At 39.7% G+C, this 57,671-nt stretch carries 49 protein-coding genes (1 of these 49 running past the window's edge); 32 read left to right on the top strand and 17 right to left on the bottom strand.

Annotation, left to right across the window (positions count from 1 at the left end; translation table 11 throughout):
• Window positions 1-938, bottom strand: the 5' portion of a protein-coding gene (locus tag R2S10_RS22480; RefSeq protein WP_316842669.1) for a tetratricopeptide repeat protein. 871 nt of this gene lie to the left of the window's left edge; only the first 938 of its 1,809 coding nucleotides appear in the window; its start codon is at window positions 936-938; its stop codon lies beyond the left edge, outside the window.
• 226 nt (window positions 939-1,164) lie between these two features.
• Between R2S10_RS22480 and R2S10_RS22475 the strand changes: the two genes are divergently transcribed.
• The 3 genes from R2S10_RS22475 to R2S10_RS22465 are packed head-to-tail and all read left to right on the top strand — an operon-like array spanning window position 1,165 to window position 5,434.
• Window positions 1,165-3,060, top strand: a complete 1,896-nt coding sequence (locus R2S10_RS22475; protein ID WP_316842668.1) for a prolyl oligopeptidase family serine peptidase — start codon at window positions 1,165-1,167, stop codon at window positions 3,058-3,060.
• An 11-nt stretch (window positions 3,061-3,071) separates the two neighbouring features.
• Window positions 3,072-4,739 (top strand): HAMP domain-containing sensor histidine kinase, encoded by a 1,668-nt coding sequence (locus R2S10_RS22470; RefSeq protein ID WP_316842667.1) that lies wholly within the window; start codon window positions 3,072-3,074, stop codon window positions 4,737-4,739.
• 5 nt (window positions 4,740-4,744) lie between these two features.
• Window positions 4,745-5,434 (top strand): response regulator transcription factor, encoded by a 690-nt coding sequence (locus R2S10_RS22465; RefSeq protein WP_316842666.1) that lies wholly within the window; start codon window positions 4,745-4,747, stop codon window positions 5,432-5,434.
• Here R2S10_RS22465 and R2S10_RS22460 read toward each other — a convergent pair.
• The 6 genes from R2S10_RS22460 to R2S10_RS22435 all read right to left on the bottom strand — a co-directional run bounded on the left by R2S10_RS22460 (window position 5,431) and on the right by R2S10_RS22435 (window position 12,373).
• Window positions 5,431-6,312 carry a hypothetical protein gene (locus R2S10_RS22460; protein WP_316842665.1) on the bottom strand — a complete coding sequence of 294 codons (882 nt, stop codon included), beginning with the start codon at window positions 6,310-6,312 and terminating at the stop codon, window positions 5,431-5,433. The two genes, R2S10_RS22465 and R2S10_RS22460, sit on opposite strands and share 4 nt — an antisense overlap.
• 17 nt (window positions 6,313-6,329) lie before the next feature.
• Window positions 6,330-7,607 (bottom strand): metallophosphoesterase, encoded by a 1,278-nt coding sequence (locus R2S10_RS22455; protein ID WP_316842664.1) that lies wholly within the window; start codon window positions 7,605-7,607, stop codon window positions 6,330-6,332.
• A gap of 39 nt (window positions 7,608-7,646) precedes the next feature.
• Complete coding sequence (locus tag R2S10_RS22450; protein ID WP_316842663.1) at window positions 7,647-9,146, bottom strand: sigma 54-interacting transcriptional regulator; 1,500 nt, start codon at window positions 9,144-9,146, stop codon at window positions 7,647-7,649.
• Window positions 9,147-9,171: 25 nt separating this feature from the next.
• Window positions 9,172-10,269 carry a vWA domain-containing protein gene (locus tag R2S10_RS22445; protein ID WP_316842662.1) on the bottom strand — a complete coding sequence of 366 codons (1,098 nt, stop codon included), beginning with the start codon at window positions 10,267-10,269 and terminating at the stop codon, window positions 9,172-9,174.
• A 228-nt stretch (window positions 10,270-10,497) separates the two neighbouring features.
• Window positions 10,498-11,379, bottom strand: a complete 882-nt coding sequence (locus R2S10_RS22440) for a cupin-like domain-containing protein (RefSeq protein WP_316842661.1) — start codon at window positions 11,377-11,379, stop codon at window positions 10,498-10,500.
• 448 nt (window positions 11,380-11,827) lie between these two features.
• Window positions 11,828-12,373, bottom strand: a complete 546-nt coding sequence (locus tag R2S10_RS22435; RefSeq protein ID WP_316842660.1) for a fasciclin domain-containing protein — start codon at window positions 12,371-12,373, stop codon at window positions 11,828-11,830.
• A 124-nt stretch (window positions 12,374-12,497) separates the two neighbouring features.
• On the opposite strand from R2S10_RS22435, the gene R2S10_RS22430 reads away from it, so the two are divergent.
• The 3 genes from R2S10_RS22430 (at window position 12,498) to R2S10_RS22420 (ending at window position 16,992) form a co-directional block, all read left to right on the top strand.
• Entirely contained in the window at window positions 12,498-14,435 is a 1,938-nt protein-coding gene (locus tag R2S10_RS22430; RefSeq protein ID WP_316842659.1) for a DUF1800 domain-containing protein, read from the top strand.
• A 12-nt stretch (window positions 14,436-14,447) separates the two neighbouring features.
• Window positions 14,448-15,713 carry a DUF1501 domain-containing protein gene (locus tag R2S10_RS22425; protein ID WP_316842658.1) on the top strand — a complete coding sequence of 422 codons (1,266 nt, stop codon included), beginning with the start codon at window positions 14,448-14,450 and terminating at the stop codon, window positions 15,711-15,713.
• 121 nt (window positions 15,714-15,834) lie between these two features.
• Complete coding sequence (locus R2S10_RS22420) at window positions 15,835-16,992, top strand: formylglycine-generating enzyme family protein (RefSeq protein ID WP_316842657.1); 1,158 nt, start codon at window positions 15,835-15,837, stop codon at window positions 16,990-16,992.
• Between the two features lie 35 nt (window positions 16,993-17,027).
• Here the strand turns inward: R2S10_RS22420 and R2S10_RS22415 are convergent, their stop codons facing one another.
• A complete protein-coding gene (locus R2S10_RS22415) occupies window positions 17,028-18,338 on the bottom strand; it encodes a DUF3472 domain-containing protein (RefSeq protein ID WP_316842656.1) in 1,311 nt (436 codons plus the stop codon).
• A 167-nt stretch (window positions 18,339-18,505) separates the two neighbouring features.
• Here R2S10_RS22415 and R2S10_RS22410 point away from each other — a divergent pair, with 167 nt between their 5' ends.
• Complete coding sequence (locus tag R2S10_RS22410; RefSeq protein WP_316842655.1) at window positions 18,506-21,664, top strand: glycoside hydrolase family 2 TIM barrel-domain containing protein; 3,159 nt, start codon at window positions 18,506-18,508, stop codon at window positions 21,662-21,664.
• Between the two features lie 156 nt (window positions 21,665-21,820).
• On the opposite strand, the gene R2S10_RS22405 is transcribed toward R2S10_RS22410, so the two are convergent.
• The 3 genes from R2S10_RS22405 to hemW all read right to left on the bottom strand — a co-directional run bounded on the left by R2S10_RS22405 (window position 21,821) and on the right by hemW (window position 24,174).
• Window positions 21,821-22,144, bottom strand: coding sequence for a phage holin family protein (locus R2S10_RS22405; protein WP_316842654.1), 324 nt, complete (start codon window positions 22,142-22,144; stop codon window positions 21,821-21,823).
• Window positions 22,145-22,209: 65 nt separating this feature from the next.
• A complete protein-coding gene (locus R2S10_RS22400; RefSeq protein WP_316842653.1) occupies window positions 22,210-22,995 on the bottom strand; it encodes an SDR family oxidoreductase in 786 nt (261 codons plus the stop codon).
• A gap of 36 nt (window positions 22,996-23,031) precedes the next feature.
• A complete protein-coding gene (hemW, locus tag R2S10_RS22395; protein ID WP_316842652.1) occupies window positions 23,032-24,174 on the bottom strand; it encodes a radical SAM family heme chaperone HemW in 1,143 nt (380 codons plus the stop codon).
• A gap of 490 nt (window positions 24,175-24,664) precedes the next feature.
• On the opposite strand from hemW, the gene R2S10_RS22390 reads away from it, so the two are divergent.
• The 6 genes from R2S10_RS22390 to gldN all read left to right on the top strand — a co-directional run bounded on the left by R2S10_RS22390 (window position 24,665) and on the right by gldN (window position 31,333).
• Window positions 24,665-25,648 carry a DUF4271 domain-containing protein gene (locus tag R2S10_RS22390; RefSeq protein ID WP_316842651.1) on the top strand — a complete coding sequence of 328 codons (984 nt, stop codon included), beginning with the start codon at window positions 24,665-24,667 and terminating at the stop codon, window positions 25,646-25,648.
• A gap of 17 nt (window positions 25,649-25,665) precedes the next feature.
• Window positions 25,666-26,436: a uroporphyrinogen-III synthase gene (locus R2S10_RS22385; protein WP_316842650.1), complete on the top strand. Its 771-nt coding sequence runs from the start codon at window positions 25,666-25,668 to the stop codon at window positions 26,434-26,436.
• Window positions 26,437-26,656: 220 nt separating this feature from the next.
• Window positions 26,657-28,018: an SUMF1/EgtB/PvdO family nonheme iron enzyme gene (locus R2S10_RS22380; RefSeq protein WP_316842648.1), complete on the top strand. Its 1,362-nt coding sequence runs from the start codon at window positions 26,657-26,659 to the stop codon at window positions 28,016-28,018.
• 31 nt (window positions 28,019-28,049) lie between these two features.
• Window positions 28,050-28,859 carry a gliding motility protein GldL gene (gldL, locus tag R2S10_RS22375; RefSeq protein ID WP_316842647.1) on the top strand — a complete coding sequence of 270 codons (810 nt, stop codon included), beginning with the start codon at window positions 28,050-28,052 and terminating at the stop codon, window positions 28,857-28,859.
• A 45-nt stretch (window positions 28,860-28,904) separates the two neighbouring features.
• On the top strand, window positions 28,905-30,443 hold the full coding sequence (gene gldM / locus R2S10_RS22370; RefSeq protein WP_316842646.1) for a gliding motility protein GldM: 1,539 nt from the start codon (window positions 28,905-28,907) through the stop codon (window positions 30,441-30,443).
• A gap of 8 nt (window positions 30,444-30,451) precedes the next feature.
• Complete coding sequence (gene gldN / locus R2S10_RS22365) at window positions 30,452-31,333, top strand: gliding motility protein GldN (protein ID WP_316842645.1); 882 nt, start codon at window positions 30,452-30,454, stop codon at window positions 31,331-31,333.
• A 103-nt stretch (window positions 31,334-31,436) separates the two neighbouring features.
• On the opposite strand, the gene uvrC is transcribed toward gldN, so the two are convergent.
• From uvrC to R2S10_RS22350, 3 genes are read right to left on the bottom strand one after another with little or no spacing between them, the layout of a single operon-like run.
• Window positions 31,437-33,245 (bottom strand): excinuclease ABC subunit UvrC, encoded by a 1,809-nt coding sequence (uvrC, locus tag R2S10_RS22360; protein ID WP_316842644.1) that lies wholly within the window; start codon window positions 33,243-33,245, stop codon window positions 31,437-31,439.
• A gap of 22 nt (window positions 33,246-33,267) precedes the next feature.
• Window positions 33,268-35,490, bottom strand: a complete 2,223-nt coding sequence (locus R2S10_RS22355) for a transglycosylase domain-containing protein (protein WP_316842643.1) — start codon at window positions 35,488-35,490, stop codon at window positions 33,268-33,270.
• A 2-nt stretch (window positions 35,491-35,492) separates the two neighbouring features.
• Window positions 35,493-38,282 (bottom strand): tetratricopeptide repeat protein, encoded by a 2,790-nt coding sequence (locus R2S10_RS22350; RefSeq protein WP_316842642.1) that lies wholly within the window; start codon window positions 38,280-38,282, stop codon window positions 35,493-35,495.
• A 110-nt stretch (window positions 38,283-38,392) separates the two neighbouring features.
• On the opposite strand from R2S10_RS22350, the gene R2S10_RS22345 reads away from it, so the two are divergent.
• The 10 genes from R2S10_RS22345 to R2S10_RS22300 all read left to right on the top strand — a co-directional run bounded on the left by R2S10_RS22345 (window position 38,393) and on the right by R2S10_RS22300 (window position 45,524).
• Window positions 38,393-38,614 carry an AtpZ/AtpI family protein gene (locus tag R2S10_RS22345; protein ID WP_316842641.1) on the top strand — a complete coding sequence of 74 codons (222 nt, stop codon included), beginning with the start codon at window positions 38,393-38,395 and terminating at the stop codon, window positions 38,612-38,614.
• 51 nt (window positions 38,615-38,665) lie between these two features.
• Window positions 38,666-39,055 (top strand): hypothetical protein, encoded by a 390-nt coding sequence (locus R2S10_RS22340; protein WP_316842640.1) that lies wholly within the window; start codon window positions 38,666-38,668, stop codon window positions 39,053-39,055.
• Between the two features lie 14 nt (window positions 39,056-39,069).
• On the top strand, window positions 39,070-40,224 hold the full coding sequence (gene atpB / locus R2S10_RS22335; RefSeq protein ID WP_316842639.1) for a F0F1 ATP synthase subunit A: 1,155 nt from the start codon (window positions 39,070-39,072) through the stop codon (window positions 40,222-40,224).
• Between the two features lie 41 nt (window positions 40,225-40,265).
• On the top strand, window positions 40,266-40,475 hold the full coding sequence (gene atpE, locus R2S10_RS22330; protein WP_062551197.1) for an ATP synthase F0 subunit C: 210 nt from the start codon (window positions 40,266-40,268) through the stop codon (window positions 40,473-40,475).
• Between the two features lie 77 nt (window positions 40,476-40,552).
• The gene (atpF, locus tag R2S10_RS22325; protein WP_316842638.1) at window positions 40,553-41,047 is read left to right on the top strand and encodes a F0F1 ATP synthase subunit B; all 495 of its coding nucleotides are present in this window, start codon (window positions 40,553-40,555) and stop codon (window positions 41,045-41,047) included.
• 31 nt (window positions 41,048-41,078) lie between these two features.
• Entirely contained in the window at window positions 41,079-41,627 is a 549-nt protein-coding gene (atpH, locus tag R2S10_RS22320; protein ID WP_316842637.1) for an ATP synthase F1 subunit delta, read from the top strand.
• A 51-nt stretch (window positions 41,628-41,678) separates the two neighbouring features.
• Window positions 41,679-43,253 (top strand): F0F1 ATP synthase subunit alpha, encoded by a 1,575-nt coding sequence (atpA, locus tag R2S10_RS22315; RefSeq protein WP_316842636.1) that lies wholly within the window; start codon window positions 41,679-41,681, stop codon window positions 43,251-43,253.
• 28 nt (window positions 43,254-43,281) lie between these two features.
• On the top strand, window positions 43,282-44,166 hold the full coding sequence (atpG, locus tag R2S10_RS22310; RefSeq protein ID WP_316842635.1) for an ATP synthase F1 subunit gamma: 885 nt from the start codon (window positions 43,282-43,284) through the stop codon (window positions 44,164-44,166).
• Between the two features lie 153 nt (window positions 44,167-44,319).
• The gene (locus R2S10_RS22305) at window positions 44,320-44,535 is read left to right on the top strand and encodes a hypothetical protein (RefSeq protein WP_316842634.1); all 216 of its coding nucleotides are present in this window, start codon (window positions 44,320-44,322) and stop codon (window positions 44,533-44,535) included.
• A gap of 140 nt (window positions 44,536-44,675) precedes the next feature.
• Window positions 44,676-45,524 carry a DUF4349 domain-containing protein gene (locus tag R2S10_RS22300; protein ID WP_316842633.1) on the top strand — a complete coding sequence of 283 codons (849 nt, stop codon included), beginning with the start codon at window positions 44,676-44,678 and terminating at the stop codon, window positions 45,522-45,524.
• Window positions 45,525-45,608: 84 nt separating this feature from the next.
• Here R2S10_RS22300 and ruvC read toward each other — a convergent pair whose 3' ends face one another.
• Window positions 45,609-46,172 (bottom strand): crossover junction endodeoxyribonuclease RuvC, encoded by a 564-nt coding sequence (gene ruvC, locus R2S10_RS22295; RefSeq protein ID WP_316842632.1) that lies wholly within the window; start codon window positions 46,170-46,172, stop codon window positions 45,609-45,611.
• Window positions 46,173-46,215: 43 nt separating this feature from the next.
• Here ruvC and R2S10_RS22290 point away from each other — a divergent pair, with 43 nt between their 5' ends.
• The 7 genes from R2S10_RS22290 (at window position 46,216) to R2S10_RS22260 (ending at window position 53,324) form a co-directional block, all read left to right on the top strand.
• Complete coding sequence (locus R2S10_RS22290; RefSeq protein ID WP_316842631.1) at window positions 46,216-47,193, top strand: lysylphosphatidylglycerol synthase domain-containing protein; 978 nt, start codon at window positions 46,216-46,218, stop codon at window positions 47,191-47,193.
• Window positions 47,171-48,307, top strand: coding sequence for a glycosyltransferase family 2 protein (locus tag R2S10_RS22285; RefSeq protein WP_316842630.1), 1,137 nt, complete (start codon window positions 47,171-47,173; stop codon window positions 48,305-48,307). The genes R2S10_RS22290 and R2S10_RS22285 overlap by 23 nt, the downstream gene beginning before the upstream one ends.
• Complete coding sequence (locus tag R2S10_RS22280) at window positions 48,307-49,395, top strand: ABC transporter permease (protein ID WP_316842629.1); 1,089 nt, start codon at window positions 48,307-48,309, stop codon at window positions 49,393-49,395. Before R2S10_RS22285 ends, R2S10_RS22280 begins: the two co-directional genes overlap by 1 nt.
• 72 nt (window positions 49,396-49,467) lie before the next feature.
• Complete coding sequence (locus R2S10_RS22275; RefSeq protein WP_316842628.1) at window positions 49,468-50,079, top strand: ribonuclease HII; 612 nt, start codon at window positions 49,468-49,470, stop codon at window positions 50,077-50,079.
• 18 nt (window positions 50,080-50,097) lie between these two features.
• Complete coding sequence (locus R2S10_RS22270) at window positions 50,098-51,300, top strand: glycosyltransferase (protein ID WP_316842627.1); 1,203 nt, start codon at window positions 50,098-50,100, stop codon at window positions 51,298-51,300.
• A 168-nt stretch (window positions 51,301-51,468) separates the two neighbouring features.
• On the top strand, window positions 51,469-52,548 hold the full coding sequence (gene gcvT / locus R2S10_RS22265; RefSeq protein WP_316842626.1) for a glycine cleavage system aminomethyltransferase GcvT: 1,080 nt from the start codon (window positions 51,469-51,471) through the stop codon (window positions 52,546-52,548).
• 59 nt (window positions 52,549-52,607) lie between these two features.
• The gene (locus R2S10_RS22260) at window positions 52,608-53,324 is read left to right on the top strand and encodes a 2-phosphosulfolactate phosphatase (RefSeq protein WP_316842625.1); all 717 of its coding nucleotides are present in this window, start codon (window positions 52,608-52,610) and stop codon (window positions 53,322-53,324) included.
• Window positions 53,325-53,346: 22 nt separating this feature from the next.
• Here the strand turns inward: R2S10_RS22260 and R2S10_RS22255 are convergent, their stop codons facing one another.
• Window positions 53,347-54,141: a patatin-like phospholipase family protein gene (locus tag R2S10_RS22255; protein WP_316842624.1), complete on the bottom strand. Its 795-nt coding sequence runs from the start codon at window positions 54,139-54,141 to the stop codon at window positions 53,347-53,349.
• Between the two features lie 59 nt (window positions 54,142-54,200).
• Complete coding sequence (gldB, locus tag R2S10_RS22250; RefSeq protein WP_316842623.1) at window positions 54,201-55,181, bottom strand: gliding motility lipoprotein GldB; 981 nt, start codon at window positions 55,179-55,181, stop codon at window positions 54,201-54,203.
• 101 nt (window positions 55,182-55,282) lie between these two features.
• On the opposite strand from gldB, the gene R2S10_RS22245 reads away from it, so the two are divergent.
• On the top strand, window positions 55,283-55,954 hold the full coding sequence (locus R2S10_RS22245) for a porin family protein (RefSeq protein WP_316842622.1): 672 nt from the start codon (window positions 55,283-55,285) through the stop codon (window positions 55,952-55,954).
• A 27-nt stretch (window positions 55,955-55,981) separates the two neighbouring features.
• A complete protein-coding gene (locus tag R2S10_RS22240) occupies window positions 55,982-57,622 on the top strand; it encodes an NAD+ synthase (protein WP_316842621.1) in 1,641 nt (546 codons plus the stop codon).
• Window positions 57,623-57,671 lie beyond the last annotated feature (49 nt).

The raw sequence follows: 57,671 nt of genomic DNA, 5'->3' as shown, positions 1-57,671 counted from the left end.
CCAACAATTAAAAGCTCATAGCGTGTATTAACCAGCTCCACTTTTGCCGGTAGGTAATAATCATTTTCTTTTCCTTTTAACAATAAGTATTCAAATGCTTTAATTGCTACTGTATAAGCCTGATTACTGAGGAAAGTAGTAGCAGCCTGGTATAGAATCCCCCCATCGTCTTTTATGCGCTTATCTTGGGCAATTAGCTGTCTTAAGGCCATGTCATACTCCTGTTGTTGCAGGTATTGCCAAATTAGTAATTTAGTGTAAATTTCAGTTTGTGGCTCTTTCTGGATCTTCTTTAACAAGGCGGCTTGCAACAGTTGATAATCACTATTCTCCTCGAATACTGTAGCAAAAACACTTTCGGCCTGTGGAAGGAGTTGTGGCATCTCCGGTAAAGCATCCAGGTATTCCTGAATGAGCATTTGTTTGTCTTTCTTGTAGCGATAGATACTAAGTAGTTCAAAAGTAAAGGGTTTATTGCTTTTTAGGAGTTTCCTTCCTTGTTGGAAAGCAGTAATGGCAAGGTCATATGCCTGAAAGTTATAAAATTGAGTAGCTATTTCACGGATTTTGAATTCATCGGGCGGGAGATTATTAAGTGTCTCCATATATTGCTTATTTGCTTCCTGACTTTGTCCTTTCTCCTGAAATAGGCGGCCCAGTGCAATGCCATAGCTGAGATTTTTGGAGTTTTGCTTCAATACTTTTCTAACTAGCTTTTCAGCTTCATCAAATTTCTTGATCTTTAGTAGACTACTGAAATATAGTTCAAAATAAGTTTCATTATTGTTTTTATTGTAAAGCTTTGAGAATAGAATAGAAGCCTCTTGAAACTGGCCTTGCTGGTAATATTGATAAGCCAACGCATCGTCGGTGTGATCTTGGGCAGCACAAAAGAAATGGAGTAGGCAAAAGGTAAGGATTAAAACTAGTTTCTTCATTGGGGGCTTAGGAAAGTAGGAATCTAAAAATAACGATTTAAAGACGAATGTAATATGTCTTCTGGCAAGATTAATACCTGGGGTATTTTAAATGTTACTAATTTATAGTTTCAGACCCCAGAAAAGTATTTATATTCATCAGTTGTAGAAATGTAAAAGTAACAATATTGGTGTATATCTGCTATAGACAGGTTGGGTTCCGTAGCTTTGTTATCGATAAATTAATATGATGAGATATAAAAGATACTTTTTCCTGTTTTTAATATCTCTTGCCTTTGCTTGTCAGCCAAAGGAGGAAGGGGCACGAATTATTCCCTTAGATGACTTTTTTAAGTCGCAAGATAGGATGACCTATCGCGTGTCTCCAGATGGATTAAACCTTTCCTATTTGAAGTTGGAGGGGAAGAGCTTAAACCTTTATATCGAAGATATTGCTTCGGGGAAAGCGAAGAAAATCACTCATTTGGAGGATAAAAATATTGTCTTCTACTTTTGGCTGAGTAACAATGAACTGATTTATTATAAAGAAGTGGATGCTGCTAAAAGACGTTCGGATATCTTTATTATTAATAAAGAGGGTGCAGACGAACGTCAGCTGAGTAGTAATGAAAAAAGTAGAATGAGGGTGATCGAAGATCAGCTGATTGATGATAAATACCTATTGATTTCTTCCAATAAAAGAGATTCTACTGTTTTTGATGTTTATCGGTTAAATGTACGTAATGGGGGCATGGAGATGGTGGCGAAAAACCCTGGAAACATTACGGAGTGGAGAACTGATTCTGAAGGAAAGCTACGACTTGCAGTAAGTACTGATGGCGCAAATACAACGATGCTATACCGGGAAAAGGAAGGCCTACCTTTTAAACCTATTATGACCAATAATTTCACTACAATGTTTAATCCAATTGCTTTTAAGCATGATCGGCCGAATATCATCTATGCAATATCAAGCGTAAACAGAGATAAAAGTGCATTGGTAGAAGTGGATTGTAATACCGGAAAAGAGCTTAAAGTTCTTTTTGGAAATGATTCGTTAAACATTACTGACGCACAGTATTCCAGGAAGAAACAACAATTATCTTTTGTTATTTATGAAACCTGGAAAAAGGAAAAGCATTACATGGACGATTCCATAAAGATACTTTATGAAGATTTAGATCGGCTTTTACCTAAAACAGAGACGAGGATTTTAGACCGTGATCAAGCAGAAAACGTATTTGTATTGCGAACTTTTACCGACCGGAATCCTGGGTCTTATTATCTTTATTTTGCCAATAAGCGTAAACTTAAAAAACTGAGTGATTTTAATCCTTCTATTAAGCAGGAGGAGATGAGTGAGATGAAACCAGTTAGTTTTCAATCGAGAGATGGTCTTAAAATTAATGGATACCTGACTTTACCGCTGTATCTGAAACCAGAACAATTACCAGTAGTAGTTCTACCTCATGATGGTCCTGTAGATAGGAATTTATGGGGATACAATGCTGAGGTGCAGTTTTTGGTAAATAGGGGTTATGCTGTGTTTCAGATTAATTATCGCGGTTCTTCGGGTTACGGGAAAGCATTTATGACCGCAGGGTTTAAACAATGGGGTGGAAAAATCCAGAATGACATCAATGATGGTGTAAAATGGTTAATTGGAAAAAAGATCGCAGATCCAAAAAGAATCGGGATTTACGGAGCTGGATTTGGTGGTAACATTGCATTAAACAGCGCTTATTTGAATCCAGGAATGTACACTTGTGTAGCTTCTAATTCAGGAGTGATTAACCTATTTGCCTATTTAAAATCTATTCCGCCATTCTTAAAGAATAGTTTGCAAATGTATTATGAAATCGTAGGAGATCCATTAACCGATGTTGATCAGATGCGAAAGGCTTCTCCATTATTTCAAACGGATAAGATTAATACTCCTGTATTTATCTCTCAGAATATAAAAGATCCAAATGCGAATGCTGCTGAAACCTTACAATTTGTAAAAAATCTTAAGAAGAGAAATGTGAATGTGACTTACATGGAAAATGAAGGTATTGTATTTCCGACTAAAAATTTGGAAAGCAGACATCAGTTTTATACTGCTCTCGAACAATTTTTAGAAATAAACCTTAAAAACAGGTAAATTCGGATCTCATGATCTCAGAGAAAAAAACAGGCTATCGGAAGAATTTTTCTTTAATCCTTACTTTCATCATATTGATGTCTGTACTGTTTTCTCTGTCTTTGTATATTGCTTACAATTTTAGTAAGAAATATATAGAGAGCGAGTTTGTGTCTGAAAAAGTTAATGTTCTCGAACAAACGATTAAACCTTACAATGATTTCTTTCAGAAAAAACTACCTGAAGTCTCCTTCTATAATGGCTATTTGGATTCGGCTACTGCAGCCAGCTTTGTAGATACCGTGTTACTGGAATACCCTTTTGTATCGAGGGTTGTTTTTTATGATTCTGAAGTAAAGAACACACCTGTGAACGATGGATTGAATACCGGGAAATTCTCTTTTGGTCCTAAAGATATTTATCAGTTTGGGAGTTTAATTCCAGCTGATTCAGTACGACTTTTTTCCAGGTCGAATACTCGTAATTTTATTGTAGGCGATGATTTTAATGCATTGGCCTTAAAACTTGCCTCGTATATTGAAAGCCTGGATACCAATAAAGTACCCAGTCAGGATGCATTGTTTAGTAATTTCAGTAATGTCAGATCTAATAAAATCACCTACCTTAATATTCCTAGAATTGAAGACCTGAAAGCTTATAAGCGAATGTTGAGGAATACATTGGATCCTCAGGCCGTATATCAACAAGATATGCTGTCCTTTCATCTTGATCCTTATAAGCTTAAGATCATCAATTCAAGACCTCTTTTGTATCAGCATATTAAGATCCAGCCCTCAACCTATGATCCTTTAGATACCTCAGAAACTTATTTAAGTACTGAGATTACTTTGCCCGGCGCTTTTTCTGATTATAAGCTTTATTTCCTTTCCTCGAAATCATTTGTGGACAAAGAAATTCTTAGTTATTTTTTACCTATCTCTGCAGGTATTTTGGTCTTTTATGGGATTGTTGTATTGGTAGCGTTTCTGATTTACAGAAATCTGAATATTAATCAGCGAATGTTCAAATTGCAATATGATTTTGTGAACAATCTGACGCATGAGTTTAAAACACCGGTCAGCGTTATTAAAATTGCGGGGAATAACATTAAAAGTGCTACATCGCTTAGCGATAGGGAGCTGAAACTTTACGGAAAAATACTGGATGAGGAAGCGGATAAGTTGAATGGATTAATGAATAAGTTGTTAGCCTTCACTCAAATAGAAAATAAAGCAATTCAACTCAACCAGGACGAGATATATATTGAGGATTTTATAGAAAGTACGGTCGAGTCCCATAAATTGAAACATCCTGATTTCGATTTTACTTACGAAGTGAGTGGATTTACCACCTTTGTGACCGATCCGGTACTTTTGGGTAGCCTTTTTGATAACCTTGCAGAAAATGCCTATAAATATTCTCCACCAGAGCGGAAAAAGTTGCATATCAGTGCCCGACTCATCAAAGGCAGAGTAGTGTTTAGGTTTACGGATCATGGGATTGGAATTCCTTCCTCCGAAATTAATAATATCTTTAAGAAGTTTTTCCGCATTCAGAACCAATATAACCAGAATGGTAGTGTTGGTCTTGGATTGGCTTTCTGTAAGGAACTTGTTAACTTTATGAAGGGCGAGATCACTGTGAAAAGTAGGGTGAATAAAGGAACAGAATTTAAAATTGTACTACCATATAACGATTAGAAAGTATGTCGAAGGGAATTAAAATATTAATAGTTGAAGATGATGAGAACCTAAGGTTTTTAGTGGTCCACCGTTTAAAAGCAGAAGGATATGATGTTCTGGAGGCTGGTGATGGAGAGATTGCTGAGAAGATGATCCTGACTGAAAAACCAGATATTGTTTTACTGGATTGGATGTTGCCGGGTAAACAAGGTTCAGAGGTCTGTGAGTCAGTTCGTAAGCAGGGATTTGAAAACCTGATCATTATGATGACCGCTAAGGCACAGGATGTTGATAAGATTGATGCGTATAATTTTGGGGTTTCCGACTATGTAACCAAGCCTTTTAATATGGATGTATTAGTGGCAATGTTAGATAATAAAGTGAAATTCTTATTAAACAATGACCGATCAGAAATCCACCGGTTTGGAAATATGGAACACCATCCAAATATTCACACCTTGTTCAGGAATGAGAAGAAAATAGAACTAACTATTTTAGAGAATAGGATCCTACTTTATTTCTTGAGAAATCCGAATAAAGTAATCAATCGTGATGAGCTAATGTTGGTGGTTTGGGGTTATAACTCAGATGTCAACACTCGAACGCTGGATATGCATATTGTCCGTTTACGTAAAAAGATAGAGCTTAATCCTGATAATCCACAGTTGTTACAAACGGTAAGGGGTGTAGGTTATCGTTTTAATCCTGCTTAGAAACAAAGGTGTAGCAGTACCAGCAAAAGGTACTGCAATAACATCATTCCATCCAAATACAGAAAATAATAGTATTCATTCTTTTCTGTATTTGATTTATAAATCAACAATCCTGTTAACCCGATGGTAAGCACCAGTGCAATGACCTCAAGGTTGACAGCTTGCTGGAATAAAATTAGCAATACCAGGTATCCACCAAGTAGAAACTGGCAAAAAAGGAAAGCTTTTTTATCTCCTAATAAGGCGGGTATTGTTTTCAATGCAATGATCTTATTCTGAAATAGGTCTCTGATATCAAAAGGAATGGTGATGGCTGCAATAAATAAAAAACGCATCGCTACCAGCAGTAAAGTCTCTCCTGTAGATATATTAAGCAGGTGGTTATGTTCTGTCTCTATAATGGGTAACAGGACGCAACTGATGGACCAGATTAATGCGACCAGAAAGAGTTTTATAAGAGGGATGTTTTTTAAGCCAATTTTTTGCTCATCAAGCGTTAAAAAGGGAATGTTGTAGCTGACAGCCAGTATTCCAGTGAATAGCATCAGTAATTTCCCTTCAATACTTAGATACAATAATCCTAAAGGGATGAGGCAGAGCGCTGAAATTAGCGTGATAGAAATAATTAATCTTTGATGAGAAAAGATCCAGCGAACCCTCATTAATGGAGAATTTGCGGGATCTTGTGGTTTGGTCAGCAACATACTGAAATTATAGAGCCCTAATGTTCCGAAGAAAATGATAGCTAATATATATTTATCAGGAGGAACCTGGAGTAAGTGATAGGTAACTAAGCCTTGAGCAACTGCACAAATGGCAATAAATAAATTGCTGAACAACAGAAAATCAAGACTGGAAAACAGTATTTTTTTTACCATATCCGAAGAGAACCTATTTAAGCACGTTTCAACTCAAATATCGTGATTTCTGGTAAAATTCCAACCCTTCCTGGATAGCCAAGGAAGCCATATCCGACATTTACATAGAGTTGCTGCTCTTGTTCCTGGTATAAACCGGCCCATTCCTTATAGATATATTGTACTGGACTCCACTGGAAATCTTCTGATCTTACTCCGAATTGCATTCCATGGGTATGTCCGCTAAACATGGCATCAATCTGTGGATATTTAGGTAAGACTTCTGCTCTCCAATGGGAAGGATCATGTGATAAAAGTAGTTTAACAGGTAGGTCATTTGTGTCTTTTGTAGCCAGATCCATTCTTCCAAATTTAGGGAATCTCCCGGTACCCCAGTTTTCTATGCCTAGAATCCCGATTTCTTCTCCGTTAACTTTTAGGCGGCGATGTTCATTCATTAACAAATCCCATCCCATCCTTTCATGTGTTTTGATAACCTCTTGTAGATTTTTAGTTTTTGCAGCAGAAGGTCCTTTTCCGAGGCGATATTCTCCATAATCGTGGTTACCTAGAACAGAATATACTCCTAATGGCGCTTTGACTTTTTTAAAGATATCCTGATAATCTCTCATTTCAGTTGCCAGGTCATTTACCAAATCGCCGGTAAAAAACACGACATCCGGTTTTTCGGACATTAACATTTCTACACCGCCTAAAACCGCTCTTGGATCATAAAAACTTCCGGAATGGATATCGGAGATCTGTCCTAATTTCATACCCTCAAAAGAGGCTGGAAGGTTTGGCAGAATCAATGTGCGACGGATGATTTTATAGTCGTAGGCTCCTCTAACAATACCCCAACTTAAGGAAGTCAATGGAATAGCGGCAGTAATTAGTCCGGCTTTTACCAAAAAAGATGATCTGCTGATCGGTTCTCCAGGCATTGGCTGAGTAATAGTTTCTGGAAGTGTAGGGTCTACTATCGGACCTGTTTTCGGTTTGGCTGACCTGGAAAGCCCGATGATAAACCTTCTGAGGTCATCAACGATCAGAAAGGGAAGCAGCACCATTTTGCAGGCAACTGTTAAGAAATAAGCGACCAAAATCACTGATTTAAGACTCAGAAATAAATTGGCATAGAAGGTGCTGAATACACCAACAAGTAACACAAAGGTATAACCCCACCATAAGATGGTAAACAATTTCCGGGTTCCAGGTTTCCATTTTTTGAAAACGCTAAGAATGGCTCTGAAGCAGTAATAGTCGAATGCTAAGAGTAAGACAGATAAAAATATAAAGACGGGTAATCGGCCCATTGGGTGTTTTATAAATGTTTAGTGTAATAAAAAAAATGCTTATCTGAAGTCCATATCGTCTTCATCTTCATCGTCCGGATTGGTGTTAAACAGGCTGTCGAACATATCGGAGAATCCAAATCCGCTTAATAGGTATTTCTTATTCAGCTGTGAGTATTCAGCAAGGCCATGTAATGCAAATTCCATCATCAATAAGGTCTGATTTGGCGTTAACTTTGGATGGAGTTGTTTCACTAATTCATTTAATCCATCTACCTGCATTAGTTCCTTTTTATATTTCGTGATGGTCAGCTGATCGGAAATGTCTAGCGTATTGCCTTCTGTAAACCATTCTGTAATGCGGAAGTATGGGTTCGCAGATTTGCTTTTTTTCGCTTTCTCTGGATCTGGGAAATAGCGATTGAATAATGATTTAATTGCTTTCCCAATTAGTGTATGAGCTACTTTAGCAGGACCTTCCAGTTCACCTTCATAGACCAGTTCAATTTTACCGGTAATTGCGGGAGTGATTCCTACTAAATCTGAGAGCCTTACGAATGTGCTTTTTTCTTTATTGATGAGCATTCTTCTTTCAGCAGTACTGATCAGGTTTTCATAAGCAGAGATCGTTAACCTTGCTGAAACACCGGATTTCTGATCAATAAACTCACTCTGTCGGGCTTCAAAAGCGACTTGTTCTACCAGGTCTTTTAGCAGCCCATCGGCTTCAACAGTTTCTTTCTGTAAGGATGTTATTTTGGCTTCCTGAGAGGTAATTTCTCTGGATATCGCGATTGTTTTTGGGTAATGGGTTAGAATCTGACTTTCAATACGGTCTTTTAAAGGCGTCACAATAGAACCTCTATTCGTGTAATCTTCTGGATTAGCGGTAAAGACAAACTGTACGTCCAGTGGTAACCTCAGTTTAAAGCCTCTAATTTGAATGTCTTTTTCCTGCAGCATATTGAATAAGGCCACTTGAATTCTGGCTTGTAAATCGGGCAGCTCATTGATTACAAAAATACTACGGTGCGCCCTAGGGATCAGTCCGAAATGAATTACCCTTTCGTCATTATATGTAAGTTTAAGGGTAGCGGCTTTAATGGGGTCAACATCTCCGATTAAATCGGCAACGGTAACATCAGGTGTAGCTAGTTTTTCCGTATAGCGTTCAGTACGGTGTTGCCAGCTGATAGGTGTATCATCTCCATGAATATTTATCTCATGTTTTGCATACCAGGAAATTGGATTCAATGGATCATCAAAAATCTCACTTCCGGCAACATAAGGAATATATTCATCTAATAGATTTACCATCAGACGTGCAATTCGTGTTTTTGCCTGACCTCTTAAGCCCAGTAGTAAAATGTTATGTCGGGATAAGATGGCGGTTTGAAGTTCTGGCATAACCGTTTCGTCATAACCTAAAATTCCTTCAAAACCGGCCTCATTGCTTTGCAGCTGGCTGATTAGGTTTTTGCGAAGTTCGTCTTTTACGGCAAGTGACTTATAATTGGAGGCTTTTAATTGGCCAAGGGTTTTTATAGTGATGTGATCCATGTGATGTCTTCGTGTTGAGGAGGAATTATCGAACTGTTTTTCTTCTGTTTTTAATGTAATCTTCAAATATGTACTCTCCTAATCCGTTAAGAGAGCTGTAAAATGCTCTTCCTCCGTTAATTTGAGTGAATTCCCTGACAAATTGCTGTAAGTAAGGGTCTTGTGCGATCATGAAGGTCGTGATTGGAATATTTAGCCGTTTACATTGGGCGGCCATATTTAGGGTTTTATTGATCACCTTTCTGTCGAGGCCCATGCTATTTTTATAGTAACGGCCGTTTTCTTTCAGACAGGTGGGTTTCCCATCGGTGATCATAAAAATCTGTTTATTATGTGTTTTTCTACGTCTTAAAATATCTGCTGCGAGTTCCAGTCCGGCGAAAGTATTCGTATGGTATGGGCCTACTTGTAAATAAGGCAGGTCTTTGATGCTAATCGGCCATGCATCGTTTCCAAAAACCACAATATCTAGGGTATCTTTTGGGTATCGGGTTCTGATCAATTCTGCAAGTGCCATAGCTACCTTTTTCGCAGGTGTGATTCGGTCTTCTCCGTAAAGTATCATGGAATGAGAGATATCAATCATGAGTACGGTGGAGGTTAAAGTTTTAAAATCTTTTTCTTCCACTTCCAGATCCCGCTCAGTTAATGTAAAGTTGCCAATGCCATGGTTGATCTGTGCATTGTGAATAGAGGCGGTCATATCGATTTGATCCAGGGGATCTCCAAAAGTATATTCTCTTCTATCAGCATTTTTCTCTTCGCCAATTCCGGAAATGTTGGTGTTATGATTCCCTTTTCCTGCCTTTTTCAACTTACCAAAGATCTCTTCCAGTGCCGACTGTCGGATGGTTTGCTCCGTTTTAGCCGTAATGCTCATGTCTCCGTTTACAGGATTTTCTTTTAGATAACCTTTCTCTTTCAGGTCATCAATAAAGTTACCCATTCCATAATCGTTATTAGTGAACTTGTATTTTTTGTCGAGTTCATTCATCCAGGCCAGTGTTTCTCCTGCATCACCGGCAGTATAATTGAGCAGCTGAGTGAAAAGCTTTAGCAATTCATTGAACCCACCTTTCGGTAAGTCATCTGGCTGGAAATTAGAAAAATGGAAACCTCTCATATATTCGTTATAAACGGAATATCGAAGATAAAAGTTTGAAAAGGGAGTAATGTTATCCAGTTGTAAAAATACCTTGGCACTGGAAAGGGCCTGAGGGGTATATTGAATGGTTGATCAGCATTTCGAAGAAAAGAGTATTCTGGGACGCTCTGATAGAATTATCGATAGTTATTTAATTCAGGGTACAGGAAAATAAGTACCCTGAATTAAAAGTATGATTAATACGGACTATTTAGGAGAACCATTTGCAAGTGCACGTTCGGCTCTTTTGATGGCAAGTTTTTCTCTGTATTTAGCATAAGGGGCTTTAAATGCCATCTTCAGTACACTGTCTACTCCACCTTTTATAGCCAGGTTGAATACACTTTGTGCTTTTCTGGTGATGGATGCATCCCATGCTCTAAGACTTAAAGAGAAAGAGCCATCCAGATACTTCATCCAGTGCCACATTCCTGTAGGCATAAATAGAGTGTCACCATGCTCCAGGAATACTTCATAACCTTCCACACCTTTTAAAGCAGGGAATTTCTCGAAATCCGGATTCGCAACATCATAATCTTCTAAAGCATAAGTAGCATTAGGGATACAGTATAACCTTTTCTTCCATTTGTTGTCGAACAAAATAATGTGTTTTCTTCCACCAAAATGGGTATGGAAAAGGTGAGGTAAATCAATATCGTAATGTAAAAAAGTAACCGAGTTAGAGCCACCAAAAAACATTGCAGGCATGCTTTCAATGAATCCGCCCATTAAATCTTTTGGTAATACTATGTCTTTAATCAGGCTTGGCACATGCTTAAACAGGTTAAAGAAAAAGATACGAAGTTCAGTAGGTTCTCTTTTGATCAAATCCAGGTAATCGCCAAAACGCATAGTGGCAACTGAAGCATTGATTGGTTTTGATGGGTCGGCTTTAGAGTTGTCCATCAAGCTGACATTCAGGTCGCCGGCGATTTCTTTTAAATATTCAGTCGTCCATTTCTCTCTGGCTGGCCATGATTTAGTCAACCCTTTTATAATTAAAGGACGTCTGGGATCTAAATAATTCTTTTTGAAATCCTCAGGACTAATGTTCTCAACGGTATCTACCGGCTTCAATATAAAGCTCATAATTATCAAGATTAAAGGACAAAAGTGTAAATTAAAATTTAAACTTATCCATCTCCGAATAATTATTTTTGCCTCATTTAAAGGTTTCAGCAGGTAAATTATCGAGGCTTGTGATTGGCAAGGGCCTTATAGGCTCTTTTAATGGCGAGTCTTTCTTTCCAGGCCATATATTTTTCTCTAAAGTTGGCTTTCATAAAATCATCGAACTTACGTTGAATGCTGAGGTTATATAAGCAATGTAAACTTAATAAAAAGGGAAAAATTAATCCTGTTCTCGGACTCAAATCTTTTCCGAAGGGGAAAATATTTGCAGGTCTTCGAACAGGATCAATTTTTCTGTGGAATAATGAAGGTTCAGAATTTTGCAGTTTGCAGGTTTTCTAATACGAACAATCATCTAACAGGAAAAGTCTTCGGCCAGGAACAATGTTATGGCAGGAATTAATTTTTAGTTAGGCATTAAGACAGTATCAACCACATGGATTACGCCATTTTTCTGCATTACATTAGCAATGGTTACTGTAGACATTCCACCTTTCTCATCTTTCAATACTAGTTTTTTTCCTTCCATCCATGCCCATAATTTGCCACCACTAGCGGTCGTTAATTCTGCTTTACCATTTCCGGCTTTAATTGCTTTTGCGATATCGGCAGCGGTCATTTTTCCAGGAACTACGTGATAGGTAAGGATTTTAACCAGCATGGCTTTGTTTTCTGGTTTTACCAGCATTTCTACCGTTCCTTTTGGGAGTTTATCAAATGCTTCATTGGTAGGCGCAAAAACAGTGAATGGCCCTGCTGATTTTAAAGTTTCTACTAAGCCGGCTGCTTTTACAGCTGCAACCAGGGTAGTATGATCTTTTGAATTGACTGCATTATCAACAATGTCTTTATTGGCATACATCGCTGCTCCACCAACCATTGGATTTTTCTGTGCTTGTGTTGTGAATGCCATAGCTACTAGGGCAATTACGGTAAAGAATGTTTTTTTCATGATAGTAGTTTTGTATGGGCAGATACGAGGAAATGTTCGGGTCGGTTTTTGTTATATTTAAAAAAGCATTAATCTTTTTTCTATTCCATTGGTCATAAGTATCATATCTCAAATTACCAATTATATGAAAACACCGGTAAAGGTTCTTTATTCATTTATGGCGGTCTTCTTCCTCACTATTATTCTCTGTTCTTTTAAAGAGGGGCAATCAGAATGGTCTAAACCATCGTTCCCTTACCGTCAGGCTGGGTTAACTGAGCGTCAGGCGGCAGCACATTTGCTCAGCAGATTCACCTATGGGGCAAAGAAAGGAGAGCTGGATGCCCTATTGAAAATGGGTTTGGAGAAATGGTTTCGGCAGCAATTAGATGGAGCACTTCCTGATGATACGCTGAACTTATTATTGAGCAAGTATGAGGATATCAATTTGAGTAATGCCGAAGTTGAGAATAAATATCCAAGGGCAAATCGTGTGTTAAAGCTGGCTATACAAGATGGTTTTATAAATAAAGATTCTGTTAATAAGGGAGATCAGCCGGCGTACCGGGCAAAAATCCGTGCTTACATGGAGCAGAAAGGCTTGAAGCCAGAGCAGGAATTATTGCGACAATTCATTAATCAAAAGATACTAAGAGCAAGTTATACCAATAACCAGTTAAGGGAATTATTAACCGATTTCTGGTTCAATCATTTCAATGTCTCACTCACAAAAAATCAGTGTGCAGCTTTTGTTCCCGCTTATGAGCGTGATGTGATCCGTCCTAATGTGACAGGAAAATTTGAAGATCTACTTCTTGCTACCGCGAAATCTCCAGCAATGTTGATCTATCTGGATAATTTTAGCAGTACTGGAACTCCTTTAAAGGATAGTTTAGGGCCACAGGGTACAGGGAATAAGGTGCAGCTGCTAATGAATAAAAATCGGAAGCCCAATGTACCGAAGAAAAAATCGGGAGGACTGAATGAAAATTATGCGCGTGAAGTGATGGAGCTGCATACCTTAGGCGTAGATGGCGGATATACTCAATCAGATGTAACCCAGGCGGCAAGGATTTTAACCGGCTGGACCATTGCACCTATGGGTGAGGAGGGTTATGGTGCCGGGATGAAAAAGATCATTGATCAGGTAGGGGTTGAAAACTTGGAAAAGAGAGGTTTTGTGAGAGATCATGATTTTCTATTCGTTCCAAACCGACATGACAATGGAGAGAAAATGGTATTAGGACAGCATTTCCCTAAGGGTGGCGGTTATGATGAAGGAATTGCTTTGTTTGATTTACTTGCACATCATCCGGCAACGGCTAAATTCATCAGCAAGAAAATAGCGACCCGATTTGTAAATGACCATCCTCCGCAAAGCCTGGTCGACAAGATGGCAAAGGCTTTTACCAAATCTAAAGGAGATATACGAGAAGTGATGATGGCAATGGTGGAGGCTCCCGAATTTTGGAGCAGCAGCGCTATCCGGGAAAAAACAAAATCCCCATTTGAATTGGCCATTAGTACGCTTAGGGCTTTGGATGCAGACATTACACAGCCCTATCAGGTTTTTAATTGGGTCAATAAAATGGGACAAAAAATGTACTATTATCAGGCACCAACGGGCTTTCCTGACCAGGGACAATATTGGATAAATACAGGTTCTTTACTCAATAGAATGAATTTCGGATTGGCCATAGCTGCTCAGCGGATTCCTGGTATCAGCATTAACCTGATCGCTTTGAATGATTTTCATGAGCCAGAAAGTGCCGAAGCAGCATTGTTATCCTATGGGAAAACCATGATGCCAGAGCGCAACTTAACGGCAACCTTTAAAAGGCTGAAACCAATGTTGAATGATCCCGCATTAACGAATAAGGTGGCTAATGCAGCAGGTCAAACAGGAGCTGTAAATCAAAGCCAAATGGAGGATTTATCTATAGAATCAAAGGGAGGGAAATTAGCAAATTCTTCAATTGTTGTGGATAAAAATGTGAATAAAGGCAATAAAAAGAATAACCATGAAATGTTGGCACAAGTGGTTGGGGTGATCATTGGTTCTCCAGAATTTCAGCGTAAATAAATTAAGAAAATCATGACATCAAGAAGAGGGTTTATTAAAGCAGGTGGACTGGCATTATTCGGGATCGGGTTAGGTGGAATTCCAGGTTTTCTGGCGGAGGCTGTAGCCCATACCAAGGCTCCTGGCTTATTCAACAGAAAGAAGATAATGGTTTGTATTTTTCAGCGCGGCGCGATGGATGGACTGATGGCTGTTACACCGTTTACAGATCAATATCTGCAACAAGCCCGGCCAAATTTATTTATGAGCGCTGCTAAAGCAGCAAAAAACACCCCCTTAATAGATCTTGATGGTCGTTTTGGTCTTCACCCTTCGATGGCAGCCTTTGAATCTGTATTTCGGGAAAAACGAATGGGAATTGTACATGGCATTGGTTCTCCGAACAATACCAGGTCTCATTTTGATGCCCAGGATTACATGGAATCAGGAACTCCCTTTAAAAAAGGGACGGATAGTGGTTGGTTAAACCGGGCGGTAGGATTATTGGGACATGATGGGGCAACACCTTTTCAGGGTGTAAGCTTAACTTCTTCCTTGCCAAGGTCCTTTTATGGAGCAAATCCGGCATTGGCAATTAGCAACCTTCAGGATTTTAATATTCAAATGAGAGGCAATTTGAAAGGAGCCAATCTGGCCGCCAAGAGTTTTGAAGATTTGTACGACCAGACCTCATCTAACTTATTAAAGGATACAGGAAAGGAAAGCTTTGAAGCTATAAAAATGCTGCAGAAAACGGATACAAAGAATTATAAACCTGCCAATAGCGCTGTTTACCCGAATTCGGCATTAGGAAATTCCCTCAAACAAATCGCACAATTGATCAAGATGAACGTAGGGATGGAGGTTGCTTTTGCGGAGTCCGGGGGTTGGGATACCCATTTTAACCAGGGCACCGATACCGGGATTTTTGCCAGAAATGTGAACGACCTGAGTAATAGTATTATGGCCTTTTGGACGGATATGGGGACTTTACAGGATGATGTTACGGTGATGACCATGACTGAATTTGGCCGAACCGTTAAACAAAACGGAACAGGGGGAACAGATCATGGACGTGCTTCCTGTAATTTCATTCTTGGAAATGGCGTGAATGGTGGATTAGTACATGGAAATGTTCAACCTATGGCCATAGAAAATCTGGAAGATGGGAGAGACCTGGCTGTAACGACCGATTTTAGAAGTGTGTTCTCTGAGGTGGCAGACCGGCATTTGAATCTTCATAATGATAAAGTCCTTTTCCCGGATTGGGAAGGAAGTAAAATTGGTGTGATGCGTTAAAAATAAGATGAATGAGTTTAATATTTTATCATTAATTTGCCCTTCATTAAGCTGAGTTCAGGCGCGTCTGTAATGATCCCACAGGCCTATCAACCGCAAGCTGAACATGACCCGTATTTTTATGAAGAAAGAGTTTTTGTATTTGTTTTTAGCGTCGGCGATGGTCGCCTGTAATCAAAGTAGTGAGGATAAAGGAGCGGCTATTGCCGGGACAGAAACTGATACCAGCGCCAGGATGGCGGGTTCAAATCCTAATGATACTGCTTGTTGCAACTCCAATCTTCCGAAACGATATGGTGCAGTTACCGGGATAGAAACACTTTCGAAAGACACAAAAAATGAGTTACATTCTCATGCAGGGATGAAATTTATTCCTGCTGGATCATTCAAAATGGGCGCTGCCGATAAAGAGGGACGTAGAGACGAATACCCTGCGCATGAAGTGAAAATCGATGGTTTCTGGATTGATGAAACAGAGGTAACGAATGCTCAGTTTGCAGCATTTGTAAAAGCAACAGGATACCTTACCCAGGCGGAGCAAAAACCGGATTGGGAGGAAATCAAAAAACAACTGCCTGCTGGCACTCCAAAGCCTTCAGACGATCAATTACAACCTGCATCTTTAACTTTTTCGCCACCAAAAGGACGAGTAGATATCAATGATGTTTCTCAATGGTGGAGCTGGACACCCGGTGCAAGCTGGAAACACCCCCAAGGACCAAAGAGTAGCATTAAAGGCAAGGAGAATCATCCTGTTACCCAGGTATCCTGGTTTGACGCCAATGCCTATGCGAAATGGGCTGGAAAACGCTTACCTACAGAAGCCGAATGGGAGTATGCTGCCCGAGGTGGTTTGAACGGCAAGAAATACCCTTGGGGAGATGAAGACCTGGCAACAGGAAAAGTCAAAGCCAATACCTGGCAGGGAGAATTTCCTTATGCAGATAAAAAAACTGACGGTTTCGGTAGTGTTGCACCTGTAAAATCATTTGCTGCAAATGGCTATGGTTTATATGACATGGCAGGAAATGTATGGGAATGGACGGCAGACTGGTACCGTGAGGACTATTATCAGCAGCAAAAAGCAACAGTTGTAAACCCAAAGGGGCCAAAAGACAGCTATGATGCTGCAGAACCAGGGATCCCAAAGAAAATCATTAGGGGCGGTTCATTTATGTGTCATTCTTCGTATTGTAAAGGCTATAGAGTAACTTCGAAAATGAAGTCTTCAATGGATACAGGACTGGAGAATACCGGCTTCCGGTGTGTGTCCAAATGATATTCTAATCCCAGTCCTGATCGCAGGCTACCTACCTATGGCAGCTTATTGAAATCTATTTCAGGATGTGTTTTTCCTGTAGATTTCCTATGAAATGGCGTCTTAATGGGAGTGAAATCATTAAAGAAACCGCAATTTTTTAAGTAGAAAGAAGTTCCGTCTGTTCCACCGGTATAGTCTTTTCTGTAGTTAATTCTGGCTGTAGCATCTGCTGTGAAAATCACATCTGTTACCTCATGCCATTTTCCGGAAACATCAATAGCCCACTGGTTTTTATAGTCTCCTCTGCGGGATTGATCACCCGTTGGCGGAGAAAAGTTTTCCAGGAAAGAGTAGATTCCTTTCAGGTATACAGCTGATTGCGGGCGATCAAAGCTCGCTACCAATTGCCAGTCTCCTTTTTCAAGATCCTTGAAGTAAGCCGTATAAGTAGTCGTGTTTTTTCCAGGATTAGGCTTTGCATGTGTTAAGAATGCATAGCTCTTTCCAGCTTTCCATGGGTAAAGCATATAGCTTTGTCCGCCGGAACCTTCATTACCAAATTCTCCGGTTTTAGTAGTATTCCCTTTTTTCAACAGCACAATCTTCATGCTATCAGGGATAGATTTCGGATCATCCGTAGTAAATGGGCTCCATATAGAGAAAAGTACCCTACGTTCTGTTGGAGAATTCACCTGCATGCCAAAATAACCACCGCTAAATCCATTGGCCATATAATAAGTACCTTGTTTATCTTCACCATTAGGAACCATAATTTCATTATAGAACCATTCTACTTTTTCCGCTGCTTCCGCAGGGATAACATAGTTTAAATGTACGGAAGGACCTCTTCTGCCCCAATGAAAATAGCCACCTTCGCTATTTTTCACGTACACAGCGCCTTTTGCCAAGGCTGATCCGCTGACTAATAAGTCTGAAACTTCGGCAAATACCTGTCCGGTTTTACTGATCCCTTTCAACTCTACTTTAACATAACCTGCGGCTTTGATATTTACCTTACCTAAGGGTATAATTTCAGTGGCTGCATTGTTTAGTTCTTTAGTAAAAGTCTTTCCCGCTATGGAAACACTGATTTTGCTGTTTCCCTCAGGGATACGCAGTTTAAGCGATAAGTCTGCAGTTCCTGGAGTCTCTGTTCTAAAATAAATGGCAATTACATCTGAGGCCTTATTCCAGTTGGTTAGGCCCTGATCTTTGATCTTAGCAGAGCCGCCCTTCTCTACATAAGCATTGCCTCCAAGTGGGATGGTAATGCTTTCAGGCTCGATTTCAGCCCTGCTTCCGGCAAAGGATGCCGGAAGGATCAGTAGCTGAAAAGCAAGAAGGAAAAAACTTAATTTCTTCATATTCATTTGTGTGTTTATTGGTTTTTGTGTGGTTTGTGGTATGAAATTAGGAAAAGGGAAAGCAAAAGAAGGATCTAAAATCAGTCAAACGTTTGCGTTGCCCATTTGGGGCATTAATCGCTAAAATATGGTTACGTTCGACTTAGCAATACAATCTAAACACACAAATGAGAACAATTTTTACCACACTATCCTTATTATTGGCCTCTTCGGCAGTAATGAGCCAGCAATTACCGACGGAGTTGCAAACTCCAGAGGTGGTTTCTGTAAACAGGATGCCCATGCGTGCTTCGGCATTTGCTTATGAAAATAAAGCACTGGCAGCAAAGCGTGAAAAGGAGAAGTCTAATTACTTCTTAACTTTGAACGGGCAATGGAAATTTAACTGGGTACAAGACCCGCGTCAACGTCCACAAGAATTCTTTAAGACCACTTTCGACGATACCAAATGGGATAATTTCAAAGTACCTGCCAACTGGGAAACCAATGGTTATGGCTTACCGATCTATGTAAACCATCCTTATGAATTTGCGGGTCGTAAATTGATGGGAGAGAAGATGAATCCTCCATTTGACATCCCTGAGGATAATAATCCTGTAGGATCGTACAGAAAGAAGTTTACACTTCCAGAAAACTGGGATGGCCGTCAGACTTTTATCCACCTTGGTGCGGTAAAATCAGCTTTTTACATCTGGGTGAATGGCAAGAAAGTTGGTTATAGTGAAGACAGTAAGCTTGCTGCGGAATTCGACATCACTAAATACCTGAAAAAAGGAGAGAACTTAGTTGCTTTACAGGTATACCGTTGGAGTGATGGTAGCTACCTTGAGTGTCAGGATATGTGGAGAATCTCTGGGATAGAACGTGATGTTTACCTGTATTCTACGCCAAAAGTAGATGTAAGAGATTTCAAAACCATTGCTACTTTAGATAAAACTTTCAAGAACGGATTGTTATCTTTTGATGCAGAAATCAACAACTACAAAATTGAAAGAGGAACGCTTCACAGTACGCCGGATACCTTTTCTGTAGCTTTAGAACTGGTGGATCCGAAAGGAAAAACGGTCTATACAGAAGAAACAAAGGGAGTAAATAAGGTTGTTGGAAACTATAAAGCCAATGTAAAGCTACAAACGGAAATCCCTAATGTTGCGGCATGGACTGCTGAAACGCCAAACCTTTACACCTTATTCATCACCCTTAAAAACAAAAAGGGCGAAGTATTGGAAGTGATTCCGCAAAGAATTGGTTTCCGTACGGTAGAATTGGTGAATAATAACTTCCTTGTAAATGGAAAAAGAGTGTTCTTTAAAGGTGTAAACCGCCATGAGCATAACGCTACACAAGGACATACCTTAACCAAAGCAGATATGTTGAAGGATATGGAAATGATGAAGAGACTGAACGTAAATTCAGTGAGACACTCTCATTATCCACCGGATCCATACTGGATGGAGCTTTGCGATGAATACGGATTATATGTAATTGATGAGGCGAATATTGAATCTCATGGTCGTTATTATGACCTTGCTTACACGCTTGGAAATGATAAAGAATGGAGAATGCCACATATGGAGCGTATTACAAGAATGTATGAGCGTGATAAAAACCACTCTTCGGTAATTACCTGGTCATTAGGAAATGAAGCCGGTAACGGAAGAAACTTCTATGAAGGTTACGACTGGTTGAAAGCACACGACGGTCGTCCGGTACAATACGAGCGTGCAGAAGAAGATTTCAATACCGATATGATTGTGCCTCAGTATCCTGATCCAAACTGGTTGAAAAGCTATGCGAACAGCAAGCCAGACCGTGCTTTGATCATGAGCGAATTTGCACATATCATGGGAAACAGCCTTGGTAACTTTAAAGAGTACTGGGATGTAATCGAAAGTCAGCCGAACTTACAAGGTGGATACATCTGGGAATGGATCGATCAGGCAATTGATACTGTGAAAAACGGAAAACGTATTGATGCTTATGGTGGTGATTTTCCTTTGAGTGGTCCGGTAAATGAAAACTTTAGCGATAATAACTTTAGTGTAAAAGGAGTGGTGACGAATCATCGTGGCATGACTCCAATGGCAGTAGAAGTGAAAAAGGTGTACCAATACGTCAAAACCAAATACAATGGCAACAATACCATTAGTGTAAACAACTCGTATTTCTTCAAAGGACTGGACAATGTGAAATTGAACTGGGAGTTGTTAGAGAATGGTAAAATCGTTGAAAAAGGAACTCAGAACGTACTTAGCATTGCGCCAAGGACTGAAAAAGAACTGAGCTTAGCAGTTAAAACGAAAGCTAAAGCAGGATCAGAATACTTCCTTAACGTGTATTACGACTTAAAAACAGCAGAACCTTTCCTTCCATTAAATTATACCATTGCAACCGAACAATTTGCATGGAATGGTACGCCACAAGCGGTAAATCGGCCAGCAGCAGCAGGTACATTAACGGTAGAAAAAGCAGCTGGCAAAACACAGGTTAAAGGAAAAGATTTCGTAGTAACATTAGACCTTGACAAAGGAATGATGACTGGTTATACCGTAAAAGGAACGCAATTGTTAACTGAAGGTCCACAACCGGGTTTCTGGCGCGCACCAACAGATAATGATATCGGTGCTGGTTTCAATAGCAAACTTAGAGCCTGGAGAACTGCTTATGCAGAAGCTAAAGTAAACGTTGCGGAAGTAACTACTGCTCCTTCAGGAGAAGTGATCGTGGTATTTAAGAAAGATGTAGTGAATGGTGATGCTACCGTTGAACAAACGATCAGCATCAGACCTGACGGAATCTTAAAAGTAAATAACCGTTTCAAAGCGAATAAAGGCAAATATCCATTGATGTTGCGTATTGGTAATGATTTACAGTTAAACGCAGGATTGAACAAAATCAATTACTATGGTCGTGGGCCAGGTGAAAATTATTCAGATCGTAAAACTGCTTCTTTCGTTGGCGTATACAGCCAGACATTGGATGAGCAGTATTTCCCTTATGCACGTCCACAGGAAAGCGGAAATAAAACGGAAGTACGTTGGGTTAATTTCACGGATAAAAAAGGAAAAGGATTAAGCTTCGGTATGGCAGATAGCCTGTTGAGCTTCTCTGCACTGCCATATAGTGTGGATGATCTTGATCCTGAAGTGAATAAAAAACAATACCATTCAGGAGAATTAGTGAAGAGAGATCGCATTTATATGCATCTTGATTTGATTCAGAGTGGTTTACAAGGAATTGATAGCTGGGGTTCTATGCCATTAAGGGAATACAGAGTTCCTTTTGCTGCACACGAATACTCGTATTGGATTAAACCGATTAAATAGTATTCTAGCAATAGCAATAAAAAAAGGCGGCCTTTCGAATACCCATTCGAAAGGCCGCCTTTTTATTTTATAACCGGATGTTTTCTAGTCTATTAAAAAATATTTGCGCAAACGTTTGCGTCTGATATAACCGGGTGTTCCTTGCAGCAGTTTATTTTAAAGGATCACACCAACTATTGCCATCACTAAAGCGATGATCAGCGCAGGCACAAATCCGGTAACTTCGAAATCGTCAAATAGCTTGTCTGCTAATTTGATCATTACCGCAGTCACCACTAAATGAACAAAGAAGGATAGAAATCCTAGAGTAACGACATTTAGCGGTACCCTTAATACCCAGCCTAAAGTTGCATTCAGTAACCCAATCACTAAGGCAACGAGGATGGCAGTACCATAGTTTTTAATTCTTACGCTAGGGAGTACATAAGTCATACCCAGTAAAATCCCCGCATTGACCAATAGTGTGATGATAAAATTCATAGTTTGTTTTTTTGAGATTTCAATGGGTCAAAAATCAATCCAGAAATTCCTATTGGTAGAACCAGTTAAGTAACTTTTGCAGTTCTGATGTATTTCGAGAATTTTAGCGGGAAGAATCGTTTCAACCATACTCCTTTAACTTCTTTTCCGCCGATATAAACTTCTTCTTTCCGCAGATTTATCGCTTTTACAATCAAGTCTGCGCAGGTTTCAGGTAGCATTCCTGTTTCCTGTGCTTCGTCCATTGTTCCCTGAGGAGTCCCGGAAGGAGTTAAAGCGTTAAGGGTAACATTGGTTTTGATGAAACCCGGACAAACGATGGTAATGTGAATACCCTGATCATACAATTCAGATCTTAGAGAGTCAAAATAACCATGTAAAGCATGCTTAGAGGCAGAATAAGCAGAACGGAGCCTGGTGCCAAACTTCCCTACCAAACTACTGATGCAAACAATCTGACCGGCACCATTTTCTATCATCATTGGCAATACCGCTTTGCTCAAGGCTACAGTACCCCAAAAATTGACGTTCATCAGCCGTTGTTCTACGGCCAGGTCTGTTTCCAATGCAAGTCCCCGCTGACTAATCCCGCCACTATTGATCAATAGGTCAATCTTGCCAAAAATTCGAATAGCTTCTGTTGCTTTTTCTGCCAGTGCAGCAGTATTTTCCAAGTCCAAAGACAAGACATGGACATTCATTTTATTCTTACAATTGCCTTTTACACGGAACAATTCATCCCGGTTGCGGGAAGAAATGATCAGTTTAGCACCCAGCTGGCTATATGCATAAACCAATGCTTCTCCTATGCCGGATGAGGCTCCGGTGATCCATATCACTTTATCTTTCATTTCTGTAAGGCTATTCTAAGGGTTAAATTCCAGGTTTTAACGGTGGTCTTCGGGAATTAAAAATAACTCCGAAGCAATGTGATCTGCGAATAACTTGCCATCTAAGGTTAAAGTTAAATGATCATTCTCATTTATCAGCCATTTCCTTTCCACAAATGGTTTGATACTTTTAAGCGTATCAGCGAGAAATACTTTGCCGAAATCTGCAGCAATCTTATCCAGGCTTGTTCCCCACATGGTGCGTAATGAAGTCATTATGTATTCATTAAAGCGATCATACAGGTCTAATGTTTCTATCGTTTCCGGTAAACGGCCTTCTCTGATGTCACTTAAATAAGCCGCATTATTGGCCACATTCAGGTAGCGTGTATGGCCATCAAAGCCATGTGCAGAAGGACCAATACCCATATAAGGAATGCCACGCCAATAATTGGTATTGTGAACCGCATACTGACCAGGCTTACTAAAATTCGAAATCTCATAATGTTCAAAGCCACCTTCTTTTAATTTATCGATGAGCGTGATGAACTGTTCGGCACTTTGTTCCTCATTTACCGGAGTCTGTTTTCCTCTTTTGATGGCACTGGCAAGGGCCGTTCTGGGTTCAACAGTTAGGGAGTAAGCAGAAATATGTGGTGTTTGAAATTCTATAGCTTTATTGATATTGCTCAGCCATTTTTGATCGGTAAGCAGGGGATATCCGTAAATCAGGTCGATACTTAGATTCTCAAATCCGGCGTCCTGACTTCTTTTGATACAATCTTCGGCCTCTTGTGCATTGTGCGCACGATTCATCCAGATCAGGTCTTCTTCAAAGAAAGATTGTATGCCAATACTAAACCTGTTTACTGGCAATTGCCTCAATTCCTTGATTTTTTTAGCATCCAGGTCGTCAGGATTAGATTCAATCGTAATCTCTGCATCCGAAGCAATCGAAAAATGCTTGGTCAGGGTATTGAATATCTTTTCAAATGCTGCGGTAGGGAGTACGGAAGGTGTGCCTCCGCCAAAGTAAATGCTGCCAATCTGATGGTCGGCAACCCTATCCTTTTTTTTAATGATTTCTGTGCAAATCGCATCAGTCATCTCATCAACGTACTTTAATGAAGTGCTGAAATGGAAGTCGCAATAAGTGCAGGCCTTTTTGCAAAATGGAATATGGATATAAATACCGGACATTTGGCAAAGGTAGGCTTTAATCTATTAAGGTATTAAATGTCAGTATTCAAATTGTTTCAAAATTCAAATTCCAAGATTTCAGCATAACTCAAATCTCTGGGTCTTAATCACTCAATTTTCTGTATTATCCATAATAAAATTCTGATAAACCTTTGTTTGCCGTACTGGCCAAATAATTTGCGTCAGGAATTCTCCTGAAATTACACTGATAAATTATCAAAAGAGGCCAGTTACTGGTCGGAAACAGTAGCTGGTTCCCTTAGGGTTGGCTTAGGGTTCGGATAGAGTTCAGTTAGTAAGACCCTAACTCAACCCTAAGCCAACCCTAAGGGAACCCTTTCCCAACCCTATCCGAACCCGCCACTCTAGTCGGATACTACCTCAGCTCTTCCCTGCGTTTATTCCCCTCATTTTAAACGGATGTTTATCCTTAATACAGGATCTGAAAACCGTTGGAAAACTAATGCATATTTAACCTAAATTTGCAGCAATGAATTTAAATCGCATCATCCTGCTGCTGTTCCTTTTTTGTATGGCTGTCTTTTCTAAAGGTTACGCTCAGACCACTGCTGTTGCTGCGGATACCCTGCAGGTTAGTCGGGTCTATCCAAAGAGAGTAGTTAAGGATGCGGCATACTTCGCCAGACAAAAATTTGTGACGGATTCAATCATGACCCATACCTGGATTTTGCCGGATTCATTGGTTGATAAAAACATCATTATCGATAGCATCATTAAAGCCAATACCATTGGACGCACGAACCTCTTGCAACGTTACCAGGAAATGGGTGATGTAAAGAAAGTTTCGGCCTTCCGGACAGGTAAACCTTTGCCCAGAGGAGAGCGTTGGGTACTGGGAGTATTGGTGATTTTACTCGCCATATTCGCCGCTTTAAAAATTTCATTCTCCAAACAATTGCAAAGTATTGTGCAGAGTTTCTTTAGTAATCGGGTACTCAATAACCTGAATAGGGAAGATAATTTGTTTACTTCATGGCCTTTTCTCCTCCTGTTTGTACAATTCGGATTTACTTTAGGTATGTTTTTTTACCTGGTTTCCCAGTATTATCACCTCGCTTTTGTGAGTAGTGGTTTTCAGTTTTATGCAAGTATTTCTATCCTTATTATCGTCTTATACGTCGTAAAAATTCTCATTTTACGTCTTTTAGGCTACCTGTTTGAGGTGCAAAAAGCCGTAAATGAATACGTTTCCATATTATATTTAAGTTACTTTAATCTTTCTTTAGTTTTCATTCCCCTGGTAATTGCATTTGCCTTATCTCCTTTAAGGTATGGAGCTTACTACGTGGTAGCTTCTTTTGTACTTCTCGCAATTATCTTTATTTTTCAGTTTATTAGGGCAGGGATAAATATTTTATCTCATTATAGATTTTCTAAAGTGTATTTGTTTTTGTACTTTTGTGCCCTCGAAATTTGCCCTATATTAATATTAATCAAGGCAATAGGATTTTAAAGCGGTAATTAGGTAAAATGCAAGAAAAGACAGAAGATAGGTTACGTAAAGTGAAAAATATACTGATCACCTTACCAAAACCGGAAACAGAGAAGTCTCCTTATTTTGATTTGGCAAAGAAGTACAACCTGAAAATTGATTTTAGATCATTCATTCATGTTGAAGGCATTCCAGCCAGAGATTTCAGAAAAGACAAAATCACTTTGAGTGATTTTACTGCAGTAGTGTTTACCAGCAGAAATGCCGTAGACCATTTTTTCAGAATTTGTGAAGAAATGAGATACGATGTGCCTGCTGACCTGAAATATTTCTGTATTTCAGAATCTACCGCTTTGTACCTCCAAAAATATATTCAGTATAGGAAACGTAAGATCTTCTTCGGTAAGCAAACCGCTGCTGATTTAGCGGAAGTGTTGAAGAAACACTCCAATGATAAGTTCTTATACCCTTGCTCTGATATGGCAACTGAAGACACCATGAACTTCTTACAGAAGAATGGTTATGACTTTACCCCGGCTGTATTGTTCAGAACTGTGGTTTCAGATCTTTCAGATCTAGCCGAAGTTTTCTACGATGTGATCGGATTCTTTAGTCCTTCCAGCATTCAGTCGCTTTTTACCAATTTCCCCGATTTCAAACAGAACAATACCCGCATCGCAGCATTTGGATTAAACACCCATAAAGCAGTAAATGATGCCGGTCTAATCGTTGATATTGCTGCGCCTTCACCGGAAGCTCCTTCCATGATCATGGCCATCGAAAATTATATCAAAAAATCTAATAAATAGCCTTACAGCCCAATTTGCACGTTCTAGCGCAAATTGGGCTGTTTTTTTTTCAGGGTTATGAATTTTTAATTTCTAGTAGAACCTACTTTCCGACAGGGGATTGATGAGCAGGAATGAACGGTAATTCTTGTTCATTATTATCATTCCTCGTATTTTTATGGCTTAATAGTTGTTAATGTGAATCTTAATATATAAAATTGCTATAAAATTGTGGGAATATATGAGGAGAAACATCTACTTTTTGGGATTTATAGCTACAATACTTCTAGCTAGCTGCGGAAAAGGCGGCCAGGGGGAGTTGGTTGGAGTATACAATAAGAAGTTTAAAAACAACAGGGTGCCCTTAGGAATGGTCTATGTGCCGCCGGGAAGGACCTTGATTGGAATGTCTGATGAAGACATTAACAACTCTCAGACTTCCCCAAGTCGAATGACCTCTTTCAGTGCCTTCTTTATGGATCAAACGGAGATCTCCAATGCAGAATACAGACAGTTCGTGAACTGGGTAAGAGATTCTGTAGCGGTGACTACACTCGGTCCAACGGTAGCCGCAAATTTTTATAAACCTATTCCTGCAAATGCTGGGCCAACCTCTGCTTCAGATCGCTATATCGACTGGAAAAAAGTAGGTAACGGTTCCTTACTTTGGAGTAGAAAAAATGGTGGTTTTGGCGCCAAATTAACCGATATGTATTATAGCGGTGCAGATGCCCTCCCAGGGAGAACAGAAATCGATGTTAGAAAGCTGAGATACGCTTATAGCTATAAAAGTACCGATCTTGAAGCCGAAGGCCGCAAAGACCCAACTAAAAAAAGACAGGATTTTATCGTTACCTATAGCGACCTTCCTGATCCTGATAAATCAAACCAGTTCCCTTCCGTAAATGTATATCCGGATACCCTGGTTTGGAAAGTAGATTATTCTTATTCTCAGAATGATCCTATGGTGAAAACCTATTTCAACCACCCTTCTTATGACGATTATCCAGTAGTAGGCGTGAGCTGGGAACAAGCCACTGCATTTTGTGTATGGCGTACCCGTTTCTATGAATCAGTAGCCGTTGCCAGAAAACAACCTTTAAATTCAAGACCAGAATACCAGTTGCCAAGTGATGCGCAATTCGAATATGCAGCAAGAGGTGGCAATGTGAAAACGAAATATCCTTGGGGTGGACCATATATCCGCAATACCAAAGGATGTATGCAGGCTAACTTTAAAGTTGGACGTGGAAATTATTCAGATGATGGCGGTTTATATACCGTGAATGTGAAGTCTTATTTCCCGAACGATTATGGCCTGTATAATATGGCTGGAAACGTTGCCGAATGGACCGTTACCGCCTATAACCAGTCTGCAGCTCCATTACTGCTAGATTTTAATCCAAACTTTACCTACGTTGCAAAAGCTACGGATAGCAAATACCTGAAGCGCAAAGTCGTAAGAGGAGGCTCCTGGAAAGATATCGGATTCTTCCTTCAAAACTCTGTAGGGACGTACGAGTACCAGGACCAGGCCAGATCTTATATCGGCTTCAGGTGTATTTCCGCTTACCCGGGATCTGATATCAGGAATAAAAATTAAAAACAACATATACCAAATTCATCCTAACAAAATGGTAGCAAACCGTAAATTCGATAAAATGCACCTGGCAATATCGCTAGGGGCCAGCGTGGTTATTCTTGGCGCACTTTTCAAAATCCTTCACCTTGGAGGCGTTTGGGGAAATTATATGATTGGAGTTGGATTAGGAGTTGAAGCAATACTTTTTGCTTTAACCGGATTCATCCAGCCAGAACCTGAACCAGCATGGGAAAGAGTTTATCCTGAATTAAGAGATGATTATGATGGCGAATTGCCGAAATCGTCTCCAAGAGCTGTAGCACAACCTGCTGCTTTCTCTTCTACGGCAGCTTTGGACAAAATGTTGGCAGATGCAAAAGTAGGTCCGGAACTAATCGAAAGCCTGGGTAATGGCCTTCGTACTTTCGGTGATAAAGTGGCTAACATCTCTAATGTCGCTGATGCGGCTACCGCAACTACAGAATTTGCAGGAAAAGTTAAAACCGCCACAGCAAGCTTTGATACCCTGAATGGTGCCTTCTCAAAAGCAACCAATCAATTGGTGGAAATCGGCGAAAGTGCCGGAGCCTCGAAATCGTACCATGAACAGGTCAATGCACTAGCTAAAAATCTAGCCGCTTTAAACGCTGTTTATGAATTGGAACTGCAAGATTCCAGTGCCCACCTAAAATCAATGAACAAATTCTATCAGAACATCGCATTGACGATGGATAACTTTAGTGGTTCAATGGAAGATTCTAAACAATTTAAGGAGGAAGTTGGGAAACTGGCTAAGAACTTAGGTTCTTTAAATGCAATCTATGGTAACATGCTATCGGCAATGAATCAGCCACGTGTTTAATCCGTATTTAATTAGTGATCATCTCATCATCAGACTGAATTAAAAATGGCCGGAGGAAAACAAACAACAAGGCAGAAGATGATCAATATCATGTATTTGGTATTGTTAGCTATGCTTGCCCTTAACGTATCGGATACGATACTGAATGCTTTTAAGAACATCAACGACAGCTTACTGACCTCAAAGAATAATGTGAGCAGTAGCATCGACCAATTGTTCGCAGCATTTCAAAATACTAAACTTAAAGAAGAGCCTGCAAGGGCGCAACCCATCTGGGAAAATGCCAATAAAGCAAAAACTTATGCTGGCGAATTGAACGATTATATTCAGAAACTCAAAGATCAGTTTGCTCTTGAAGGTAAAGGAATTGACCCGGAAACCGGTGATCTAACGGAACGCTCTAATCTGGACATCGCTCAGGGGATTATGATCAACCAGAAAAAGGGAGAAGAACTGCAAAAGAAAATCAATGAAACCCGCGAAAAGTTAATCTCGTTATTGCCGGAAAAAGATCGCGCACATGTTACCTTCTCTTTGGAAGCTAAAAATGCCGTAAAAGCAATTAATGGAAAGAAAAACTGGGCAGATATTAACTTCGGTGAGGGTACTCCTTTAACCGCTGCAAATACGATCCTGACTAAAATCCAGTCGGATGTGAAAAACGCAGAAGCCGAGGTTGTGAAGAAACTATTCGGAGACATGGATAAGGCATTGGTGAATTTAGATCAGTTTGACGCGGTTGCAGTAGCACCAAGTTCTTACGTGATCCAGGGACAGCCTTATACCGCTCAGGTATTTTTAACGGCAAGCGATTCCAGGTCTACTCCTGAAATCTCTGTAAATGCTAACCCACTTTCCGTAAAAGATGGTAAAGGAACTTATACCGGCAGCACTGGTAGTGTTGGGGTATTCAAATGGTTCGGTACAATCCGCGTAAAACAAACAGATGGTAAAGTTGTAGAATATAAAACTCCTGAGCAATCTTATCAGGTAGCTAAACCTTCTGCAACAGTATCTCCTGATAAAATGAACGTGATTTATGCCGGTATCCCAAATCCCTTCTCGGTTTCAGCAGCAGGCTTCCCATTGGAAAGCGTAAAAGCGAGCATGGACGGTGGATCTATCTCCGGTGGCAACGGTAAATTTACAGTGAATGTAAGTGGTGCCCAGGTAGGAAAAGAATTGAATATCAACGTTTCAGCAAGTACAGGTGGTAAGACCCTAAACCTGGGATCTCAGAAATTCCGCGTTAAAGCATTGCCAACGCCGAAAGCATTGGTGAAAGGTAAATCTGGTGGTAGTGTAGACCTGGAATGGTTGGAAAATGCCGGCTTACTGGATACCCAACTTGATGATTTCGTTTTTGATGTAAAATATAGAGTGATCAGATTCGCGGCAACCTTTATCAACCCGAGATCTGATGCTGTAACGATACAAAATAGTGGTGCCGGATTTAGTGGCCAGGTAAAAGGGGCTTTGAATTCGATTAAACCAGGGGCTACAGTGGTTTTTAAAGACATTGTATGCGAAGGCCCGGATGGTCGTCAACGCGTGTTGGATGGCATCACATTTAGTGCAAAATAGGATTGAATATGAAAAACATTTTAAGTATTTCGGCATTACTGTTATTCGGACTTACTGCATCAGCACAGGATGTAGTACCTCCTGTGGCGACGGGCACAGTAAAAAAAGCGAAGATAAAGACGCCCCCTAAAGACGGCTTTTCGGCAAGAAAAGACGTGGATAGTGCTGTTATGGTTCCTTTTGCTGATGTGAGAGAAGAGGATGTGTTTTACTCCAAAAGGGTTTGGCGTGAGATCGATTTAAGAGATACCATCAACTCGGTTTTGAAAGCTGAAAATGCAAGATTAATCGATGTGTTACTCGAAGCCATTACCAATGAAGAGCTAACCGCATACTCTCCAAAAGATACGGTTGCAGGGAAATTGCTGGAAGATAATGATGCTTTCAAAATTGCATTAACCACACAACAGGCTTTGCAAAATATGCGTGGCACAACAGAAGGAACTCCTGATGCCACCACGGGTAAAATTGCAGAACCTACTTTAAAAAGATTCAGGCCAGATGAATTCCTGAAATACAGGATTAAAGAAGACTGGATTTTAGATGTCAAACGCTCGGTATTTGAACCTAGAATTGTGGGTATAGCCCCAATGAAAATGGTAGAAGGTAACTGGCAGCCGGTTTTCTGGATCTATTATGATGATGTAAGAGAACTGCTGACTAAGAAAAAATTGATGAACCCGGGAAATGATGCTTCGGTATTGACCTTCGATGATTTCTTCGTGAGACGCTTATTTTCGAGTTATGTCGTGAAAGAAACAAATCCTGGAAATAAAACGATTGTGGATATGTTAGGTTTAACCGACGTTAAAGACCCAAGAAAATTATACGAATCGGAAAGGATTAAAAAATCTATTGCAGACTTTGAACAGAGTCTCTGGGAATATTAAGCTAATCCCGATTAAAGGATACAAAAAATCCGGTCTTCAAAGGAGACCGGATTTTTTTATTCAAAAGCATTTTGCTGATGATGAACCTGGTTTTTAAATGCGCTTAAGTATTTGGATCCTGTTTGAAGTAATTGGTCAATGCAATCACCTGTGATTTGTTCAGCACTTTCTGCAATTCAGTAAGTTCCGCCTCCCGAATCTTTTTAACGGATTTGAAATGACGCAGGAGCTTATCGGCAGTAGTCTTTCCAATCCCCTCAATTTGCTCCAGTTCCGTTTTTAAAGTACCCTGGTCGCGTTTCTTCCGATGGAAGGTAATCCCAAACCTATGGGCCTCATCGCGGAGTTGCTGGATCAGTTTAAGGCTTTCCGATTTCTTGTCCAGATACAAAGGGTAAGGATCACCAGGGAAGAACAATTCTTCCAGTCTCTTGGCAATACCAACAATAGCCACCTTATGTTCTATACCCAGCTTTTTCAAACTGCTCACGGCAGAGGATAACTGGCCCTTACCACCATCAATGATGATCAGCTGAGGCAGTGTGCCCTCTTCTTCTAACATGCGCTTATATCGCCTGTATACGGCTTCTTCCATGGTGGCAAAATCATTGGGTCCCTCCACAGTTTTCACATTAAAATGTCGGTAATCTTTTTTGGATGGTTTTGCATCTTTAAACACCACAATAGCAGACACGGGATAGGCCCCCTGGAAGTTGGAGTTGTCAAAACACTCGATGTGTTTAGGCAGTTCGCTCAGGCCAAGGTCCTTTTGTAATTGTGTCAGGATGCGATCTGTTCTTAGATCCGGGTTCAGTTTTTCATACTGGTTCAGTTTCTCTTTTTTGAAGAACAAGACGTTTTTCTGAGAAAGCTCCAGTAAGCTTTTCTTTTCCCCGAGTTTGGGAACAGTAAACTTGATGTTTTTATCCTCCAGCGCGATTTCAAAAGGAATTACGATCTCCTTAGAAGTACTGTTGAATTTGGTGCGGAATTCCGTAATTGCCAGTGTAAGCAACTCTTCATCCGTTTCATCCAGTTTCTTTTTAATCTCTATGGTTTGTGTTTGAATGATACTGCCGTTCATCACCTTCAGGTAATTTACAAAGGCATAACGCTCATCAGAAGCAATACTCACCACATCAATATTGGTGATCGAACTGCTCACTACCGTAGATTTACTTTGATATTTTTCGAGGATAAGGAGTTTCTTTTGATACTGATGAGCAAGCTCAAAGTTCAGATCTGCTGCCGCATCTTTGACAATTTGCTTAACTTCCTTAATCACACTCCCGATTTTTCCGTTCAGAATATCCTTTATTTCTTCAATATTCCGATTATAATCAGCGGCCTCCTGGTAAGCCTGACAAGGTCCTTTACAGTTCCCGATCTGATATTCCAGACATACTTTGAATTTACCGTCATTGATGTTCTTTTCCGTCAATGGTAAATTACAAGTACGTAGGCTATAGGTTTCTTTGATGACATCAAGAATGGTGTGCATCATGCCCACCGAGGCATAGGGACCGAAATAAGTAGAGCCATCCTTCACCATGTTTCGCGTCCAGAATACCCTTGGGAAAGGCTCTTTCTTGATGATAATCCACGGATAGGTCTTGTCGTCCTTCAACATGATGTTATACCGGGGCTGATGCTTTTTAATCAGGCTGTTCTCCAACAGCCAGGCATCAATCTCGGTATCCACAATCGTGAAGGTGATCTTCCTGATTTTAGACACCAGCACCCTGGTTTTGCCGTTGAGCTGCTTGTCCTGGATGAAGTAAGAACCTACCCGGTTTCTCAGGTCTTTGGCTTTGCCGATATATATTAAAGTATCCTCCGCATCCCAATACTGGTATACGCCAGGCTTATGGGGAATGTCGGCCAATACTTTTTTATATTCAAAAGTACTCATGAAAATCGCTTTTAAGGAAAAGCTAGAAGCCTAGCTTTTCGTCCAGTTCTGTGGTTTGCTCCTGCTGCTGGTATTGGTTGCAGTCGAAGGTAATGGTAGTTCCATTCTTCGGTGCTTCAAAATCAGCTTTGCTCATATTTAAGGTCTTACTGGCATATACACGCTTCATAAATCCTGCATAGATCGGTAGGGCAGTAGTGGCACCATCACCTTGTCTGGTACTGGTAAAGTGGAATGCACGATCCTCACAACCGGTCCATACACCAGCAGCAAGCTGTGGAGTAATGGCCATAAACCAACCATCAGAGTTGGCATTCGTGGTACCTGTTTTTCCGCCGATAGGTCCTGTTACACCAAATTTTCCTGCTAAACGCCATCCTGTTCCATTGGTAATTACACCACGCAGCATTCTTGTCATTACATACGCCTCCTCCTCATTCAGTACGGGTACCGGAATTGGCGTATCATTGAATAGTACTACGCCGTTTTTATCCTGGATCTTTAAGATATAAGTAGGCTTCTTCCAGATGCCTTTATTGGCAAAAACGCTGTAAGCACCCACCATATCGTATACTGAGGCATCAAAAGAACCTAAGGCAATGGAAGGTACAGCCGGAACTTCCGAGGTAATCCCCATTTTCTTGGCTAGGGTAGCTACGGCAACTGGTCCCACTTGTTTCATGAGATAAGCAGCAATATAATTTTGTGATAATGCCAATGCTTTTTGTAATGTCAGGTAGCCAGGAACGGTTCCGGATGATCTTGGCGTCCATGGTGGACTGCCCGGAGTTTCGATGGTTACTGGTTCATTTAATACGCTAAAACATGGAGAATAGCCATTTTGAATGGCTACAGTGTAGGTAAAAGGCTTCGCTGTGGAACCTACTTGTCTGGTTCCCATCTTTACCTGATCGTATTTAAAATGTTCGTAATTGATTCCACCAACCCAGGCTTTCACATTTCCAGATTGCGGATCCATGGCCATCATCGCATTTCTCAACAGTAATTTATAATATTTTACAGAGTCGATTGGCTTCATCAATGTATCAATATTTCCTCTCCAGGTGAAAATACTTAGCCTGGTAGGGGTGTTGAAGTCTGCTTTAATCTCTTCTGCACTCTTTCCTTCCAGTTGCAAGGCTTTGTACCTGTCGGATCTTTTTACACCCTGCTCAATCTGCATTTCTTTTCCTTTGAAAGGATTTTTTCCTTTCCAGCTGTCGAAGAAAGAAGCTTGCAAGATTTTCATATATTCTCTTTGGGCCTCTTCTGCATATACCTGCATCTCATAATTAATGGTGGTTGTGATTTTAAGACCATCCCTATCAAGGTCATAAGGTGTGCCATCTGATTTTAAAATCGAACGCTCCAGGAAGAGTTTTTTAATGTCATTCTTAACTACCGCTCTAAAATATGGTGCAATACCGTCATTTACTGTAGCCGCACTGAAGCGAAGACCCAAAGGTTTTTCTACTAGCTTCTCGTAGTCCTGCTCGGTTAAGAACTCAGCTTTCACCATTAATCCCATAATGGTATTTCTACGGGCCAATGCGCGTTCCGGATTACGAGTAGGAGAATATCTTGAGATTCCTTTCAGAATTCCCACCAAGGTGGCAGCCTGGTTAACGGTCAGTTTATCTGGAGTAGTATTGAAATATACTCTGGCGGCAGATTTAATTCCATATGCCTGGTTCCCAAAATCAACAGTGTTTAAATACATCACAATGATCTCTTCCTTCGTATAGTTGCGTTCCAGTTTTACTGCAATCACCCATTCCTGGAATTTCTGTAAAATCCTTTTGGCGAAGTTTTTTTGTCTTCCTTCCTCAGAAAAAAGATTCAATGCCAGCTGTTGAGTAATGGTACTTCCCCCTTGTTTTTTACCGATAATGGCATATAAAAAGATGGTAAACGTACGTTTAAAGTCGATTCCTGAGTGTTCTTTAAATCTAATGTCTTCAGTTGCAATTAAGGCGTTGATGACATTCGGAGAGATCTGATCGTAAGTAACGTTAGATCTGTTTTGCACAAAGTAAGTGCCCAGAATTTTGCCATCTTCTGTGATGACTTCTGAAGCCTGATTGCTTTTCGGATGTTCGATGTCTCTGAAAGAAGGAAGTTCACCAAACAAACCAAAACCAACGGAGATGATAAAAAGAGCGAATAAAACGATTCCTGCAATTAAGAGCTTCCAGATGTTGAAATTATACCTTCTGATGTCTTCTTGCGAAAGTGGTTTGTTCATTGTTAATAGTTGTTTTTATAAAATTCAAGGTATTTGTTCAAGAGGTCCTTGCTACTGAGCTTATCAAAGTTTTCTTTGCTGATGATAAAGCTTTTGTAAAGGTTAACAGGGACTTTCATGATCTGTTTTAACTGTGGATTAATGCCTTCCGCATACGTTTTTGCGTCGTCGAAAGTACCAAAGTTTCCTACAAATATAAGCTGATCATTGTCAAATTCCTTCAATTGATGACGGAGATTGTTTTCTGCGTAGTTTCCACGGTTGAATTGTCCGATGCCAAAACGGGAAGAACTAAGGGTTAAAGAGCCGTCAGACACGTGTACTACATAGTAATATAGGGTAGCAGGAGCCGTACTAAAAATTCCATCTGCTTTTACTATTGGGGCTGCTGTAACTGGTTTTTCAGCTATTGGCGCTGGTATTAACGGTTTTTCTTTTGCAGGATTATTGGCGACCGGATTTTGCGGCGCAACAGGGTTTTGCTGATTAACCTTTGCCGGTACTTTTGTTGGGAATTGTTGCGCAAAGAATTTTGGTTCATTGGCATCGAAATCAGCCAGGGCAATGGCTCTTTTTCTAAATTCTTCTAAATGCAGACTGATATAGGCCAGATGTTCTTTTACCAATGGCACAATCAATTGATCATTAGGGTAGCTAACTTTTATCTTTTCAAAAGAAGTAATCAGCTGGTCTACATGTGCCGTTCTGCCGATGGCTATAGCCTTCAGGTAGGCAAATTGTGGTGCTAAATAGTTGTCCGGGTTTGCCTGTAATACTTCATCCGATTTGAGTATCACATTTGCAAAGTCTTTTTGTAGATATAAGTCAAACAGGTCATTGTATTGCTTGTTGACTAAAATTTCCATTTCCGATTGTTTCAGGGAGAAAGAAGGATCGAGTATGGTTTTCGCATAAGAGGAACTCGCAAAGTCTTTTAATACTCTCTGTTTATAGCTTTCTGCTTTTGCAGGATCTAAGGTTTTATTCGCTAAAAATAAGCCGTAGTAGATGGACGCAAGACGGTCGTTGTTAGGGAAACGTTTCAATATTAACTCATAAATTTCTGAGGCTTCTTTAGGACTATTTAATTCCTGCAGGTAGAAATTGGCAATCTCGTAATAGGCTTCCATTACTTTTTGATCCGATTTAGCCACGAGATCCGGTGTTGTTGGAATCGCCGCCACGATCGCTTTAATTTTGGAAGTGGTATCGGTAAGAGTCATCCCAATACTGTCGGGATTGACTTTCCCATTATTGGTTGCATAGTTTTTAGTAATACCCTGATTGGTCTCCTGAGCGGAAGATTTAATGCTCTGGCGCCAGTTCAATTCGAGTTTACGATTGCCCCATTTCTTTTTGAAATCGTTAAAACCAGTGCTGATGGCACTGAGGTTGGCAAAGTAAAAGTTACTCGCCACAGGGCTTTTCTGACGGGATTCATTGCCGGTAGGGAAGGCTCCTGGGATATTATTGATGGTGCTGCTTGTTTTTACAGGTTCAACCTTTGCCACAGGGTTCACCAGTAAACGTACTTTTGCCAGCCGCTCCGTTTCCGGAAGTTTGGCCAGCGCCTGCAAGGTATCCTGTAAAGCAATCAGCTCGTAACGATCCGTCAGATATTCCAGATTCTGATTCTTTTTAACAATCAAGTCGTATCCAGGATAGGTTTTAGGAAGCGTATTTACAGTGCTATCGTAATATAATTTTGCATTCAGGTAATCATGGAAATGCTTGAAGTTTAGGTCGGCAATCTTTAAATAGGAGAGGCCTTTCTGGTACATGTTTTTCGTGCTGTTCCGTAAAGAGAGCTTATAGTATTTATCAGCCTCCGTATAATTTTCATCCCTGGCATAACTTTCCGCTACCTGATAATAGATTTGATCGTGGTAATCCTCATTCTTATCATCTTTGAGCATCGCCATTAATTGTTGCTGTTTGTTGATTTTTACACCACTTAAGAAGGCATTGAGCTTAATTCGGTTTAAGTTCGCATTGAAATACATTTCAAATGGGGCGCTGCTTTTCTCTACTTTACGGTAATAACGGAGGGCTTCATTATAGTTTTCCTGTTGCTCATACAATTGCGCTAGAATGTAATTCCAGCGGATACGCTGTGGCTTGGAAGGATGGGCTTTTATGGCTTGTTCCAGCATAGCAATGGCTTCTCCGGCCATTCTTTGATGAATATAGATTTGTGCAATAGTGGCTAATGGCTCTGCTTTGTGCTTTTTTAAGCTGGAAATCGTATTGGATAAGGTGTCCAGTACTTTTGCAGCCTGACTATATTTACCAAGCTGCATTAAACTCCTGGCTTTCCAGTCTAAGGCCTGTACCTGGCTTTTTATGTTATTAGGGTATGTTTTAGCAGTATAGTCGAAATATTCTTCGGCATTAAAGTAGTTGCCTTTAAAAAAGTTGGCTTTTCCGAGTAGAAGGTAAGCGTCGTCCTGGTAATTGCCATAGCTTTTCTCTAAGAGCAGTACTCGCGCTTTTTTGATGATTTCCTCCATATCCGGCATGCTTCCACCGGGTTGATCATTGAAAATATCGTAGGCCTCTGGATGAATATAGACAGGTAACACTTCGTCATAGTTGTCTGCATAGGCCTCTGCCAGTTCTTCCTGATGTTGATTCAGAATCATATTGGCATTGTATATATAGTTGTACCTGGAAGTCAGATTTTGCATGGCCCTGCTTGCGGCAGTGTCCTTGTTGGAACTGCAGGCATATAAAAGACAGGAGCAAAAGATAACTAGTGTTACCTTTAGAGAGTTGATTGCGTAATTTTCCAAAAAAAACGGATTGAGTTAATCTTATAAACAACAAAATATATGCAAAAGTATTTTATTCAACACTAAGTTCTTAACAATTTAGGTTTTATTTGTATCAGATTTTTAATCCCATGGATCCAAAAGAAGAGAAAAAGAACGTTAATAATTTCGCGAAGTATTCTTCCATCAGCTTTCAAATGTTGGCTACAATAGGCGTTTTTGCGTTTGCAGGCTATAAAATTGATGAGTACCAGCACAGTAAACAACCGATCTATACCGCAATTCTAGGACTTTTAGGAGTAGTGGTATCCTTGTATCAGGTTGTAAAACAACTAAATAAAAACTCAAACTGATTATTTAAAGCCGTTCTAAATTCTTACTTTTGTAAAAAAATAGATACTGATTTGAGTTTAACACGGTTTACCCTTTATTATTTAGCGTTTTGCGCCGTTCTCGGTGGCATCGCTTATGCCCTTCCTTCTATATTTCCCGATCAGTTGATCTTAGTTCCTAAATTCTGGCTGGTGTTTGGCTTTTTAGCGGGCATTACTTATATCGCTTATGGCGTGGCAGATTTGGGCTTAAAACGCAATCCTGATGTTGGCGTAATGGCCATAATGGGGTCAATTGCACTGAAGATGATTTTCGCAATGGCTTTTGTGCTGATTTACAGCCTTAAAAGCAAGGAAAACGGCTTTGTTTTCGTGCTGAACTTTTTTTCTTTATATTTATTGTTCAGCTTCTTTGAAATATACTGTTTGTTACGTAACTTGCGCCACCAAAATAAAAAGTAAAAATCTGCGAGTAAATGGATTGTAGCCACGTTTTTGAGTTTAAAGTGAAAAGGTTAATTGTTGTTTTTACGCTCTTTTTAGCGTTTTTTTCTGTTACACCTGCTGCTTTCGCACAGGTAGACACAGCGCAAGTAACAGAAGGTTCTCATGCCCAGCCGGCAGCTGAGAAAAAGTTTGACATTGGTAAGTTTGCACTACACCACATTGCGGATTCGCATAGTTGGCACGTAATCGGACATACCTATATCGACCTTCCGGTAATTTTGTACACCAAAGCTGGTGTTGTAAACTTCAGTTCTGCTGATTTCACCACGCTGGAGGACGGAAAAGTTGTTCGCGATGATGAAGCTAAAGTAGTAGTAGAGCGAAAAGGACAACGCTTTGTGAAGATGCACGAGAAAATCTATTATGCATCTGACGTTGCGAATGAGCACGGTCAGTTTGTAACATTAGATGAGAAGCATCATGCGACAAATGCACGCCCGCTGGACCTGTCGATTACGAAAAATGTTTGTACATTGTTTATTTCTATCATTATCTTATTAGTTGTGTTCCTGAACGTAGCTAAAGGATATAGAACAAACAAGGGCAAATCACCAAAAGGAATCCAGTCATGGATGGAGCCTATCATCTTGTTTGTACGTGATGATATCGCTATCCCTAACTTAGGTCATAAATACGAGCGCTTTATGCCGTATTTGTTAACCGTGTTTTTCTTTATCTGGTTTAACAACATGTTGGGCTTAGTTCCATTCTTACCTGGTGGTGCCAATTTAACTGGTAACATCGCAGTAACAATGATCCTTGCACTGGCTACGTTCTGCCTAACGGTGTTTAACGGTAATAAATATTACTGGAAACACATCTTTATGCCTGATGTACCTTGGTGGATGTATGTTGTTATGGTTCCGGTAGAATTGTTCGGTATCTTTACCAAACCTATCGCCCTAATGATTCGTTTGTTTGCTAACATTACTGCAGGACACATCTTGGTGTTGTCATTGATCTGCTTAGTGTTCGTTTTCAACAGCTTGTACATTGCTCCAATCTCTATCGCTTTCGCAGTATTTATCGGCGGAATCGAATTACTGGTAGCATTTATTCAGGCCTTTATTTTTACGATTCTTTCTGCCCTGTTTATCGGAATGGCAATTGAAGATCACCACTAATTAGAATTATTTTTTAACAACAATTAATATATAAAATCATGATTACAGGAAGTATTGCTGCAATTGGTGCAGGATTAGCTGCGATTGGCGCTGGTCTAGGTATCGGACGCATTGGTGGTTCAGCTATGGACGGTATTGCTCGTCAACCAGAAGCTGCCTCTAAAATTCAAACTGCAATGTTAATCGCTGCTGCCTTCGTTGAAGCTGTTGCGCTTTTCGCAGTAGTTGTTGCCCTAATGGGTAATGGCTAGAAATTAAACGGTGCCAGATAGCAATATCTGGTACCATTTATTGTTAAAAAAGAACAAAATATTTTATACATATACAGATGGAATTATTATTACCTGAATTCGGCCTAGTTATCTTTCAATCCATTGCTTTCTTATTGCTAATGTTCCTATTGGCAAAATTTGCCTGGAAACCAATTCTAGCAGCAATTAAAGAACGCGAAAAATCGATTGATGAAGCATTAAGCAAAGCTGAATTAGCAAAACAAGAGATGGCTCGTTTAACTTCTCAGAATGAAGAGTTAATGAAAGCTGCCCGTGCTGAACGTGATTTGATCTTGAAAGAAGCAAAAACGCTTAAAGATAGCATCATTAATGAAGCAAAAATTTCTGCTCAAACTGAAGGTGCTAAATTAATTGAGAAAGCTAAGATTGAAATTGAGAATTCAAAGAAAGCTGCTTTAGCAGAATTGAAACACCAGGTTTCTTCTTTATCATTAGATATCGCAGAACGTGTATTGCGTAATCAATTGCAAGACAAAGCTACTCAGCAGGATTTAGTTGCTAATCTTTTAAAAGACGTTGAATTAAACTAGTCTGTAGTTTATTTAGCCAAATTAGATAAAAATGTTAGAAAATAAAGCAGCATCGAGATACGCCAAATCAATGATTGACCTTGCTAAAGAGCAAAACTCTTTGGAAGAAATCAAGAATGATATGGTGCTTTTAGATCAGGTGATCGATCAGAATCCAGAATTGGAAGCTATCCTTAATAACCCTATCGTTCCGTTGGACAAAAAATCAGGAATTTTAGAAGATGTATTTGGAGCCAAAGTAAATGTGGTAACCAAAGCCTTCTTGAAACTGATTGTAAGCAAAGGACGTTCAGCGATTTTATTCGGAATGGCAAAATCCTTCATTCAGCAATACAATGCCATCAAAGGAATTGTAACTGCTGAAGTAACTTCGGCAATCGAGCTGACTGACGCAAACAGAACAGAGATCGTAGCTTTAGTGAAAAAAGAAGTAGGCGCTAATGAAGTGGTGATTAAAGAAAAAGTTAATGACAAACTGATTGGTGGATTTATTTTGAAAGTAGGAGATAAGCAATTTGATGCAAGTATCGCCAACGGTTTGAATAAACTAAAAAAAGAATTTGCTCAGGGAATTGTTTAACCCGGGTATTTAAAATAGAAGATAACATATACTAAGAAATAATATAAAATTATGGTAGAGGTAAGACCAGACGAAGTATCGGCAATTATCAGGCAACAATTGGCGGGCTTTAAATCAGAAGCAGAACTTGAAGAAGTTGGTACCGTATTGCAGGTGGGTGATGGTATTGCCCGTGTTTATGGTTTAACTAAAGTTCAATCCGGTGAGTTAGTTGAATTTGAAAACGGCTTACAAGGTATTGTTTTGAACCTTGAAGAAGATAATGTTGGTGTGGTTTTATTAGGCCCATCTGACACGATCAAAGAAGGTGATACGATTAAACGTACTAAGAAAATTGCCTCTATTAAAGTTGGTGAAGGTATGTTAGGTCGTGTAGTTAACACGATGGGTGAGCCAATCGATGGTAAAGGACCAATCATTGGACAGACGTATGAAATGCCAATCGAGCGTAAAGCTCCAGGTGTAATCTACCGTCAGCCAGTTACAGAACCTTTACAAACAGGTATCAAAGCGATTGATGGTATGATTCCAATCGGTCGTGGTCAACGTGAGTTGGTTATTGGTGACCGTCAGATTGGTAAAACTGCGGTTTGTATCGATACTATCATCAACCAAAAAGAATTTTATGAAGCAGGTAACCCTGTTTACTGTATATATGTAGCTTGTGGTCAAAAAGCAAGTACTGTAGCAAACGTAGTACGTACCCTAGAAGAAAACGGTGCAATGGCTTACACAGTTGTTGTTGCTGCTTCGGCTGCTGAACCTGCACCATTGCAGTTTTACGCTCCATTCTCTGGTGCTGCAATCGGTGAGTTTTTCCGTGATACAGGTAGACCAGCATTAATTGTTTATGATGATTTGTCTAAGCAAGCTGTAGCTTACCGTGAGGTATCTCTATTACTTCGTCGTCCACCGGGCCGTGAGGCTTATCCTGGTGACGTGTTCTACCTTCACAGTCGTTTGTTAGAGCGTGCTGCTAAGATCAACTCTAACGATGAGATTGCACAAGCAATGAATGACCTTCCTGAATCATTGAAAGGTATCGTTAAAGGTGGTGGTTCATTAACCGCTCTTCCAATTATCGAAACTCAAGCTGGTGACGTTTCTGCTTATATTCCTACGAACGTAATTTCAATTACTGACGGACAGATCTTCTTAGAAACTAACTTGTTCAACGCAGGTATTCGTCCAGCTATTAACGTAGGTATCTCGGTATCACGTGTAGGTGGTAATGCACAGATCAAATCAATGAAAAAAGTTGCTGGTACTTTGAAATTAGACCAGGCTCAATACCGTGAGTTAGAGGCTTTCTCTAAATTCGGTTCTGACTTAGATGCAGCTACTAAATCTGTACTTGATAAAGGTTCACGTAACGTGGAAATCCTTAAACAAGGTCAGTTCTCTCCAGTAACAGTTGAGAAACAAGTAGCAATCATTTACATTGGTACTAAAAACTTGATGCGTTCAGTTCCTATCAATAAAGTAAAGGAATTTGAAGCTGAGTACTTACAACAATTGGAGTTACGTCACCCAGATACTTTGAAAGCTTTAAAAGCTGGTAAATTTGATGATGCAATTACCGGAGTATTGGAAACTGTAGCAAAAGAGCTTTCCAGCAAATACTAAATTACTCTTGACTGAAGAATAAAAAAGAATGGCTAATTTAAAAGAAGTAAGAATTCGTATAACATCGGTGCAATCTACACAGCAGATCACCAAGGCCATGAAAATGGTTTCGGCTGCGAAGTTGAAGCGTGCGACCAATGCGATTGTTCAGCTACGTCCGTATGCTACAAAGTTGAAAGAAATCCTAGGAAATCTTTCAGCGAGCTTAGAAGGATCATCGTCTCCGTTTATTCAGGAACGTGAACCAAATAAGGTATTGATTGTAGTGGTTTCTTCTAACCGTGGTTTAGCTGGTGCCTTTAACATGAACGTGATTAAAGAAACCAACAATTTAATCTCGGAAAAATATAGCGAACAATACAAAAAAGGTAATGTAAGTATCGTCGCTATCGGTAAGAAAGCACATGATTTCTATGAGAAACGTGGATACAATGTTATCGGAAATAACAATGAAGTATATGCTGCGCTTACTTTTGAAAATGTAACCAAGATCACCAATTCGATCATGGCAGGCTTTGAAAAAGGCGATTTTGATAAAGTAGAGTTAGTATACAACAGGTTTAAAAATGCGGCAGTTCAGATCTTAACGACTGAGCAGTTATTGCCTCTTCCTAAAACTGAAATTGCCGAAGGTGCAGCCGCTGCTCATGCAGTTGATTACATCATGGAGCCTTCTCAGGAGGAAATCGTATCGCAGTTGATCCCTAAGTCGATCAAAACTCAAGTATACAAAGCAGTATTGGATTCTCATGCTTCTGAGCATGGTGCCCGTATGACTTCAATGGATAAAGCAACCGAAAATGCTGGTGATTTAATTAAAGCGTTAAAGCTTTCTTACAATCAGGCACGTCAGGCGGCAATTACTACAGAGCTTACAGAGATTGTAAGTGGTGCAGCTGCACTAAACGGGTAATACTCCATCAACATATTAAAGCCCTTATCCATTCGGATAAGGGCTTTTTTTGTTTAAATTGGTAACGTTTTAGGGGAGATTGAAATTTATCCGTCTGTTATACTGCTTTTTGTTTAATTAATATTATTTTTGTGCCATCAAATAGAAAATACTATGGAACAGACACCAAAGCACAATACGCCTAGCATGAAAAGAGCTAACGAGACTTCGATCTATAAATTAATGGCTGTAGGAATTGTAATCAGCGTTATAGGCGTTTTTATGCGTTTTGCTGGTGATTCTCTAGCTTTGTCATTAACGGCATGGGCTGTTTTATTTATTGGTTCATTCATCGCTTGCAAAGGCGTATTTAAAATATTAGCTGCCTAGTTTTTAAACAGGCATCGCTGGAAATCCTCCTCAACCTCGGTTGTGGAGGATTTTTTTTTGACTCACATTTTTGTGACTTATCCTATTTAGAGGTTACCTTATCACTGGCTCTGTATTAAGAGTACTAATTCTTGATACCTATGAAAAGATATATTATTTATTGCGCTGTAGCCACTGTATTGGCCGCCTGTAGTCCTGGAAATAAAGCTGAACAGGAAGCCGCTGATGCTACTTCCAGTAATCTACTCAACTTAGATACCACCTCAACAGAAAAAATCATCAAAACGGCCGATATGCGCTTCCGCGTAAAGGATGTACAACAAACGAAAGTTAAACTCGGTCAATTGATCAAAGAAGAAGGAGGTAGACTTTGGGAATTCTCTATTCATAGTGATGTGTATCAGTCGGAGAAGGTTCGCTATTCCACAGACTCCCTATTGGAACTCAGTTCTTACCGTACGAAAGGGTCTATAGTTGCTAAAATCCCCGCAGATAAATTAGATGAGTTTACCAATAAAGTAGCTGATATGGCTGTATTTGTAGACCAACAATCTATGAAACTGGATGATCAAAGCCTTTCCTATCTGTCGAATCAAATGAAAAGTCAGAATAGAGTAGAGGCCGTAGGTCAGCTGAATAAACACGCGAATAAAAAAAGTAATAATGTAGAGACCGCTTTGGAATTAAAAGATGGTTATATAGACCAGAAAATACAGAATAGGATGATCAATGATCGCGTGAAGTATAGTGACATCACACTTTCTTTTTATCAGGACAATACCGTGAAAAAACTGGTGATAGGAAATGATAATTTGTCGGATTACCGCCCTTCATTCTTTAGACGGTTAGGATTGAATATCCAAAATGGATGGGTAATATTTAAAGAATTCTTATTGATACTTGCAAACCTTTGGATGCTGATTGTTGTGGTGCTAGTGGGCTTTATTGCCTTTAAAGAATACCGTAAACGAAGAAAAATTAATGCTTAGTTTCTGTTGAAAACAGAAACAAAATGCTTTTTACTTAAGATGCCCAATCCGGAAATCGAGATTGGGCATCCTTAGTATTATGAATTATTTAAGACGTTTTTTATTGTCTTTTGCAAAGGCTTCCCATCCGGAGTATGATTTTCCTGAACCCGAAGTACTCACCCTTTGAAAGGAATGGCAAACAGCCACTGCTAAACCGTCTGTAGCATCTAAAAATTGCGGAGTTTCTTTAAATTTAAGTAAGGTTTGTAGCATCGCCGCCACCTGCTCTTTTCCCGCACTTCCGCTTCCAGTAATGGACTGTTTGATTTTACGTGGTGCGTATTCTGTAATCGGGATGTTTCTGGATAATGCCGCTGCCATGGCTACACCTTGTGCACGACCTAATTTCAGCATTACTTGTATGTTTTTTCCGTAAAATGGAGCTTCTAGTGCCATCGCATCCGGTTTATACTCATCAAGCAAAACAATGGTTTTCTCGAAGATGCGTTGCAGTTTTAAGAAATGATCATCCAAATGATCCATCCGTACGATGCCCATGGTAATCAATTCGATCTTACTTCCCTTTTCCAATATCACCCCATACCCCATAATCGAAGTGCCCGGATCTATCCCCATGATCACCCTTTCCTTTTTTTCCACCAACATAGAACAATATTAAGCATATTTGCACAGAGTAAAAGCAAAAAAGTTGACATCACAGTACAAAAAAATAGTTTCTTATATTCTTAAAGCCGGAATTGTTCTTTTCGCTTTTTGGTTTGTGTACAGCAAGCTGACAGAGAACAAGAACTTACAGGATTTCAAAAATCTGCTGAGTAATCTCCCTCAATGGGAAATTGTAGCAGTGATGGGCTTCGTTCTTTTTCTGATGCTTGTGAACTGGGGACTTGAAGCTGTAAAGTGGCAAAGGCTGATTTCTAGCGTAGAGAAAATTAACCTCTGGAAAGCTGTGGCTTCCGTTTTCTGCGGGCTAACCTGGGCCATATTTACTCCCAATCGGATTGGAGAATATGGAGGTCGGGTGTTTTTCCTTTCACCTAAAAGAAGGGTGATTGGTGTAGTGGCCATGGCAGTTGGTAATATCGGTCAAATGGTACTCACCAATGTGTTCGGCGCTATTGCATTCTGCGTGTTCATCTATCGCTTTGTAAAAGTTGATCCACTGCTGTTTTATGCGCTGGTTTTTCTTGCACTGATCTTCTGTCTGTTTTTTCTGATCTTTTATTTTAACATCAAATGGCTGAATGGACTATTGCTTTCCATGAAGTTCACCCGGAAATATAAAAAATTTTATAGCATTCTGGCGAGATATCAAAAGAAGGAATTACTGAAAATTCTTTCCCTCTGTTTTTTGAGGTACCTGGTATTTAGTACACAGTATTTTATCCTGTTCTTCTGGCTAATCCCGAATCTGCATTATATGGATATTTTGATGATGGTAAGTATCCTGTTCTTCGTACAATCTACGCTTCCTTCTTTGGATTTGTTCGATATCGGAGTGCGTACAGCTACAGCTTCTTATTTCTTTAGCTCTATTACTGATCAGGAAGTAGCAGTGATTGCTTGTACAGCCAGTATATGGCTGATAAATATTATTATTCCTGCTATATTAGGCACTTATTTCGTATTTAAACTTAACTTTTTTGGAAATTCACAGCGTAGCTAGTTATATTACTTCTATTTTAACGGTCTTATACGTGTTCGTGGTGTTTGCCTTTATCAGAGGCTGGCATAAATTGAGCTATTATCAACCCCAAAAGCCCGCTTTTAAAACTAAGGTGTCTATCCTAGTAGCTGCTAGAAATGAAGCGGAAAATATCAGAAAAACCCTAGACGACCTTTGTGCGCAATCTTATGATAAAGCGCTTACGGAAATAATTTTTATTGACGATCATTCTACCGATAATACGGCCGAAATCATTGCTGATTATGCCTCAAAAGGAGTCAAGCTGATCCGCTTGAACGAAGATCGCGCACTCAACTCCTATAAGAAAAAGGCCATTCAAACGGCCATTGGCCAATCTTCCGGGGATCTCATCATTACAACGGATGCCGATTGTAGAATGGGAAAAAATTGGTTAAAAACAATTATCGGTTTTTATGAGGAAAAAAAACATAAAATGATTTCCTCGCCTGTGGCTTATTTTGAAGAAAAGAGTTTCTTTGAACGCGCACAGGCATTAGAATTTTTGTATCTGATCGGTTTGGGTGCTTCTACTATAGGTAATAAAAATCCATCTACATGTAATGGGGCGAATCTGGCTTATGAAAAGGCAGCTTTCTATGAAGTTGGTGGTTTCAAAGGAATAGATGACCTGGCTTCAGGAGATGATGAGCTTTTATTGCATAAAATGGCAGCGCGTTACAATAACAATATTGGTTTCCTAAAACACCATGATGCTGTGGTTTATACGCACGCAAAGGCAACACTAGGGGAGTTTATCCAACAAAGAAAACGCTGGGCATCTAAAAGTACACGTTATAAAAATAAGGCGATTATCGTGCTTGGTGTAGCCATATGGTTGTTCAACCTGGGAATTTTGTTAAATATCGGAATCGGCTTATTTGTTGGATTCTATTTGAAACTGGCTTTAGCGCAGTTACTGATCAAGATACTGGTAGAATTTATCTTTTTATATCAGGTTACAGGCTTCGCGAAAAGAAGGGAGCTATTGGTTTTATTGCCGGTTCTCAATTTAATGCATATCGTTTATATCGTGTATATTGGCGTAGCTGGAAATTCAGGGAAGTATAACTGGAAAGACAGAATGGTGAAATAATGGAGATCAACAATAGCCCATCAAAGCAGGTATGGAAACGGTTTAAGCAGAATAAAATGGCTTTCTCTGGACTATTGTTTATTCTATTCATGATGTTAATCGGAATATTGGGCTACCTGATTACACCTGATCAGACTCCTTTTGCTAATACTATGCACTTGCAGCTGAGTAATAAAAAACCTGGTCGGAGCTTTGAATTTTTGGTCATCAGCAGAAATCCAGAAATCAAAAAACATGGTTTTTTGGAGAAAATGTTATTCGGACAGGAATCGGATTATAAAAGTATTCCAATTACTTCCTATCGGGAAGTAGGGAATAAGGTGTATGCACGAGAATATATCGGAGACGATGAACAGGCAGAGGAAACTATATATCCTTTACAAAATAATAATAGATATAATCAGACTTTTTGGCTCGGTACAGATATCTATGGCCGGGATTTACTGAGTAGGTTGATGATTGGTGTCCGGGTTTCTTTGTCAGTAGGCCTGATGGCGGTCTTAATTTCTCTTTTTATTGGAATCAGTTTAGGCGCATTAGCCGGTTATTTTGCTGGAAAAACCGATGCCCTTATTAGCTGGTTTATGAATGTGATCTGGTCGCTGCCTTCCTTATTATTAGTGATTGCTATTTCTTTCGCATTAGGAAAGGGCTTCTGGCAGATTTTTATCGCCGTTGGACTCTCTACCTGGGTAGATGTTTCCAGACTCGTGAGAGGGCAGGTGATGGCCTTGAAAAACGTTGAATTTGTGGAAGCGGCAAAAGCGTTGGGATTTTCTACCCCCAGGATTATTATCAAACACATTTTACCCAATATTGCCGGACCAATTCTGGTGTTAGCCTCCGCAAATTTCGCTGCTGCAATTTTATTGGAAACTGGATTAAGCTTTCTTGGATTTGGCGCCCAGCCGCCCATGCCTAGCTGGGGAAGTATGATCAAAGAACATTATGGCTATATTATTATGGATGCGGCATACCTTGCTGTTTTGCCTGGTCTAGCGATCATGGTCACCGTATATGCTTTTAATCTTCTCGCCATCGGTTTGAGAGATGCCTTCGACGTGAAATCCCAGAATATTTCCGTTTAATCGTAAAGCCATAGTCTGCGAAGAGCGGTGATTTCTCCTCCTGGAAGGGCTTTAATTTATTAACTTTGTAATATGCTGTTAAACTGTTACCAGAACGAATTAGTAGAGGCCGGCTGCGATGAAGCAGGTAGAGGCTGTCTTGCAGGCCCTGTGTTTGCCGCCGCTGTCATTTTACCGAAAGATTTTATTGCCGGCCAACTCAATGATTCTAAAAAACTAAACCACAAACAGCGTGAAGCTTTGAGAATCATCATCGAAAAGGAAGCGATTGCCTGGGCAGTAGCAGAAGTAGATCATCAGGAAATCGATAAGATCAATATTTTAAACGCTTCTTTTTTAGCCATGCACAGAGCCGTTGAAAAATTAGCACTGAAGCCGGAATATCTGGTGATCGATGGCAATCGCTTTAAAACTTATCCAGAAATTCCTCATTCTTGTATTGTTAAGGGGGATGGGAAATACCTGAACATTGCCGCGGCTTCCATCCTTGCGAAAACACATCGTGATGAATATATGGAGAAAATTGCCGAAGAATATCCGGTTTACCAATGGAAGCAAAATAAAGGATACCCTACGATAGTGCATCGTAATGCGGCTTTAGTTCATGGTTTATCACCATACCATCGTAAAACTTTTACAATTTCTAAACCCCAATTGGCACTGTTTTCCGAAAGCGAAGGATAATTAGTATTTTCACATAATTTGAAAGCACTCATACTCACCAACAGAATACCCTTTCCGCCAAATAGTGGCTATCCGATTGTGGTTTATAACACCATAAAAGGATTGTTAAATCTGGGGGTCGAAATCACTTTGTTTAGTATCAACCCTAAAAAATATCATGTAGATATAGAAGAAATTTATGATCCTTTATTTGAAAAGATCAAATTTTATGCTTTTGATCTGGATACGGGGGTCAATGTATATGGTGCTTTACTCAATATCTTTTCCAATCAATCTTATAATGTTTCTCGCTATTATGATGATGATGCTGCGCGCTTACTTGGAGAGATCTTGAAAGAAAATGAGTTCGATATTATTCAGTTTGAAGGACTTTTTGTCGTGCCGTATCTGGATGTGGTCAAAGAAAATAGCAAAGCAAAGGTGATTTATCGGGCGCATAATATTGAGTTCGATGTATGGGAACGAATCGCAATGACGGAGAAGTTTACGCCAAGAAGGAGTTACCTTCAATTTCTTGCCCGCCGTCTGAAGGTTTATGAAACAGAACAGATCAATCGTTTTCATCAGGTTTTCGCGATTTCTGAGCAAGACAGGCAAAGTATTTTAAGATTTGGCTCGGCAACTGCATTGGAGGTATTTCCGGTTGCATTGGATTTTGAGAAATATGTAACTGATCCTTCGAAAACCAGTTTCCCTACGCTGTTTCATTTAGGTGCAATGGATTGGCGCCCCAATAGAGAGGGCTTGGAGTGGTTTCTGGATGAGATTTGGCCGGACATTGAGAAGTTGAACTCTGAGCTTCGGTTCTATATCGCCGGAAAAAATATGCAACAACAGTTTTTTGAATATGATTCCGATAACCTGGTTGTAGAAGGGGAGGTTTTTGATGCGGTAGAATTTATCAATTCTAAAGCGATCATGATCGTGCCTTTATTGTCAGGAAGTGGAATGCGAGTCAAAATTATTGAAGGAATGGCCATGAGCAAATGTATCATCGCCACCAGTATGGCTGCTGAAGGGATTCGATGCGAACATGGAAAAGATATCCTCATTGCAGATACTGCCGATGAGTTTTATCGTGCAATTTTGCAATGCATTACCAACCCTAAGAAATGGAAGGAAATTGGTGAAAATGCGAGGAAAACTGTGGAAAGAGACCATGATGTTAAAATCATCGCTGAAAGAATGCTGAATATCTATCAAAAATTACTTACTGTTTAATTTTTACGTACTTTTGCCCACGTTTTTGGCCGCTTAAAGGGTGAATAACTGGATAAAGCAACCAAAAACAAGAACAATTCAGAAATATAACAATACTGATGAAATTCGCCTCCATAACGTATGTCGTAGGTGGTAGAATCATAACCGATAAAAAACAAAATTATTCTAATGAAAAATACCGCATTAACAGAAAAACACATTTCATTGGGTGCCAAAATGGTGCCTTTCGCAGGTTACAATATGCCAGTTCAGTATGAAGGTATCAATGCAGAACATGCAACCGTAAGAGGATCTGTAGGCGTTTTTGACGTAAGTCACATGGGTGAATTCATCGTTAAAGGTGAAAATGCACTAGATCTGATTCAACGAGTAACCAGCAATGATGCTTCAAAATTATATGACGGTAAAGTACAGTATTCTTGTCTGCCGAATGAAGATGGTGGTATCGTAGACGATTTATTGGTTTACAGAATGGATGAAACTACTTATATGTTAGTAGTGAATGCTTCTAATATTGAGAAAGACTGGAACTGGATTCAGAAATTCAATGATAAAGGTGTAGAAATGCACAATATTTCTGATCAAACTTCTCTTTTGGCGATTCAGGGTCCTAAAGCTGCTGAAGCATTACAGAGCTTAACAGATGTAGACCTTGCTTCTATGGAGTATTATAACTTCGTAAAAGGAACTTTTGCAGGTGTTGACAACGTGATCATTTCTGCTACAGGTTATACCGGTGCTGGTGGTTTTGAGATTTATTTCGATAATGCAAATGCAGAAGTAATCTGGGATGCTATTTTCGAAGCTGGTGCAGCATTCGGTATTAAGCCAATTGGTCTAGGTGCCCGTGATACTTTGCGTTTGGAAATGGGTTTCTGCTTATACGGAAATGACATCGATGATACTACTTCTCCAATTGAAGCAGGATTAGGATGGATTACTAAATTCAGCAAAAAATTCACTAATTCGGAGGCTTTACAAGCACAAAAGGAAGCTGGTGTTGCCCGTAAATTGATCGGTTTCGAAATGATCGATAGAGGTATTCCTCGTCATGATTATGAGATTGTAGACGCGGAAGGAAATGTAATCGGAAGAGTAACTTCAGGTACACAAGCGCCATCTTTACAGAAAGCAATCGGTATGGGGTACATTGATAAAGCTTTGGCTAAAGAAGGTACAGAGATCTTTATCAATATCCGTAACAATAAGATTAAAGCGAAAGTGGTAAAATTCCCTTTTACTAAATAGTCATATAAAATATCATTAAGCAATAGAAAACATTTAGAAATACCCCATTCTTTTACCCCATGCAGAAAAGTATAGAAGTTTGTTTAACGCCAGCATTATTAGATCTTTATTCGATAGAAGACCGTATTGTGGTGGTTATTGATGTGCTGAGAGCGACCTCTTCAATGGTATATGGAATAGACAATGGGGCCAGCGCAATCATCCCTGTTGCACAGGTAGAAGATTGCCTGAACTATTCAAATGAAGGTTTTCTATTGGCTGCAGAGCGAAATGGAGAAGTGGTTGAAGGCTATGACTTCGGCAATTCTCCATTTTCTTACTCCCCTGAAAAAGTGAAGGGTAAAACAATAGTACTCACCACTACTAACGGAACTAAAGCATTACACCTGGCTAGAAAAAGAGCGCATCAAGTTGTAATCGGTTCGTTCTTAAACCTGGAAGCACTTTGTAATTGGCTTCGTACTCAAGATAAAGGGGTATTGTTGCTTTGTGCAGGCTGGAAGGATAAATTCAATCTGGAAGATACCTTATTCGCCGGTGCAGTGGTTCGTGAACTACGTAAGGATTTTACTCATTTTGACGATTCTTGTGTTGCTGCTGAAGATTTGTATGCTTTGGCAAAAGATGATTTGAGAAGTTACCTTCATAAATCGTCACATAGTCATAGATTGGCAGAACTAAACATCGAAGAAGATGTGAAATTCTGTTTGCAGCTTAATATTTGTACTGCCATTCCAGTATTGGTAGGTGATGCCCTGGTTGCACTAGAAGCTTAATTTCCTGGCCAGATTTGAAATATTACGATGTGGAATCTTGTTTGAAGTTTAAAATTAGTTCCTGTAGACTTTCATTCGTATGAATGGTTTTTAATGTCTGTTCGTAGGCTAACCAGTAAATAGTTTCTGCCTTTTTCATATCGAAAGTACTGATGTCTCCCATCCCTGTTGGCTCTATCATCGCATTACAGAAGGCGGATTTTTGCTCAGTGTCCTTATTTATTGACATCACCCCGGCCCTTTTCATTAGGGTAGAGATGTTGGTGATCTTATCCATTTTAGTCAGATGATTGCAAGAAGAACCGATAATATAATCGCAGTTACTCATTAATGGCTCGATAGGGAAGTTATTCAAAATTCCTCCATCTACATACATCTGGTTTTCTATCATGATCGGCCTGAAGATCCCAGGAATACAACTCGAGGCAAGTACGGCTCTTATTAATGGACCAGAACTGAAATAAACCAGTTTTCCCTCACTGAAATTTGTTGCTGCAATAGTCAGTGGTATTTTTAGGTTTTCCATACGGTCTACCGGCAAATGTTCTTTTAACAATTCCTCTACATGCTCTATATTGATCAATCCCAGAGAACCCAATGCCGGTCTGATAAAACGGAATAGTTTTGCTTTAATGAAAATATCTAATCCAGCTTCCGGATCTATTCCAGAAGCAAAAAATGCACCTGCAATGGAACCTGCACTGGTTCCACTAATGTGGCTAAACTTAATTCCTGCATTTTTTAAGGCTTTTAGGACACCTAGATGAGCGATGCCTCTAATTCCTCCGCCTGATAGTACTATTCCTACTTTAACCATGTTACGAGTTCTTTGCTGTTTAGGTTAGCCCAAAATTTTCCAGCTAATTATTCCTACTGCTATTTAGGTTTATATTTTGATAAGTTCAATATTTTTTGAGGATCTTTTTCTGCCATCAGCTGTTGAAGTGTGACCTCTTTATTTTCCGCCATATATTTTCTCACCATTTGCCAACCCATCCATACACCTAATTTTGGTGCCGATTCCTGTTTATCACCTAATCCAGGGGTAAAAGGACCTTCTCCTAAAAATACCTGGATCTTTTGATAATCGGTTTCAAACAATAAGTTGTTTTGCAATAAATAAGCCCAGATATCTACTTCATAGGTTTTACACCAATCTATTTGTTTTTTTGTATAGCCAATTTTGATGGAATCTGGTACGGCATCCGCCAGAACCTGATCCATAAAATATAAGATTTTACCATTCTGAATCATTTTGGACAATAAGGTTCGGTCTTCATCTCTGACCGGGAATAAATCTTCTCGCGCATAAGTCTCTGTCACCCTTGGAACCACATATTCCGGACTGAATCGACGGGAAAGATATACGGGTACGCTTTGTACGATAGCGCCATAAAATTTGCTGTTTTTTCCAAGAAACATATCTAATCCGATCCCCAGGTAATCGTCTCCAATAGGTGTTTGTACAGCAAACCCGGAAACAAAGGAAATCATTCTTGGAATCCGTGCATTCGGATAGTAATGTTTTACATATTTAAAAGTTTGTGTCAGGTCTTTTTCAATACTGCTCATGTTTTTGAAAACACTGTCGACTTCCTTGTTCAGGTCGGTATAGGCCTGGTCATTATAGAGCGTGGTTAAAATCTCAGTGCTGCTGTAACTCGGATCGCCCACCATGCGATGTACGTAATCCTGATAGAAAGCCCCATACTTTTTTTGTAGCATTTCATCTGTCTCCTGCAGATTTCTGGACTTTCCCAGATATAGGTCCTGATCGAAACGTTCTACTTTTATATCCAGCTTTATGTCGCTCACATCGGGCTTACTGGCCTGCTTACATGAAAAAAAAGCAAGCATAGAGAGAAAAAATAGATAGATTTGGCTGGGTTTTACGTTATATGTCATTTATAGCAAATATATATACATCCCGGAGGAAATAGCAAAACAATAATATACTAATGAAAAACACATATCTTACTTTATTCTTACTTCTTTTAACAGGACAACTTTTCGCCCAGCAGGGGGGATCTCCATATTACGGGTTCAGATTAGGCTTAACCGCACATCCAACATTAGGATGGGTGAAACCAGAAGTTGGAAAATCAGAAGGCTTGGCTATGGGATTCTCTTATGGTTTATTGGGTGATTTTAATTTCGCAGAGAACTATTCCTTTGCGACTGGTTTGACCATCACCACTATTAATGGTAAAAGCACAGAGCTAAATGTAAAACCTTATTACACTCCTGCGGATGGAGGAACTGTTGCATATGATTTAAGATACAGGTTACAGTACATTGAAGTTCCACTAACGATAAAGCTGAAAACAAATAAAATTGGCCCCTTAAGATGGTATGGACAATTTGGTATTTCTAATGATTTCAACATTGGTGCTAAACAGAATGCACAAATGGCAGGAAAGAAAGTAGAGAATGATAGAAACATTTCTGACTACACCAGATTTTACCGAGCAGGAATGGTGGTTGCCGCAGGTGGAGAATATGACCTGGACGATCGCACTAGTGTTGCCATTGGCCTAACCTTTAATAACGGCTTAACAAATATCGTTAAAGATGGCGATCGTAGGGCTAAAAACCATTATGTTGGCCTAAATTTAGGCGTCTTCTTTTAAGAAATTAGAATCTTTAAGTACATACACATGAATATTGCACTGGCACAACTCAATTACCATATTGGGAACTTTGAATACAATACGAAAAAGATAATCGAGAATATTGAACAGGCAAAAGCAAAAGGCGCCGACTTGGTTGTTTTTGCAGAACTGGCTGTTTGCGGTTACCCTGCAAGGGATTTTTTGGAGTCTGATGAGTTTATTGACTTGTGTGAAAAGGCAGCTTTAGAAATTGCAAGCAAGTGCCATGGTATCGCCTGTATCATCGGATTACCAGTAAAAAACGATATCCTGGCAGGTAAAGACCTTTACAATGCCGCTTATTTTATCGAAGATGGCCATATTAAGAACATCGTAAAAAAAGCTTTGCTACCTACTTACGATGTCTTTGATGAATACCGCTACTTCGAACCGGCAAATCATTTTGAGTGTATTCGTTTTAAAGGACAAAAGATTGCACTTACCATTTGTGAAGACTTATGGAATATCAATAACAATCCCTTGTATGCTTCTTCGCCAATGGATGAGCTGATCCGTCAGAAACCGGACCTGATGATCAACATTGCTGCCTCGCCATTTTCTTATTGCCATGATGACGAAAGGGTGGTTGTACTGTCTGATAATGCAAAAAAATATAAATTGCCATTGCTCTATGTGAACCAGGTTGGCGCACAAACAGAGATTATTTTTGATGGCGGTTCTATGGTTTTTGATAAGAAAGGAAAACTGGTTGATGAAATGCCTTATTTCAAAGAAGAGCTAAAGGTTTATGAACTGGAAGATGGCCATTTCAAGGGGCATACACCAATTGTACATGAAGCAGCACCTGATATTGAGCAAATTTATGAAGCCTTGGTATTAGGAATCAAAGATTATTTCGATAAGTCAGGTTTTAGTAAGGCCGTTTTAGGGCTGTCCGGGGGGATTGACTCAGCAGTCGTGTGTGCTTTAGCTTGTAGGGCATTAGGATCGGAAAATGTAATGGCAGTATTAATGCCTTCAAAGTATTCTTCTGATCATTCTATTGATGATGCCGTAGCCCTGGTGAAAAATATCGGTTGTAAACATGAGATTATTCCAATTGCAGCTGCTGCTGATGCTTTTGATCAAATGATGGCACCTGCTTTTCAAGGATTGCCATTCAACTTAACTGAAGAGAATATCCAGGCGAGATGTAGAGGGATTATTCTGATGGCGATGTCTAATAAATTTGGTTATATTCTATTGAACACCTCTAATAAAAGCGAATGTGCAGTAGGTTATGGGACCTTATATGGAGATATGTGTGGCGCAATCGGTGTGATTGGTGATGTCTACAAAATACAGGTTTACCAGTTAGCTAATTATATTAATAAAGATGGAATCGTGATTCCAGAGAATTCGATTGTCAAACCGCCATCAGCAGAGCTGAGACCAGGACAAAAAGATTCTGATTCCCTTCCTGATTATGATATCCTTGACAAAATTCTTTTCCAATACATTGAGCTGAAACAAAGTTCTGCGGCAATCATTGCACAAGGCTATGATGAGGCTTTAGTGAGAAGGATTCTGAAAATGGTGAATAATGCGGAGTTCAAGCGTTACCAAACGCCACCAATTCTAAGGGTATCGCCTAAAGCATTTGGTATGGGTAGAAGAATGCCTATTGTTGGAAAGTACTTGTCTTAGAAATACGACTTTTATAAAAAAAACCTTATAAGTAAAAAGTGCCTGAATC

This window comes from Pedobacter gandavensis (assembly GCF_032678745.1).
Taxonomy (GTDB): domain Bacteria; phylum Bacteroidota; class Bacteroidia; order Sphingobacteriales; family Sphingobacteriaceae; genus Pedobacter; species Pedobacter gandavensis_C.
The sequence above is the reverse complement of the archived record's forward strand: the minus strand, read 5'-3'. Positions and strand labels throughout refer to the sequence as shown.

What these genes read in the sequence shown, in the direction of transcription:
- R2S10_RS22475 (WP_316842668.1), top strand. Translation starts at nt 1,165, where the DNA reads ATGATGAGATATAAAAGATACTTTTTCCTGTTTTTAATATCTCTTGCC.
- R2S10_RS22470 (WP_316842667.1), top strand. Translation starts at nt 3,072, where the DNA reads ATGATCTCAGAGAAAAAAACAGGCTATCGGAAGAATTTTTCTTTAATC.
- R2S10_RS22465 (WP_316842666.1), top strand. Translation starts at nt 4,745, where the DNA reads ATGTCGAAGGGAATTAAAATATTAATAGTTGAAGATGATGAGAACCTA.
- R2S10_RS22460 (WP_316842665.1), bottom strand. Translation starts at nt 6,312, where the DNA reads ATGGTAAAAAAAATACTGTTTTCCAGTCTTGATTTTCTGTTGTTCAGC.
- R2S10_RS22455 (WP_316842664.1), bottom strand. Translation starts at nt 7,607, where the DNA reads ATGGGCCGATTACCCGTCTTTATATTTTTATCTGTCTTACTCTTAGCA.
- R2S10_RS22450 (WP_316842663.1), bottom strand. Translation starts at nt 9,146, where the DNA reads ATGGATCACATCACTATAAAAACCCTTGGCCAATTAAAAGCCTCCAAT.
- R2S10_RS22445 (WP_316842662.1), bottom strand. Translation starts at nt 10,269, where the DNA reads ATGAGAGGTTTCCATTTTTCTAATTTCCAGCCAGATGACTTACCGAAA.
- R2S10_RS22440 (WP_316842661.1), bottom strand. Translation starts at nt 11,379, where the DNA reads ATGAGCTTTATATTGAAGCCGGTAGATACCGTTGAGAACATTAGTCCT.
- R2S10_RS22435 (WP_316842660.1), bottom strand. Translation starts at nt 12,373, where the DNA reads ATGAAAAAAACATTCTTTACCGTAATTGCCCTAGTAGCTATGGCATTC.
- R2S10_RS22430 (WP_316842659.1), top strand. Translation starts at nt 12,498, where the DNA reads ATGAAAACACCGGTAAAGGTTCTTTATTCATTTATGGCGGTCTTCTTC.
- R2S10_RS22425 (WP_316842658.1), top strand. Translation starts at nt 14,448, where the DNA reads ATGACATCAAGAAGAGGGTTTATTAAAGCAGGTGGACTGGCATTATTC.
- R2S10_RS22420 (WP_316842657.1), top strand. Translation starts at nt 15,835, where the DNA reads ATGAAGAAAGAGTTTTTGTATTTGTTTTTAGCGTCGGCGATGGTCGCC.
- R2S10_RS22415 (WP_316842656.1), bottom strand. Translation starts at nt 18,338, where the DNA reads ATGAAGAAATTAAGTTTTTTCCTTCTTGCTTTTCAGCTACTGATCCTT.
- R2S10_RS22410 (WP_316842655.1), top strand. Translation starts at nt 18,506, where the DNA reads ATGAGAACAATTTTTACCACACTATCCTTATTATTGGCCTCTTCGGCA.
- R2S10_RS22405 (WP_316842654.1), bottom strand. Translation starts at nt 22,144, where the DNA reads ATGAATTTTATCATCACACTATTGGTCAATGCGGGGATTTTACTGGGT.
- R2S10_RS22400 (WP_316842653.1), bottom strand. Translation starts at nt 22,995, where the DNA reads ATGAAAGATAAAGTGATATGGATCACCGGAGCCTCATCCGGCATAGGA.
- hemW (WP_316842652.1), bottom strand. Translation starts at nt 24,174, where the DNA reads ATGTCCGGTATTTATATCCATATTCCATTTTGCAAAAAGGCCTGCACT.
- R2S10_RS22390 (WP_316842651.1), top strand. Translation starts at nt 24,665, where the DNA reads ATGAATTTAAATCGCATCATCCTGCTGCTGTTCCTTTTTTGTATGGCT.
- R2S10_RS22385 (WP_316842650.1), top strand. Translation starts at nt 25,666, where the DNA reads ATGCAAGAAAAGACAGAAGATAGGTTACGTAAAGTGAAAAATATACTG.
- R2S10_RS22380 (WP_316842648.1), top strand. Translation starts at nt 26,657, where the DNA reads ATGAGGAGAAACATCTACTTTTTGGGATTTATAGCTACAATACTTCTA.
- gldL (WP_316842647.1), top strand. Translation starts at nt 28,050, where the DNA reads ATGGTAGCAAACCGTAAATTCGATAAAATGCACCTGGCAATATCGCTA.
- gldM (WP_316842646.1), top strand. Translation starts at nt 28,905, where the DNA reads ATGGCCGGAGGAAAACAAACAACAAGGCAGAAGATGATCAATATCATG.
- gldN (WP_316842645.1), top strand. Translation starts at nt 30,452, where the DNA reads ATGAAAAACATTTTAAGTATTTCGGCATTACTGTTATTCGGACTTACT.
- uvrC (WP_316842644.1), bottom strand. Translation starts at nt 33,245, where the DNA reads ATGAGTACTTTTGAATATAAAAAAGTATTGGCCGACATTCCCCATAAG.
- R2S10_RS22355 (WP_316842643.1), bottom strand. Translation starts at nt 35,490, where the DNA reads ATGAACAAACCACTTTCGCAAGAAGACATCAGAAGGTATAATTTCAAC.
- R2S10_RS22345 (WP_316842641.1), top strand. Translation starts at nt 38,393, where the DNA reads ATGGATCCAAAAGAAGAGAAAAAGAACGTTAATAATTTCGCGAAGTAT.
- atpB (WP_316842639.1), top strand. Translation starts at nt 39,070, where the DNA reads ATGGATTGTAGCCACGTTTTTGAGTTTAAAGTGAAAAGGTTAATTGTT.
- atpF (WP_316842638.1), top strand. Translation starts at nt 40,553, where the DNA reads ATGGAATTATTATTACCTGAATTCGGCCTAGTTATCTTTCAATCCATT.
- atpH (WP_316842637.1), top strand. Translation starts at nt 41,079, where the DNA reads ATGTTAGAAAATAAAGCAGCATCGAGATACGCCAAATCAATGATTGAC.
- atpA (WP_316842636.1), top strand. Translation starts at nt 41,679, where the DNA reads ATGGTAGAGGTAAGACCAGACGAAGTATCGGCAATTATCAGGCAACAA.
- atpG (WP_316842635.1), top strand. Translation starts at nt 43,282, where the DNA reads ATGGCTAATTTAAAAGAAGTAAGAATTCGTATAACATCGGTGCAATCT.
- R2S10_RS22305 (WP_316842634.1), top strand. Translation starts at nt 44,320, where the DNA reads ATGGAACAGACACCAAAGCACAATACGCCTAGCATGAAAAGAGCTAAC.
- R2S10_RS22300 (WP_316842633.1), top strand. Translation starts at nt 44,676, where the DNA reads ATGAAAAGATATATTATTTATTGCGCTGTAGCCACTGTATTGGCCGCC.
- ruvC (WP_316842632.1), bottom strand. Translation starts at nt 46,172, where the DNA reads ATGTTGGTGGAAAAAAAGGAAAGGGTGATCATGGGGATAGATCCGGGC.
- R2S10_RS22280 (WP_316842629.1), top strand. Translation starts at nt 48,307, where the DNA reads ATGGAGATCAACAATAGCCCATCAAAGCAGGTATGGAAACGGTTTAAG.
- R2S10_RS22275 (WP_316842628.1), top strand. Translation starts at nt 49,468, where the DNA reads ATGCTGTTAAACTGTTACCAGAACGAATTAGTAGAGGCCGGCTGCGAT.
- gcvT (WP_316842626.1), top strand. Translation starts at nt 51,469, where the DNA reads ATGAAAAATACCGCATTAACAGAAAAACACATTTCATTGGGTGCCAAA.
- R2S10_RS22260 (WP_316842625.1), top strand. Translation starts at nt 52,608, where the DNA reads ATGCAGAAAAGTATAGAAGTTTGTTTAACGCCAGCATTATTAGATCTT.
- R2S10_RS22255 (WP_316842624.1), bottom strand. Translation starts at nt 54,141, where the DNA reads ATGGTTAAAGTAGGAATAGTACTATCAGGCGGAGGAATTAGAGGCATC.
- gldB (WP_316842623.1), bottom strand. Translation starts at nt 55,181, where the DNA reads ATGCTTGCTTTTTTTTCATGTAAGCAGGCCAGTAAGCCCGATGTGAGC.
- R2S10_RS22245 (WP_316842622.1), top strand. Translation starts at nt 55,283, where the DNA reads ATGAAAAACACATATCTTACTTTATTCTTACTTCTTTTAACAGGACAA.
- R2S10_RS22240 (WP_316842621.1), top strand. Translation starts at nt 55,982, where the DNA reads ATGAATATTGCACTGGCACAACTCAATTACCATATTGGGAACTTTGAA.